We start from the raw sequence: 57,671 nt of genomic DNA, 5'->3' as shown, positions 1-57,671 counted from the left end.
TAATGATGGGGTTTTTCTCATCAGGAAGTGCCAAAATATCATCAGCCGATTTAGGCTTTTGCAATTGTGCCAATGGGTTTTCAGCTCCATTGGAATAAGCTTTAGCAGAAATTTGAGCCAACCACGGGCGGAGTTTTTCTTCAGAATAATTGTATTTTTTCATCCAGCCTTTTGCCAAATCAGCAAACATGCAGGGAGCAGTTACGGATTGGCTTCCTTCATCAGGCCAGAAGGTGGCCAGAGATAAAGCTTTGGTTACGCCTGACATGTCTAAATCCGTCATTTTCTCTATTCCGACCACCAAAACCCGCTTCATCATTCCCGATTTAATAGCCATAATCCCCATGTGAATAGCTGATGAACCAGATGAACAAGCAGTTTCAGTTCTGTACATAGGCTTGTGGCGCAATGCTGGTAAAACATTAACACCATAAGAAGCTATGTTTTCTTGCTGGTTGAAAGCACCACCACTATAATTCCCTACAAAAACTCCGTCAATAGCTTTAGTCTCAATTTGCGCATCTTTGATAGCGCCCTTTGCTGCTTTTTCATACAGAGAATACAAAGTTTCTCCTTCTAACTTGCCAAATGAAGAATGATAAGCACCGGTTATATTTACACCTAAATCCATATATGTATTTTTGTATTCAAGTTAAGAAAACTGATGAGGAGTTACATATTTAGAACTTATATTTCATTGCCACTAAAATTAAGATCCAAAATACAATTTCTAAAATCGAAGATATAGTTTGTGAAAAGTATGTAGTGAAAAATCCTCGCAATTCCTTTTTTGAATTAGTTTTCTTATAACCTATTCCTGTCAATAATATCAATTCCCCACATCTTCCGTTAGGATAAGGTCAGATTACTCACTAAAATTGTATTTTTATATATATATTGAAGAAAACAGGCAAAATCATATTATATATTCTGGGGGGCATTCTATTGCTATTACTGACATTTATACTGTCATTAAGATTGCCGGCAGTACAACAGAAAATCACTAACTACGCTACCAACTATGTGAGCGATAAAACGCAAACCAAGTTTGAAATCAATAAGTTGTACATTACTTTCCTAGGAGCAGCTCAAATTGAAGGCCTTTACGCGGAAGATGAATCTCAAGACACATTAATTTATGCCAAATCCATTTTAGTAGATGTGGCTTGGAAGCCTCTGTTAGATGGAGACGTTGATGTAAAAGAATTAGCACTCAATGGTATCAAAGGTAGGGTTCACAATAATTCAGCTGACAGTAGTTTTAACTATCAGTTTTTGATTGATGCTTTTGCAAATTCAGATTCAACTAGTTCAAGCGAGGAAAATCCTAAAGCCGACACGACTTCCACAACTACTATTAATGTCCGCCATATTCTGTTGGAAAATATTGCGGTGAGCTATCAAGATATTAGCGTGCAAATGAACACCGAATTGACGCTAGATGAACTAGACCTTTCATTCGATGCCTTTGATCTTGATAGTTTGATTTTTAATATTGAAGATTTTCAACTCACCAATGTTCAGGGGGCCTATATGCAGGGAAAAGTTTTCCCACCAACACTAGAAGACTCTTCTGAAAGTACGCTTCCAAAAATTACTATTCAGCAGTTGAATTTGAATGCCGTTGATTTAAAGTATGAAACACTATTTGACAGTCTTCAATTGGAAACTGTTATTGATTTGCTCGATATCAAAAATGCATCGGTAGATTTAGTGAGAAATGAAATAGGAGCAGAAAATTTTCAAAATAAGATCAGCTTACTTCAAATGAGATTACCCATAGCTGCTGATTCCAGTGAGTTAGAAACTGATAGTTCTTCTGCGCCCTTTGAATTCCCTGATTATAATATCGATCTCAAGTCCTTTGATTTCGAATTGAAAGAATTAGATATTAAATCAACAGGGCAAAGCAAAAGAAAGTCTAGTTTTGATCCCTCATACATGCAATTTCAAGACATTAATTTTCACCTGAAAAATGCAAAATATAAAACCCAAGATTTAGGTATCGAAAAGTTCAGCTTTTCGGTTTTGGACCGAAATAATTTCCAATTAAAAGAACTGAGTGGAGGAATCAATCTCAATTCCGAATCGGCAAATCTCAGCAACTTTAGAGTGGAGACTTCCAATTCTGTTCTGAATGCTGATGCTAATATTGAATTTGCCTCAATTGATTCCTTATTTGCAGGAAGCTTTTACAAAACCAATTTTAAGCTGGACGTGAAATTGCCAACCACTTTAGAAGTAAAAGATGCTTTCTATTTCGTTCCAGAATTAAAGCAGGATAGTAGCCTTTTGGCGCTATCAAAATATCCGGCAAAGCTTTACGGAAAAATAACTGGAAGTGATCAGCAAATTGATTTGCAACAATTCCGATTATTATATGGAAATGAAACATCATTGGCACTGAAAGCCAAACTGCAAAACTGGCAAGATACTGAGAAGCTATCTGCTACTGTGGAAAGCGTAGAAATCAAAAGTGAAGTATCAGATTTTCAGTATTTCATGCCAAAGGATTATCCTTCTCATTATCCGCAAAAAATTAATTTGACAGGAAATGGGAGCTATTTAACAGGGAGAATGAAGGCAAATATATTGGCTGAAATTGATGATAGAAGTAAATTGAAAATGAAGGGCCACTTTAATTCTAATCAGACGGAAAGCTATCAGGCAGATATAAAAATATCCGATTTGGAATTGGCGAAGTGGTTGCAAGACAGCTTAAACTTTAATACGGCAGATATTGACATTGCCATTAAAGGAAAAGGCTTAGTGCCAAGTGAAATGGAAACTGAAGCAGAAGTGAGTATTCGAAATTTCAGTTATGTGGCAAACCAATTTGATACGTTAACTATGTCAGCCACATTGGTCAAAAACCAACTTGAATTTAGTAGTAATTATTCTGATTCCATTGCGGATTTTGATTTATCAGCCGATGGAAGAATTGATTCCATTCAGCAAAAAATAAACCTAAAGGCCAATTTTAACAAGCTCGATTTACTTGCGCTCAATATCTCTGATACCGCACTTTGGGCTTCTACCCAAGCCAGTATAAAGGTAGAATTGGATAGTTTACATCAATCGCTAAAAGTCTATTTATCTGAGACCATTTTGACCAGTCCTTTACAAACCATCAGTTTTACACCGTTAGAATTGACAGCTTATAATGCAATAGACAGTGCTGATGTTAAACTTAGATGGGAGAAAATTGCTCTTGATTTAAAAATGAACCATGCTTTTGACCAATTGGCAATTGCTGATTTGGATGCCTCTAAATTTCAAAATGCTCGAATTTTCAAGGTTGATACTACTGAAAGACCGATGCTCATGAGCGTTTCTTTGACAGCGGAAGAAAGCCAAAATCTATTGGATTTCCTTCCTTTAGATATAAGTTTTAATCCTATTACTGCAACTGGAAATTATAATAGCGCAAAGGAAATAGTTGATTTTCAATTAAGAATTCCTCGTTTCCATTATCAGGATATCGATTTGGATAGTCTAAGTATAAGTGTTAATAATTCAGAAAAGGAGTTTCACATCAACACGAACTTTCAGCGGATTACTTCTGGCGATTTAAATATTTACCCTAGTGTTTTGAAGGCAGATATTACTCCCCAAAAAGCTTTATTTAATGTTTATGTTGAAGACGCCGCATCAGACAGTTTGTTCCATGTGGATGCCTTGGCAGAACGTATAGAAGATTCTCTTTTCTGGTCTTTAGAGCCTAAGAACTTAATTCTAAATGCGGAACATTGGAACATGAATCCTGAAAATAGAATTTATTTTGATACGGCTAATTTGCAAATTCAAAATTTAATTTTTGAGCGAAATCAGCAATTATTTCAATTGAAAACTGAGCTAAAAGATGAAATTACGGCACTGCAACTCAATTTTGAAAACTTTAAAATTGAAAACTTTTTTGCTGTCATCAATGCTGAAGAGAGTCCAGTAAAGGCTATTTTGAAAGGAGGGATCGAGTTGGAAAATTTATCTAATCTTATGGCTTTTTCGGCATCTTTGAATTTGGATAGCCTAAGTATTTTTAATGAAGAGGTTGGCAATTTATCCGTGAATGCAAAGCAAGAATCTGAAAACCGTTATCAATTTGATCTGAGTTCCAAAGGAGAAGTTAGTCTTCGAAGCAAAGGCTGGTTTGATAATAATCCTGAAATTCCTGAGTTTAATTTTGAATTGGATATGGATAGTGTTTCCCTTCCTTTCTTAACCAGTTTTTCTGATGGCTTAATTCAGGAAGCAAGTGGAAATATTTTAGGACATTTTGATTTCAGTGGAAATACTGAAGATTTTGAATATGATGGAAACCTCAATTTTCAGGAGGCGTCTTTGTACTTCACTTATTTGAATATGGCATATAAGCTACCAAATGAAAAGATCACTTTAAGGAATGAAAAAATTCAATTGAATAATTTCACCTTATTAGATGAACAGCAAAGTAAAATGCAATTGAATGGACAGGTCAGCACTCAAGATTTACTAAACCCACAATTTAATCTCCAACTATCAGCTGAAAATTTTCAATTGCTAAATACGACCAAAGAGAATAGTGATTTATTCTTTGGAAAGGCTTTTTTTAATGCCGATATAGATTTGATTGGCACATTAAATCAACCTAAAATTCAGGCTAAAGTAGGGCTGAACGATAAGACAGACTTAGTTTATATCATTCCCGAAAGTGAAGTGGATGTAGTCGAACAAGAAGGTATTGTTACTTTCAAAAAGCCATATGAACCTTCTGATACCATTAACGCAGCGGAAGCAGAGCTGCAAAGAAGTGCAGATATTGATGGCGTTGAAATAAATGCTATTATTAACACGGATAAGAATGCCAAATTTAAAGTAATAGTGGATGAGCGAAGAGGCGACTATTTAACTGTTTCAGGAGATACGGATTTAAATTTCATTTTGAGAAAAAATGGCGCTATAAGCTTAAATGGAAATGTGGAAGTAAATAACGGCTATTATCAGTTGAGTCTTTATGACCTTGTAAAACGTAGATTCGATATTGAATCTGGAAGCAGAATCAGCTGGTCAGGCGACCCTTATGAAGCTAGTTTGGATATCACGGCTCTATATAAGACTGAAACTCCTGTAAATACCCTTATGGAGGATCAAATATCTTCTTCTTCAGCTCAAGTGAAAACCCAGTATAGACAAAAACTGCCTTTCTTAGTGCAGCTTTTTGTGGACGGTAATTTAACGCAACCAGAAATTTCATTCGGTTTGGATATGCCAGAAGCAAGTAGAGGAGCGCTAGGTGGAAACATTTATCAGCAAATCCAGGTCATAAATTCCAATGAAACTAGATTGAACAAACAAGTATTTTCTCTTTTGGTCTTAAATCAGTTTTTTCCAAGTGGCAGTAGTAGCGGTGGTCCAAATTCTGAAGCCATTGCAAGAAACAGTGCTAGTCAGATTTTGAGTAATCAATTGAATAAATTGAGTAATCAGTATGTTAAAGGTGTAAACCTGAACCTGGATTTAAATTCGTATGAAGATTACCAAAGCGGAACTGCCCAAGACAGAACGCAATTGGATGTAAGTCTAAGTAAAAACTTATTTAATGACCGATTTAGAGTAGAGGTGGGTAGTCAAGTGGATTTAGAAGGGCAACAAAGGACTCAACAGCAAGCTACCGACATCATCGGGAATATTTTAGTAGAGTATTTACTTACAGAAGATGGACGTTATAAATTAAGAGGCTATAGAAAAAACGAATTTGAAGGTTTAATTGACGGGCAAGTAGTTGTTACAGGAATCTCCATTCAATTCAGTAAAGATTTTCAAGAATTTAATGAACTTTGGAGCGACACAGAAGACAAGGAAGAGTGAGAAAATATTTTCTAAATATCGCAGTATTAGGCTTGGCTTTAGTAGCTTTCTATTCTTGTCAAACCTTCAAGTATCTGCAGGAGGGTGAACGACTATACAGTGGTGGTGAACTAAAAGTAAGAGAGGTAGAAAATGCAAGGTACAAAAAGGAAATACTTAAAGATTTAGAAGAAGTAAACAACCCAAAGCCCAATGAGAAGATAGCTGGAATCCGTTTGGGATTGTGGGCTTATCAAAAAGTTGAAAACAATAAGGCGGGTTTTTATGCTAAATGGGTAAATAAGAAAATAGGAGAGAAGCCTGTTTTATTGGGAAAGGTAAACACCAATAATGTACAAAAGCTGATGAAGAACCGGATGGAAAACCTAGGGTATTTCAACAGCAAAATTGAATATCAAATTAAGGAAAATAAGAACACAGGCTTTATTGCATATGAAATCACCCCAAGAGCCCGAATTCATATTCAGGCCGTAGAGTTTAAAAAAATTGGAGAACATAAAGTTGATAGCCTTATCCAGAATTATTTAGATAGGGAAAACCCTATTGAAAGTGGAACTCCCTTTTCTTTAGAAAAATTAAAAGAAACAAGGATTGAGATTGCAGACTATCTAAAACGCAATGGGTATTACTATTTTACTTCTAATAATCTAATTTTTGAGGCGGATACGCTTAATACGGAAAGCAGTAATGAGGCAATTTTAGAGCTAAGTGTTAAAGACAAGGTTTCAGAATTGGCTCTGGTTCCATTTGAGATAAAAAACATCAAGGTATATCCTAAATATTCTCTAAACACATCTGAAGAAGGAATGGGCTCAGATACGACAGTTATCAATGGAGTGGAATTCATTCAACCGGAAATATTTTTTAGGCCAGATCGACTTTATCCTTATTTGTTTTTCCGGGAAGGTGATTATTACGATCCAGAAAATGAAAAATGGACTAACAAGAGATTGAATTCTCTCAAAACTTATCGATTTATAAATATTCGTTATCAGGAAGATAGTACCATTGAGAATAACACAGGCAAGCTAAATGCCAATATATACTTGTCCCCGTTAAGTAAAAGGTCTTTTCGTTCTGAACTCCAAGCCGTTAGCAAGTCCAATAATTTCGCGGGGCCAAATTTGAATTTTGAGTATTTGAATCGAAACCTTTTTAAAGGAGGAGAGGCCTTGAGAATAACGACAAAGGTGGGTTATGAAGCACAGTTGACAGGAGGGGATGTCAATACCGGTTTAAATAGCTTTGAAACTGGTGTTTTGGGAGAACTCATTGTGCCCAGGATGATTTCTCCATTCCCAATTGCGGGGAAGTTTAGGTATTCCGTTCCTAAAACAAAGTTTAAGCTCTCATACGATCTATTAAATCGTTCCCAATGGTTTAATCTGAATTCGTTCTTAGCAGTTTATGGTTTCGAATGGAATCCCAATATTTTCGTTACTCATAGTTTAAATCCAATATCAATAAATTACATTAATTTAGGGAATGAAAGTGAGGCTTTTGAGGAATTACTTGAGAGTAATCCATTTTTGGCTAGAAGCTTTGAGCAACAATTCATACCGGGCTTGAACTACAGCTTTCAATGGAGCCAATTGGTGAGAAACATTAAGCGCAACCGATTCTATTTTGCATTCAGCGCTGATTTTTCAGGAAATGCATTGGCTTTAGCTCAAAATGTTGGAGGTGTAACAGGAGACAATAAAAAATTCTGGGGTCAAAGCTATGCCCAATTTTCTCGCTTTGATTTTGATATCAGAAACTACCAAAGTATTGGAACAGAAAGTCGTTTTGTAAGTAGAGCTTTTGTGGGGATTGGTTTGCCATACGGCAATTCAGTTAGTTTACCTTACTCAAAGCAATATTTTTCAGGAGGTCCCAATTCTGTCCGTGCTTTTCGAATCAGGAGTTTAGGGCCAGGAGCTTACCAGACCGATGATAGAACTAGTGGCTCTAGCTTTTTTGACCAAGCGGGAGATATTAAAATAGAGGCCAATTTGGAATACCGATTTCCACTAGTATCATATTTAAAGGGAGCTGTTTTTACAGATGCTGGAAATGTATGGCTCAAAAATGAAGATGGGCGAAATGGTCAATTCACTTCCAATTGGATGAATGAAATGGCAATAGGCTCTGGAATTGGTTTAAGATTGGATATTGAATTTTTCGTAATCAGATTGGATGTGGCCACGCCAATTCGAAAACCTGGCCCTGATGGTTTCCAATGGCAAGACCGTTTTGAGTTAGGAAATAAAGCTTGGAGGGAAGAAAATATCAATTGGAATTTCGGGATCGGGTATCCTTTTTAGCCCTCTAACCCCAATGGGGAAATAGTTGGCTAGGGTTTCAATTTGGCAGGTTAAGTTATGAATAGGTCAGTTTTGATTTTTAAACTATAAAGAAGTTGTAAATAATTATATCAGCCAGCTATAGTAATAACCTGCAAAGAAGCTTCGTAGGAGCTAGCATATGGTAACCATGCCTAAACCATTACTCATTAGCTCTGTAGGAGCGACATTAAAGATACAATTCTAAAAATATAAATAGAATGCAAGCCATAATCATAAAAAGTCCAGGAGGCCCAGAAGTACTTCAATTAGAGGAAAGAGATAGCCCAAGGCCTCAGCCCAATGAAGTTTTGATAGAAGTAAAAGCCTCAGGTGTAAACCGACCTGATGTTTTCCAAAGGATGGGTGGATATCCTGCTCCAGAAGATGCTCCCGATGATATTCCCGGATTGGAAGTGGCAGGAATTATAAAGGAAGTTGGAAATGATGTGATGCAATGGAAAGTTGGCGATAAGGTTTGTGCTTTGGTGGCAGGCGGAGGCTATGCATCAGAAGTTATCGCCCCTGCAGTACAGTGTTTACCAATTCCCAAAGGATTGAGTTTTGTAGAAGGAGCATCGCTTCCGGAAACTTTTTTCACGGTTTGGTCAAATGTGTTTGATAGAGGAAATTTTCAAAAAGGAGAAAACTTTTTAGTGCATGGTGGCACATCAGGTATAGGTGTAACCGCTATTCAAATGGTGAAAAGCATGGGCGGAAAGGTTTTCACCACAGCAGGCACAGATGAAAAATGTGATTATGCGGTAAAATTAGGTGCTGATTTGGCTATCAATTACAAAAGGCAAGATTTTGAAGAATATCTAAAAAATAAAAAACAAAGTGTCGATGTGATTTTGGATATGGTGGGAGGAGATTATACTGCCAAAAATATTAACATCTTAAACTCTGAAGGCAGATTGGTGATTATAAATGCTATGAAAAATGCCGAGTCCACTATCAATATGAAAAAAGTGATGGTGAAAAGATTGACCATAACAGGATCGACTTTAAGAGCTCGCTCTCCTGAATTTAAAAGAACCATAGCTCAGAATCTTAAAAAACACATTTGGCCAAAAATAGAATCAGGAGAAATTAAACCTGTTATTTTCAAAACCTTTCCACTGGCAGAAGCTTCCAAGGCCCATGAGTTGATGGAAAGCAGTGAACATACCGGAAAAATAGTTTTGAAAATAAATTAATCAACCACTAATAATTTATGAATCATCCTCCTGTCTTCCTAACCGGGACACCTAAGTTAATGCAAGTAATGAATAAATTAAAAAAACATTAAAAATTCATTGTAAGAGCCTAAAGCAAGGATAAAATATGTCTGAATTAATTTTTAATTTTATTAAGGGCTAACACCCCTACTTTCGCAGAAAGCGAAAAAGCGGGTTGGAGGGTAAAATGGCGGGCAGGCGATGGCCATTGTGGGATGAAGCATCATTTTACCTAGATTTTTTGCATACTTTTTCATCAATGGAAAAAGTATGAAAGAAAAAGGAAGCATTTAGGCTAAGAAATTTACTCTTTTTTGCTAAAATCAGTAAACAGGGACAACCAAAAATACAGAAATACTACTTTCAGAACGTTTAAAGTTACTTTTGAAAATATGCCGAGGAAAACAGGAAATAGAATCAGGAGAAATTAAACCTGTTATTTTCAAAACCTTTCCACTGGCAGAAGCTTCCAAGGCCCATGAGTTGATGGAAAGCAGTGAACATACCGGAAAAATAGTTTTGAAAATAAATTAATCAACCACTAATAATTTATGAATCATCCTCTTGTTATCACCAATAATTTGAAAAAAATAGAGTCCTTCCTTGAGATTACGGATGTCGATTTGCTTATGACCATTTGTTAGTTTTCCCTCTAATTTGATGCTTCCTTTTCCATCCATAATTTGATATTTTGAAGCTGAAAATCCAGGGTTTTCAATTTCAACATTGATATTCCTCTGAGCTGGATTTGGATAAATTCTAAGAGATTGAGCTGGTTTTATTTTCTCCTCATTGGAAGTAACGGTGCTTCCTAGTTGATTATATTGATTCAATACTTGATTTGTTCCTTCCTTTAATCTGAAAAGTCTATATTGATCACTGTCGTGAAATTCTTCCCTTCCATTTTCAGGATTATTTATACCAAATTTGAATTCAATAGCTGAACCAATAGTGATATCTGATAATTTAACAGCATAAATTCCAGATTCGCCAGTTTCGTTTAACTCTATACTTTCAGACCCGAAACCATTTTCACTTGAAATTAAAATAACAGATTCAGTGTTAGGGTCAAATGCTTCTTCAGTAATTAATTGACTCATATCCACCATAAATTCAACATCAGTACTTGAGTTTTCGGAAGTTAAAAATTTATAAATATGGCTAGTTCGAGGAGTCATGCCCTCCAAATTGAAATCAATTCCACCATTTCCGCTGACCGTAACTTCTTTTTGGTTTCCACTAAGCAAATCAGTCAATTGATAATTCCCAGCTAATAAATTAGAACTGTTTAATTGAAGGTTAATATTGTTTGTTTCATTATTAGTCAAATTTGAAACCACCAAAATCTGTTCCTCATCTTTTTGCCTGATAAAGCTGAAAACATCTGAGGAATTGCTTTGGACTGTTCGGTAATTGCCTGCTTGCAACGCAATTTGTGAATTTCGTGTAGCTATTAGCTCTTGATATTTTACCCAAAGTGATTCAGGGTCAATTTGTTGATTTTGAATATTTTTATCTGGATAATCCGATTCAGGTGCTCTCCAAGGGCTTCCTGTTGTGAACCCGGCATTCGGAGCATCGCTCCATTGCATTGGCAATCGGATATCTTCATCTGGTTTTTGACCCAACATCCCGATTTCTTCTCCATAATAGAGATAAGGAATACCAGGCAAAGTCAACAATAATTCAGCTCCCAATTTGGCTTTTGAAACGTCCTGATTGAGAACATTCATCACTCTGTCCATATCATGATTGGTTAAAAATGTTCCGAATTGTAGATAGGGATAACTACCCATAACTTCTTCGGTTTTTGAAATTAAGCCATCTGAATCCCCGTTATTAACAGCATTTAAGATACTCCCAGCTAAGTCAAATTCAAAGACGTAATCGAGACCGTCATTCCCAACATATTCTCTTGCTTTATAGGTAGAACTCCATGCTTCCCCAACTGAGAATGCGTTCGGGTTTATGGACTTATAATGAGTTCTAAAGTCTTTCCAAAACTGAAATGTTTCTTCCACGTCCTCTAAACCTTCTTCAGTTTCATATATATATTTCACGGCATCTAGACGGAAACCATCTACATTCATTTCTTCCAACCAGTAGGTAGAAATGTCAAACATCTCTTCCTTAACGCCCGGGCTATCATAATTTAAATCTGGCATTCCGCCCCAAAAAAGTCCGTAATAATAATCTCCGCTGCTTTGGTGCCAGACATTTTGTCCCCAAGGCCCACTTCCTCCTGGATTGTTTTCTTCCCAGACATACCAATCTCTTTTTTCATTTGAAGGGTTTTTGGAATCTCTAAACCATGGATGCTCGCTTGAGCTGTGGTTCATTACGTAGTCAATAATTACCTTGATACCTCTATCGTGGGCTTCCGCTATAAATTCCTTGAAGTCGGCATTGGTGCCGTAATCGCTTTCAATTTCTCTGTAGTCAGTTACGTCATATCCATGATAACTTGGAGATTGATGAATAGGCATTAGCCATATTCCGTTAATGCCTAAGTCATTGTGCGTAGTCGGATTTCCATCATTTAAATAATCCAGTTTTTGAATTAATCCTTGAAAATCGCCTATTCCGTCTCCATCAGCATCATAAAAACTGCGGACAAAAATTTCATAAAAGACCATCTCATTCCACCAATGGGTATCTGTATTTCCAATGGTGATAAAATTTTCAAATGTCTTTGTTACTGATTCCCCTTCTTCATTTTCAATAGTCAAGCTAACATCATAACTACCTTCACTAGCATAGCTAATAATAGGATTTTGTTCTGAGCTAGAGCTTGGATTCCCTCCAGCAAAACTCCATTCCCATGCCACAGGGCTTCCGTTCGATAAGTCAATAAATTGAATGACCTCTCCAGGAATAGCAAAATTTGAAGAGGCAGAAATATCGACTTGGAGGACATCATTAGGGACTTCATCATTATACCAAAATGCTATCACGGCATTTTCTTCAATTGTGAAAATACGATTAGCTCCGCCTCCAGGGAACTCTTCAGTTCCATCCCAGCTGCCATTGATTCTGGCTTTTAGTTCAATTTGTTGTCCAATACTAAATGTTTCTTCAGCTACATAAATCCCATCAGAATCATCATCACTTAAAACTAATCCTGGATCTCCCCATGAATTAAATGAACCCGCTATATCAACAAAGTCTGCATTAGGATCGAAATTTCCTTGCGTGATTTGCTCATTCATATTCACATGAAATTCCACATTTGTGCTTTGGGCGAGTAGAAATTCAGGTGTTAATAAGCATAGAATTAAAAGAGAGGTTTTCAATATAGTCATAATTCAAATTTAAGGAAATATGATTTATCCGAAGTTGAATAGACTCAAAATAATGGATAAGCACCGCCCCTTCTAAAAGCGGAGGTGTTTAATTCAATCTTTTCTCCACCCTTCATGTACTTTTTCTTCGCCATATTGAATAGCTGTTTAATCATATCGGCTTCAGCACCATTTCCTCTCATTCTTTGACCCCAATTTGAATCGTTGACTCTACCTTGGTGTAAATTTTCTATTTGATGCCAGACTTTTTCAAATCGATCAGGAAAATAGGTTTTTAGCCATTTTTTAAAAATTTCTGCTATTCTGCCGTTTAATCGAACTACGGTATATCCTGCATCAGTAGCGCCATTCTCAGCAGCTTTTTTTATAATTTCTGGAATCTCACTATGGTTTAAACCGGGAATGACTGGGGCGTTCATAATGGAAACGGGAATTCCTTTTTCACTCAAAATTTTAATGGCTTGAAGTTTTTTTATTGAAGAGGCGGTTCTTGGTTCCAAAACAGATCTTAGCTTTTCATCCAAGCTAGTAATGGATAAAATAACCCTAACTAAGTTATCTTTTGCCAAATCTTCCAGCACATCCAAGTCCTCCAAAAAGCCTGTGTTTTTGGTGATGATTCCCACAGGATGCCGATATTTTGCCATTATTTTTAAAAGATTTCTAGTAATCCTGAGCTTTCTTTCCAGTGGTTGATAACAATCTGTATTCCCGGAAAGCACAATAGGTTTAACTTTCCAATTAGGATTTAAAAGCTCTTGTTCAAGTAATTCAGCAGCATTCTTTTTGACTATAATTTTGGATTCAAAATCCAAGCCTGAATCAAAACCCCAGTATTCATGTGAATTGCGGGCGTAGCAATAAACGCAGCCATGTTCGCATCCCTGATAGGGGTTTATAGAGTAATCCATACCAACATCCGGACTGCTCACTTTATTAATGATTTTTTTAGGGTGTTCGTAGAATATTTGAGTGCTTGGCTTATCTAAATGCGTATATTCATCAATCCCCTCGTCCCACTCTGTGCTAAATTCTTGTTTAGAAAATGAGTTGGAAAGTCGTTGTTGTGCGCCTCGGCCTTTTATGTTATGGGGTGAATTCACGATATTAAAAATACTAAAAAAAATAGCGAATTACTAAAAATACAATCATTAAAATTTATAAAAATATTCTAGGAAACAATCTTTCAATTGTAACTTAGCGGCTTAAAATACAGTTCAAGAAAGTCATGAAAAACATTTACTTTTCCATCCTAGCAATATTTTTTGTAACTACCGTTTTTGCTCAAAATGAAATCCCACCGAGACCGAATCCTCCGAAGTTGGTGAATGACTTAACGCAAACATTAAATAGCGGAGAACAACAGCAATTAGAAAGGAAATTAAGGGCTTATAATGACAGCACTTCAACTCAAGTAGTGATCTTGATTGTACCTACCTATGGTCAGTATGATCCTAATCAATTTGGAGTGGAGGTATTTGACAATTGGAAAATTGGGCAGGCCGAAAAAGATAATGGTTTATTGATTACAGTGGCAATAGAAGATAAGCGAATGTTTATTAATACTGGCTATGGTATGGAAGATGTAGTTCCTGATGGTGCGGCAAGTACAATTGTGAACGAATACATGAAACCAGCTTTCCGAAATAGCAATTACTACCAAGGCTTGGACGAGGCTACTTCTGTAATATTTGATTTGGCCTCTGGTAAATATACTGCAGATCAATTGGCTGATAATGATGCAGGTAAAGGAATAGGTCTTGGTGCATTCTTAATTTTCTTTTTTATCATCATCACTATTATTTCACGATTAAGAAGAGTAAGAAATCATCATATGGGAGGTGGTAGTTTAGATATGATTACTCTGATGATGCTTTTAGGCAGCAGTGGCCGAAGTCATGGAGGTACTTTCGGAGACTTCAATTCTGGAGGTGGTGGCTTCGGAGGAGGCGGTGGTTTTGGTGGTTTCGGAGGGGGAATGACAGGTGGTGGTGGAGCAGGTGGAAGTTGGTAAATTCCTTAACTTTTAGCAGCTCGCCTTGTTAATTGGCATCAAGCTTAACCCACATAATATTATGCGCATCCATTTATTGCTGATAGTCGTTTTTTTGTCTAGTTCAATTTCAGTTTCGTCTCAGGATATTCAAAATGACTCTATCCTGGAGGTAGTTACAGTCACCGGCTTTAGCAAAGGAGAAAAAATCAATAGGCAGTCAGCTCCAATCGCCTATTTAAGTCCCAAAGAATTAGACCGTTTTTCTCCTCATGATCCTGTGATGGCTTGGAATACCTTACCAGGTGTTAATTTAGAGCAAAGAGCAGTCTCAAGCTACAGGGTGAGTATAAGAGGTAGTTCCATTCGATCGCCTTTTGGTGTTCGAGATGTGAAAGTGTATTGGAATGGCTTGCCTTTTACTGAAGCGAATGGTTCAACTGCTTTGAATCTATTGGGCAATACCCAGATGCAAGAATTGGAAGTAGTGAAAGGTCCAGCAGGAAGTCTTTTTGGTGCTGGATTGGGAGGGGTAATGCAGATCAGTAATTTCCCATCTGAGCAAGGAAGCCCACTGCAAGTTCAATTATCAGCGGGAAGTTTTGGCCAGCTAAATGCAGGTACAAAAGGGCAAATAGAAAGTGGAAAATGGACTACTTTTTATGCGGTCGATCAACAGCAAAATGAAGGCTATAGAGATCATAATGCTTTGAGTAGACAAAATTACCAGCTTTCTTCTCGCTTCCAAATCAATGAGAACCATCAACTAGATTTCCATGTGTTGTATAATGATTTATTTTATGAAATCCCGGGAGGCTTAACAGCGGAACAATTTGAAGAAGACCCTACTCAAGCTAGAGCCGGAAGTGAACCACAGAATTCCTCTATAGATCAAAAGACTGTTTTTTATGGAGTAGGCTACACCAGTTTTTTTGGAGAAAATTTAAGTCAGACTTCTCATGTTGCTGGCACTTACACCTGGTTTCAAAATCCTTTTATCTTGGATTATAAAGAAGACCATAACAGGGAAGTGGCTTTGCGTCATCAATGGACGTACGATATGAATCTCCAAAATGTGGATTGGCAATGGGATGCCGGCCTGGAATGGCAATATGCTGATAATTCCGCCAATAACTATGGAAATGTAAATGGACAAAAAGATACGATCCGTTTTGCAGATGACTTGAATATTGATCGTAAATTATTTTTTGTGCAAACTCAAATTGGTTATGAAAACTGGCAATTGACTTTAGGCTTGAGTAGTAATTTATTGGAATATAAAGTTAACAGAAAGGTAAATGCTTTTGCCGAACCATTCGAATTCAATAGAAATTTTGATAATGAAGTCATCCCAAGGGTCGCTTTAAAATATCAATGGTCTCCAGCAAACATGACTTTTGCTTCTTTAAGTGAGGGCTTTTCGAGTCCGACTTTGGATGAAATCCGCACCAATGAAGGCAGTATTAACAGAAATCTGCAAGCTGAAAAAGGTAGAACCTACGAATTAGGGCACAAATATTATGGAAGAAGAGTACAATTGGATGCTACTTTTTTCTATTCTGCGCTAAGGGAAACCATCACCACTTATACAAATGAAGATGGAGTGGTATTATTTCAAAATGCAGGAGCTACCAACCAATTTGGAACTGAATGGGGATTGAATGTGAAATGGTACGAAAAGGAGCAAGGGTTCATAGGTCAGATCAATAGCCGCTCTAGCTATAATTTTTATGAATTCACTTTTGACGATTACCAAAAAAGGGAGGAAGATTATTCAGGTAATTTACTGACTGGAGTTCCTCAACACACTTTCAATCAAACCCTCAATTTTGTAATGTCAGAAAGACTGAACTTAAACCTACATTACCGATATGTAAGCGCAACACCCCTTACTGATGATAATGAAATATTGGCTGATCCGTACCACCTTTTAAATGCAAATATTGATTACCAATTGCCGATTAAGCAGAAAATTAATTTTTTTGCTGGAACGGAAAATATTTTTGATACAACCTACAGCTTGGGGAATGATCTCAATGCTTTTGGCGAAAGATTTTATCAGCCGGCCCCTGGAAGGAATTTTTATGTAGGGGTGAAGTGGAAACTGTGAATAACAATTTAATTATTTACTTAAGTCCCAAAGTTTCAAAACCGTTTTCCAATTTCTTGTGGTAGCCTTTACTTTCAGCTTTCTTTCAAATAAGTCATTGGTCAATTTAGATTTGTGGTAACTGGCTTCGCAATAAATAAAAACATTTTTATTAATAATTTTAAATTGGTCTGGCGTACAATCTACAATTTCTATCAATGCTAATTTCCCTTTGTCAGGTTCTTCGCTGAGAAAAGTAAGGTGCAAATTATTAATGTCTGCATCTGGTGTATAAAATGGATTATTGGCTACAGCGCTTTCAATTTCATTTTTTGACAAAACTATGACAGGAACTTCAAAATCAAATTTGTTGAGAATTGCAGTTTCAATTCCTGCTGCTATCTCTTTATTTTGAAGCTTTTCATCTGCCTTGAAAATTATATTACCACTTTGAATGTAAGTTTGAATGTTTTGGTAGCCCAGATTCTGCATTAATATTTTCAAATCTGCCATTAGGATTTTTTTTTTCCCACCAACATTGATACCTCGTAAAATAGCAATTTTTGTTTCCATAGTTGTGAATTTATGGATTCATTTTTAATTAAACTAACCTCTCTAAGCCTACTCTGGCCTATTTGCAGCCACAAAATGAAGCTAGAAAGATTTTTTTATAAAAATTAATGAAAGCAGGGGTAACAAATTAAGATTTGCTTGATCTACTAGTGAATCAAGCAACGAAGCTTGGTTTTTTTCGAACTAAAATTTTTAATACCATGAAAAACTTAACACTTGCAGTTGTTGCATTACTTGCCCTAGGCTTCTTAATTAGTTGCCAAGAAGAGGAGATGAAATTATCGAAAGATGATGTTAAAGACCCCGATGCTGGAAACCAAAAGGCTATGTTTCCTAATTACGGATGGATTGATATAGATATAGATCTTCCGTCCATAAGAGGTTGGGTAAGAATCTACCCGGTGGGTCCATGTGAAGACGAATTTGGAAACCCTATCCCTTGTGATCCTGTGGCAGAAACTATTATTCCGTGTCAATACCCAAATGGATTCTGTTACCAAGAGATTGTCACTGGCACCACACCAGGAGGTGGAAGCGGAGACCCTGTTGAGATTGAGAAAGGCGACATTGGAACCCTGTATATCGCACTAAACGAAAGGGAAATGCCAAACTATGAAGAGGTATTAAGACAGCTAAAAGGAGATGATGAGGTTGAAAAGGAAGATTTGGAAAGCTTGGCGAAAAACATAGTAAATACTTTTAGCTTTGCAGAAGACAGTCCCTTGTCAGAAGAATTAGTAAAGGAATTCCGAGGTAAATCAAAAAACCCTGAAATAGAGAAAATGATGATTTTAGCGGGAGACTATGAAATCGAGTATTCAAGAGAGTATCCGTATGGATTTATTGAAGCTTACGTAAAGGCTTTATGATAGTAAATGTCCTTACAAATTGAATATGACTGAAGTCTTTGGTTGGGTTTTATCCTAGGCCAAAGACTTTTTTGATTTAAGTGCTGTAATGTTTAATGGTCTTTCCGTTAAGATAGTATTACGAAAAGTTATCTTGCTCCTATATTTTCCCTTAAATTTGCTCTTTCAAGTTAATGAGATATTTTTTTACCATAGCATATAAAGGCACAAACTACCATGGTTGGCAAAAACAACCAAACGCAATGGGCGTTCAGCAAAAAATTGAAGAGGTTTTTTCCACAATTTTAAATCAACCCATAGATATCTTGGGAAGCGGACGAACAGATAGCGGAGTTCACGCAACAGCCCAGGTTTTTCATGTCGATTTTCATGTTGCGCTTGAAGCAGAACAACTTTTATTTAAGGCTAACAAAATGTTACCACATGACGTAGCTTTAAAACATGTTAGAAAAGTTCAAGAGGAAGCGCACGCACGCTTTGATGCTGAAAGCAGAGCTTACCAATATCATATAGTGACTTCAAAAAACCCCTTTGCAGTTGATCAAGCTTATATTTTTGCTCGACAGCTTAATGTTGATATGATGAATTTGGCTTCAGAAAAATTACTGAATCATCAGGATTTTGAAAGCTTTAGTAAGGTAAAAACAGATGTATATACATTTAACTGTGATATATTTGAAGCCTATTGGAAACAAGAGAAGGAATCTCTTGTTTTTCATATCAAAGCCAATCGATTTTTGCGGGGGATGGTGAGGGCTCTAGTAGGCACTTTGTTAGATGTTGGACAAAACAAGCTTAGCATTGAAGACTTTGAAAACATTATTGAGGCTAAGGATAGGAAGAAAGCAGGGAGGTCAGTTCCGCCTGAAGGACTTTTTCTAACACAGGTAAACTACCCTGAGGAAATTTATATTTAAAATCAGCAAGTGAAGAAAGACAATATTAAAAGCGGGAATATTATTGATACCAACGTTTTAAGACGTTTGTATAAATTTGTAAAACCTTATCAAGGGCGATTCTATTTCTTGGTTTTTCTCACTGTAGCACTGGCAGTCTTAGCTCCAGCAAGACCATTCGTCATTCAAAAAGCAATTGATAATCCTGTTGCTCAAGGAGATTTTCAAGGTCTTATTAACATGACTCTAATCTTGGTCGCATTGTTGGTAATGCAAGCCATTGTCCAATATGGGCATACGTATTTATCGGGCTGGTTAGGCCAATTTATTATTCGGGATATTCGCTTGAAGCTATACCGACATTTGTTAAGTCTACGCTTAAAGTTTTTTGATAAAACGCCAATTGGTCGTTTAGTAACGAGAAATGTTTCTGATGTAGAAACACTTTCTGATGTATTTAGCCAAGGCTTGGCCGCCATGATAGGCGATATTTTACAAATCCTATTTATACTTGGGATGATGTTTGCTATGAGCTGGAAATTGACTCTCGTCTCTTTGGCTACATTACCTCTGCTTTTCCTTAGTACTTATATTTTCAAAGAAAAAGTTAAAGTTGCCTTCAATGAAGTAAGAAATGCAGTTTCAACCTTAAATTCTTTTGTTCAGGAGCATGTCACAGGAATGTCGATTGTGCAAATATTTACCGCAGAAAAAAGAGAGTATGAAGAATTTAAGAAAATCAACAACGAACATAGAAAATCTAATATTCGCTCAGTACTTTATTATTCAATTTACTTCCCCGTAGCGGAAGTAATTCAGGCGACAGGTATTGGCTTATTGGTTTGGTACGGGGCCAAAGGTGTCATAAATGAAGCAGAATCTGGTATTAGCTTAGGAATGCTAATTGCTTTTATTTTATACATTCAAATGTTTTTCCGCCCTATACGATTGATTGCTGATAGATTCAATACTTTACAAATGGGAATAGTGAGTTCATCAAGAATTCTGAATTTATTGGACAATAAGGAACATATCCCAAACCACGGAAATTACAAACCTGAAACAGTAGAAGGAAACATATCATTTAGAAATGTAGAATTCTCCTATAATCAAGATGAAGTCGTTTTAAAAAACATTTCATTTGAGGTGAAAGAGGGAGAATCAGTGGCATTAGTAGGCGCAACAGGAGCAGGTAAATCTTCAGTCATAAACCTTTTGAGTAGATTTTATGATATCCAAAAAGGAGAAATCATGCTTGATGGAAAAGATTTAAAAGAATATGACTTATCTGCTTTACGGCAAAATATCGGGGTGGTCTTACAGGATGTTTTTCTCTTTTCCGATACTATCCTTTATAATATAACCTTAGGAAACCCTGATATTACTCTGCAACAAGTTAAAGATGCGGCCGAGTTAGTAGGAGCCAGAAAATTCATTGAAAGGCTACCAGGTGGATATGAATACAATGTGATGGAAAGAGGAGCAACTTTATCAGTGGGTCAGCGTCAATTGATATCTTTTGTAAGGGCTATGGTCTATAATCCCAAGATAATTGTGTTGGATGAAGCCACCTCCTCAGTAGATTCTGAAACAGAAGAAATGATTCAAAATGCCATTGAAAAAATGATGAAGGGAAGAACAAGTATTCTTATTGCACATCGCTTATCCACCATTCAAGAGGCAGATAAAATTATTGTGCTTGACAAAGGGGAGATAAAAGAAACAGGTACTCACAAAGAGCTATTGGATCAAGGCGGTTATTATCATCAATTACATAATATGCAGTTTAAGGAAATGGCAACCTAAGCCTCTAAGGCTTTTTGTCTAAGTCCTCGAAATAATCTCTTTCTCTGTATGGGTGCTTGATACCAAAAGCCGTGATCAAAATTGTTTCAAAGGCAGGACCTAACCATATTAATACAATACCAGTTCCGCCCAAGATCAATGATTCGTTGTATAAGGTATCCATGTTCTGAGCCCAGAATAGAGCATGCAAAATACTGGTAATGATTCTTAAAAGGAAAGTCCAGTTCTTCCGCCAAGTTATTATGATTAGGATATTTTGAAGGATGATAAGTAAGGCAAATACCAACACATAATCATTAAAAAACCAATCTAAAAAGAGGCTTTCAAAAACAGTACGCTTTGTATCTTCTGTAAAAAGCGATTCAAATAAAAAGAGCAGTTGATAAACCCCGTAAAACAATAGTATTTGGGCTAAACTAATGGACAGACCTACAAAGATTCTTTTTTTAAGCATTTTGAGATTATATAAATTCTATATTATTTATTCACGGAATCAAATGTATAAATGTCTGAATTATAACTATTTGATTAAAGAGTAACAATTTGATTCATTGAGTTGTACTAAAAATAATCCAAAAGATACGAAAAGGCATGTACAAGACAAAGAAAAATTTAAGAGCTAAACACTGTCTTATAACATTAGGAATAAGTATAACGTTAGACTGCGTATGAGTTCAAATAAGAAACATCTTTCCAAAGAAAATAGAGAAGAAAAATTAAGTACTTCCAGCAAGCAAGTTAGCTCGAAGAAAAAAGGCGATAGCAAAGAGGAGGAAAGAAATGGTATTATTCCTGAAGGCATGGATTTTAAGAAATTCATGGGTTGTGGAGGATGATCGTTCAAAGTAGTTTTTTAATAGCAAGATAGAAACTTCCAAACATGAAGTATTGTGATGAGTTAATACATCATGGAAATTCACGAAAATACAGTTGTTACTTTGTCATATCATGTAAGGAAAAAGGATGAAACAGGAGAGTTGGTAGATTTCTCTGGCCAATCGTATCCTTTACGATTCCTTTTTGGAACGGGAAAAATGCTTCCATATTTTGAAGAGCAATTAAAAGGCAAAACTCATAATGAGCAGTTTGCATTTCGATTACCAGCAGATTTTGCCTATGGCAAGAAAGACGAAAGTCTCATCAAGTCGATTCCAATTGAAGAATTTACAGAAAAAGAGGGCTATACCAAAGAAACCTTGGAAGTAGGCGCTTTCATTCGCTTTGAAAATGCCGATGAATCGCAGAGTGGTAAAATTATAGATAAAAGCAGGAAATTTGTTAAAGTAGATTTCAATCATCCATTGGCCGGTCAAGATCTCTTTTTTAAGGGGAATATAATTTCGGTGAGAAAAGCATCATTTGAAGAGATTGAAAGACAGCATCACATTGAACCTGATGGTATTAGGTTTCAATAGGTAGTATCTTTCATAACTATTGTAGTTCTTAGACGTATTCCTCGGAAGATTTATTATTTTTACATCATGGCAAAAGACGCATTTACCGAAGAAGAAAAGCAGACAATAGTCAAAGCAGTGAAAGCTGCTGAACTTGAAACATCCGGAGAAATTCAAGTGCACTTAGAAAACCACTGTAAGGAAGACGTAATGGATCATGCGGCACATATTTTCAAGACCTTAAAAATGCATAAAACGGAATTACGTAACGGTGTTTTATTTTACATGGCCGTAAAAGATCATAAGTTTGCTATTTTAGGGGATGCTGGCATTAATAATAAAGTGCCTGAAAATTTCTGGGATGATATTAAAGAGCACATGCTAGCTCATTTCAAAAAAGGAAATTTAACTGCAGGATTGAGTGAAGGAATCAAAATGGCGGGTCAACAATTAGCTGAGCATTTTCCATACAAAAAAGATGATCAGAACGAATTACCAGACCAGATTTCATTTGGCAAAAATTGATTATACATCTTGAGGAATAATACTGATTAAAAGTTTTACGAAATCCAAGCTTAGATATTCACTCAGATCCTACTTTTCTATTTTCCAATCTCTCCTAAGTGAGTAAACTTGAAACCTTTCTCATACTTCAATCCATATCCAAATATTCTGTCCATACTGGCATGACCAAATAAAATGATTCCTCCACATATCATAAAGTCATTGCTGAGCCACCATCCTAAAGAATAGATTAAAATAGCGATTCCTTTATGATGAAAAAGGTTATAGGCAAGGGCTCCGGCTTTGTTTCCAAATGCATAACCAATCATACCTATATCAGGTGCTAGAAGTAAAACGAGAAACCACCACCAAGCAAAGGGTAGATTAGCAAAAAGCAATATGGATAAAGCAAACATTGCCAGTTCTTCAAGTCGGATTAGGTTTTTCATGTAATTAAAATAATGATTTTTATCCAATCAATCGCATCAATTCCCTCCTACTTTTATAGTATGCATCTTTAAACCTAGAAATAATGAGTGCATAACTCGCCAATAATATAATAAGTGGAAAAATGATGGTTAGAATGTCATCATTTTGAACAATAGAGATGGTAGAGAACAAAAGCATCAGAAGAATCCAGAAGATCAAGAAATATTTAATACTTGGGAATAGTCCAAATTCTAAATTAACCAAGCTGCCCGAATCTCCACCTTCAATTCGTCCTTTAATAAGTGGAAGGAAGTTATTTGGCCGGCTAACTACTTGAGAAATTGCAAAACCATTCGCACTTACTTTCCCATTAAAAAGAAAAGCATCTTCTTCAGTGCTTTCAAGAGAACGGTTCTGAAAAGATTGAAATTTGACCGGTTTTACGGCCAGCCTCATGCGTCTTATAATTTCTTCTTGCCCATGTGGGCTTAAAAACATTTCCGATTTGGCTGGCCAAAGATGCATTACTTAGTTGCGATACAACTGATTTCCACATTTACATCTTTAGGCAGCCTAGCTACTTCCACTGTTTCCCGTGCAGGTGGGTTTTCCTTAAAGTACATACCATAGGCTTCATTTATGGTGGCAAAATTGCCCATGTCTTTCACGAAAATACTGCATTTTACTACATCCGAAAAGCCCAAACCAGCCTCCGAAAGAATGGCTTCTAAATTTTTCATGACCTGATGGGTTTCCTCTGTTATATTTTCATTGATCAATTCTCCGGATTGCGCGTCCAAGGCTATTTGGCCTGAAACATATAATGTATTGCCTGCTAAAATGGCCTGATTATAAGGCCCAATTGGTGCTGGTGCTGCTTTTGTTTGAATGATTTGTTTACTCATCTCGCTTTTTATAATTAGTTCCTTAACTTTGGTTCAAAACTAACAAATTATGAATATACTTGTTGTCGGAGACCCAAAAAACCAAGAGGAAATCACAGCAAAATTTGGAAAGAAGCACCAAATCATTTCTTTTGATGATCTTACTGAGATCACCAAAGAGGCTTTTTTCGCAGCAGATGTGGTTTTTGATTTTTTTATAGCAGAAGAACCCGAAGCACTTGAATTTTACGAGCAGCGACCAGACCTGACAGTTTTTACGAATATGGCCATGAGTTCATTTGGAAAGCTGAAAATCTATCAGCATAAAACACAGAACACGGTGTTCGGCTTTAATGGCTTGCCCACTTTCATCAATAGAAGTATTTTAGAATGCACGCTTCAGGATGAAAATGAAAAGGAAAAATTAAACCTAATTTGTGGTAAACTAGGGACTGAATTCGAGATTGTAGAAGACAGAGTAGGCATGGTGACTCCAAGAATTATTTGCATGATTATCAATGAGGCCTTCTACACAGTCCAAGAAGGAACAGCTTCGAGTGAAGATATCGATTTAGGTATGAAGTTAGGTACCAATTATCCCTTTGGGCCATTTGAATGGAGTGAAAAAATCGGTCTGGAAAATGTCTATGAACTATTGGAATTCGTTTACGATGATACTAAGGAAGAAAGATATAAAATCTGTCCTAGGTTAAAGAAAGAATATTTAGCTTTAACGTAGATGGAAGAATTAATTAAATTTTCAAAATATAATTGATACATATATGTCACAAAATCAAGAGTATAGCTTGTTCGAGGATGTTTGTAGTTTCGTAGATGATGCAGCTCAGCACATGGAACTTCACCCTGGATTATTAGAACAAATCAAACAGTGTAACAGTATTTATAAATTTCACTTTCCAATCCGGATGGAAGATGGTTCCTACGAAGTAGTGAAAGGCTATAGGGTACAGCATTCACATCATAAGCTCCCGACCAAAGGAGGTATCCGATTTAGTGAGATGGTAAATGAACAAGAGGTGATGGGCTTATCTGCCTTGATGACCTATAAATGTGCGATGGTGAATATACCGTTTGGTGGTGCAAAAGGTGGAGTGAACATAGACCCATTAAAGTATAATGCTCGTCAGTTAGAAAAAGTAACGAGAAGATATACTTCTGAATTAATCAAAAAGAAATTTATTGGCCCTGCAATTGATGTACCTGCTCCTGATTATGGAACAGGAGCTCGAGAAATGGCCTGGATAGTGGATACGTATGAAGCTTTTAATCCGGAGGCCATTAATGCCAAGGCATGTGTAACAGGTAAGCCACTTTCACAGCATGGAATTGAAGGTAGAACTGAAGCTACAGGAATGGGGGTCTATATAGGAATTCGTGAGGCGGTTAGTGTAGAAGATGATATGAAGGAATTGGGCTTAACCACAGGTTTAAAAGGAAAGAAGATCATCATTCAAGGTTTAGGTAATGTTGGTTTTTACTCAGCCAAATATTTGACTGAAGCTGGAGCCAAAGTTATAGGTATTGCCGAATGGAATGGCGGTATTTGGGATGAAGACGGAATAAATATTGAGGAACTAAAAAAGCATCAAGCTGAGCATAAGACTTTGGAAGGCTATGGGAAAGGGGAGTTTATTAAAAACTCAATTGAAATAATGGAATATCCTTGTGATATTTTAGTTCCTGCTGCATTGGAAAACCAAATCACAAGCGAAAATGCGCCAAAAATACAAGCTAAGATAATAGGGGAGGCCGCCAATGGTCCTATCACAAAGGAAGCAGAAAAAATATTATTGGATAGAGGTATAATGGTTATTCCAGATATGTATTTGAATGCTGGTGGTGTGACTGTTTCTTATTTCGAATGGTTAAAAAACTTATCCAGAGTTTCATTCGGAAAATTGGAAAAGCGGTATGACATGGAAAAGTATAAATTTTTGGTTGATAGTATAGAAAATGCAACTGGGGATGCATTCAATCAAGAGCAAAGAGATGCTATTGTAAGAGGGGCAAGCGAGAGAGATTTAGTGATTTCTGGACTGGAAGAAACGATGGTAACTGCTTATCATGATATGAATAAGATGCGTAAGGATAAAAAAATTAAAAGCTTGAGAACTGCCGCTTTCATACTGGCAATTGAAAGGATTGCAGTTAGCTACACTGATATGGGAATTTTCCCTTGATATGAGACAATTTTGAAATCTGTCAGGTTAAGTTTAAGTACTCCTGACAGATTTTCCTTTTTTTGACTTGTAATTTTTGACCTCATGTAGTGTAGGAAATAAGTCGAAAATAGCATTCCAAGCTGTCCTAATTTGAGAAGATTTAAGTACAAACTTATTCCATTCCGGGTTGCTTTATCTCATAGCCACTCTTCTTTTTTTCTTCCTTCACCATCTCTTTTACGTCTTCTAAGAGTTTTTGAGCATCATATATTATTCCGTCTTTGATCGTGTATTTTACCCCTCCAACTCTGACTACTTCATTATCTTCGGTCAATTTAATGGCGCCTGTTCCGTACAAAGCTTTTAAGTTCTCCAGAGGGTTTTCTTCCACTATCACAAAGTCAGCCAGTTTTCCGATTTCTACCGTGCCGATTTTGTCTTCCATACCCAAAGCCTCGGCACCGTTCATGGTAGCAGACATCATAATTTCCAAGGGATGGAAACCAGCCTCTCTGAGTAATTCCATTTCTCGGATGTAGGCAAATCCGTAAAGTTGGAATATAAAACCTGAATCCGATCCGGTAGTAACGCGTCCTCCTCTATTTTTATATTCGTTGACAAAAGTCATCCACAATTGGTAGTTTTTTCTCCAGCTCACCTCTTCCTCTGTTCCCCAATAATGCCAATAGGAACCGTGAGAAATTTTGCTAGGCTGATAGAATTCCCATAAAGAAGGAAAGGTATATTCTTCATGCCATTCGGCTCTTCTGGCTCGCATTAAATCCCTACTGGCTTCGTAAATGTTGAAAGTGGGGTCAAGCGTAAAATCCAGAGCCAATAATTTATTCATTACCTCATTCCATTTATCCGAATAAGGGGGAGCTGCCTGTTCCCACAATTTACCAGCCTCTGAGAAACGGTCTTGCTCATTATTATAATTATAGTCTAGCTTGTAGTGTTGAACTGTTCTATCTGTGAATAATGCTTCTGGTAACCCATACCAATGTTCCATGGTCGTTAAACCTGCCTTAGCTGAATTGACCACATTCCATCTTGCAACATCCATCTGCGCATGATGCATGGCAGACCGTAAGCCTAAACTTTTGTTTTCTTCCAAAGCCGCTTGCATAATTTCAGGTCTTGCGCCAAAAAACTTGATGCCATCCGCACCTTTTTTGGCATTTTCTTGCACCCAATCTCTGGCCATTTCAGGACTGCTGATGGCCTCCTCACTTCCTTGTCCGAAAGCAGTATAAGCCAATATTCTTGGGGCAGTAATTTCATTATTGGTACTTTTCATTTTATGCTTTAATACCCAATCTAACCCATTGCCGGCAGATGGGTCCCGAATAGTCGTGATACCATGCCCCATCCATAATTTAAAGACATACTCGGCAGATACGCCTTGTGCTTCCCCACCTATGTGCCCATGCATATCTACAAAACCTGGCATTAAGTACATGCCTGCGGCATCCAGTTCTTTTCCACCTTCTTTTAATTGTGGCCTTTTTTCTTCTTTAATTTCTACTCCGGGATAGCCAACAGTTTTGATTTCCACAATTTTGTTTTGCTCTACCACTATATCCACTGGGCCAGTCGGTGGCGCTCCATTTCCGTTAATTAGGGTAACACCTCGAATAATCAGTTGAGGCCAAGGTCCTTCTCCTTCTGTTCTTTCGGGGGCATCTTTTATTTGAGCCCAAGTGAGAGAGCAAAAAAGCGTTATTATTACTGTAAGTAAAATCTTTCTCATAATTGTAATTTTTCAAAGAAGTTCAATATAAGAAAGATTGTTTGAAGGGCAGTAAAGAATTTGAAGAGTGGATACCCAAATTGGTTCAAGTGTCTCGCTTGGACCAAACACAAAGTCTTACCGTCTCGCTTAGACTAGAGAAGCATTTGTAAAGCGAAATCTACCTAAACATCAAGGATTGTCAGATTTAGCCTTAGCATTAAATATTTATTTTTCCTTAATAATCTCAATCCCCATTTTCCTCATCAGTGGAACCGCATTAAAGGTGTGGCATGGTCCATCATGCAATTTATAATCAAATAAAATTTCCTCTCCACTGACATCACTATTGAAACTGTTGTTTTGGAAATTCTCTAATTCATCTACCAATTTCGCCAATGATAAATCATGGGTAGAAATTAAGCCCATGCTGTTGGTTTTCATGAGTTGCCTGATTAAGCTTTCGGCTCCAATATTTCTGTCTTCAGAATTAGTGCCTTTCAATATCTCATCTAATAAATAGAATATAGGTCTCTCCTGTGGAACTTTGGTCATGTCTACCAACTGTTTCAATCTTTTTAATTCGGCATAAAAAGAAGAAGTATTTTCTTCAAGGTTATCTTGCGTTCTCATGCTGGTGAACAATTGCAAAGGACTAATTTCTAAACTTTCCACACAGCATACAGCTCCCATTTGTGCCAATATCATATTGACTCCTAATGATCTCTCAAAAGTACTTTTTCCACTCATATTGGCTCCAGTTATTAAGGTAACTGCACCCGGTCCTTTCATTTCAAAATCATTACAAACCCTTTCTTCATGAGGCAATAATGGATGTCCTAAATCTTTGGCTTTGAGTTCACATTTTGCATCGGAGATTTTAGCAGGTTTATAATTCTCATGAGCAAAAGAAAAATCTGCCATACTCATGATGGCTTCCCAATCACCAATGGCATTAAACCAGCCTTCAATATCCTTTCCGTACTGGTTTTTCCATTTCACAACATTGTTTAAGACCCAATAGTCGATCAGTAAAAATGGATTAATGACCCAGTACATCATACCCGCCCGAGAATGCATCCAATTCAAAATTTTTGACAACGAATTGATTTTTTGAGAAGCTTTAGGGTTTTGAAAATGGCTTTGTAAATCCTTTAAAAATGCCGAAGCAACTGGCTTCTCTTCCGCCATCTTAAATAGATTCTTATGTTGTTCCAAGTGGACTGCAATATGCTCTGTTTCTGACTGCAGACGCATAATTATTTTCTGAATAGGGACTAATAGCAATATGTTTATTAAAAAGCCTAATCCGACAAAAGACCAGGGTAGAAAACTTGCTAAGGATAAAACAAAAAATACTACTAACTGAAAAATGGCAATGAAGGGAATGAATTTAAATATCGGCTTAATTTTCTCTTCTTTCGATTTGGAGAAAAAATCAAAAAGACCAGTGAAATCATCGTCTTTTTTTGTGCTTTCTTTTATTCGGCTTTCTGCCCACCATTCTAAACGCCAGTCGAAGTCATGTTTAATTTCTTCCACTGCTTGCTGTCTGTCTGAAATCTCTTCTTTAGTTGCCGGTGACTTAAACCATTTTGCTAAGCTTTCTTGCCCAAAGTTTAATACGCTTCGATTTACCAAGGAAAATACTGAATGTCTGCCAAAAATATCCATATCCGGAGCATATTCATGTAGCCCGTCAATAAACCTATCTCCATTAGGAAGGCAATCTAATTTTAAATTTAAACGCCCAATTTCTTCATCTAAAATTAATATTCTATTTCTGGCCAGGGTTAAAAGTCTCTTTTTTGATTTATGTTTGTTGACTAACCAGCCGAAAATTAATGGAAAGGGTAACAGTACTAGAGTAGTTGCAAAACCATTTCTTTCATTTATGAAATATACTGATGAAATTACGGTCGCTAGGAAATATAAGACCCTTATTGTGCCGAATTGATTGGTAAGCTTTCTATTTTTCTCAACTTCATTTTGAAATTGATTAATCTTTTGACGGTAGTATTCAGATTTTGTGGCAATACTCATTTTTATGGCTTTTACTTAGGGCTGTAAAGGTAAGTGAAGTAGCTTGTTATTAATGAATAATTCCAAAGGTTTCTCAAAGGAGAAAAAAATAAGAAATCAATTAATTACTTCCTTTGCATCTTTTTATACCAATTATCCATCACCACGCTATGGGGAAGCGTTAAAACAGATAAAAAGATAATGGTCAAAAAGAAAGGAGAGATAGAGAATTGAAAATATGAAAATGCAAATAATAAAATTAGGACACCCGCCACACTCATTAAAGTAAAAGGCAATAGCTCTTTGATAAAATGATTGAATTTAAATTTCTTCCTTTTGGTACCTAGGTATTTGTATTCTTCATACAACACCTTCAATGAATGCCAGATCGCAAAATAAAGTGCAAAAGCCAATAATGGTGGCAGAGTGTAGAATGCTAAGTGTAATAGAAGAAAAACACCTATTTCGCTAAAAAACCTATTTTTTGAATTGACTTTAAATAATAGTAAATAAGCCATCAAAATGAATGTAGCAATAGAAGTAATCACAAAAAAGTAAGATAGGCTAGTAGGAGTAATGATGGTTGCCGTTTGATTGAAGTGAGAGGTTTCCAAAAAGAATTCAATTAGCCTATCGTAATGATGATAAAACAAACCACTGATAATGGAACCTCCCCATGACAGGTACAATAATTTTTTACCTTTACTGCTCTCCTCAATTTTTACATCACTAAATTGCGATTGTCCAAAATGGAAAAATGAAATTAAGAAAAATACTACCAAACTAAAGTAGGGGAAAACAATCCAAGTAATTACATAGGCCCCAATTAAACCTAAATAAAAAGCATAAAATTGAATTTGCTGTTTAGTGCTTTGTTTCTTTTTTCTCAATAAAATGTGATCAATCGCTCCATGTGGAATCCCCAAAAGGAAAATTAGAGCGAGTGTGATTTTTAATTGCGTATCAAATGCCAAAGTTTCTAACCACGGATAGATGGAAATAACCAAAATGGTGATGAAAATATGTAAGAAATTGGTTTTAAGCATGATAAAATATAAAACCTGAATTCCCCAGTTTTGTTTAAAGCTCAGGAATGCTGTTCAATTACAATTTCTTTTCCATTGAAAATAATCTTATCTCCTGCTGTTTTACCTATCATAAGCTGAGCCAAAGGCGTAATTGCAGAAATCAAAAAGACATCTTCACCATCTATAGACATTTTCCCATATGAAATAGAAATGAAGTATTTTGCTAATTCAGTTTTGACCAATGACCCAAATCGTATTTCTAAATTTTCCTCAGAGGGGTTGATTTGGTGAAGGGTTCCCAATTGCCTATTGATATTCACCAATTGTGATTGAAGTTTATCCTTTTCTTGATTCATCATTTCCCTTCCAGTTTCATATTTGTCTCCAGCTGAGCTCTTAGTATCTGAACCAATGGATTCTCTAATTGAGGCTATCTCTTTGGATAATTCCAGCTTTTTATCCTCCAGTTCATTTTTACATTTGTCGATAATCTGTCCCTTCATGTTTATTGATTAATCCTGTCAAACATAGCTTCAAGGTGATTCCTGTTTTTTCTTAAACCACCCATTGTGCATTCGTAACTCTTAAGCGAAAAAATGTTTGGAAAGCTAATATGACCCATTGCAATGGAATAGCTGATCGTAATAGGCACATAATTTAATAGCATGATCAACTTTTGAAAGTTTTTTGTCCTAACCTTTTTGAATCCCAATTTCTCTGCGGTATGTGGATTAATGAAATAAGCATTGGCCTCAATTTTAACTTCATTTTGTTCTTTGGGAAAGCTGTCCAGCATATTCAGTAGTCCTTCCATATAGCTGTAAAGAATCGCTTTTTTATTTCTGGATTCGCTTTTATGCATACTGAGCGTATAATAGTAATCGAATAAAGTGCCGCCATGCAACTGAACTTTATTGTTTTTTAATGCAGAAGAAAGCAACAAAGGAGAGTAGTAAATGATTTGACCTTTTTTTCTCCCTGTCGGTACATCTATAAAAGAAGCATAAATGGAAATCACCGGCTGAATTAATATCAGAATTATCCATAGATTAGTACTCCAAGCCATGAAGACAATCACAGCAATTATTATCAATAAATTGAATATGAAAGACCATAGTTTTCTTTTTTGGTCTCTTTTAGGTAGAATATAATAGCGGTGAATAATTTTCATCTGATATTAAAAATAGACTTAGCTTATCGCAAATAAAAAATTTAGAAAGGTAATTTTTTTAGATCAACATTTCCGCCACATAGAATAACCCCAACTTTTTTGCCTTTAAACTGCTCTTTTATTTTGATCATGGAGGCAAATGGAACAGCACCGGAAGGCTCCACCACTAATTTCAGATAATTGAAAATTAAACGCATTGCTTCAATGATTTCTTGATCACTTACTGTAACAATATCTTTTATATATTTTTGAATAATGGGAAAATTCCTTTGACCAACGGAAGTTCTTAAACCATCTGCAATAGTATCCGGATTGTCCATTGGAATTATTTCTCCCGCTTTCCAAGACCTATAAGCGTCATCTGCTCCCTTTGGCTCTGCACCTATCACAGGAATTTTATTTCCAAAATATTGAGATGACAACAAGGTGCCAGCCATTAATCCCCCTCCGCCAATTGGAGCAAAAATTGCTTTTAAATGATCTGTATCTTCTATCATTTCCTTCGCACAGGTGGCTTGACCAGCTATCACATCATAATCATCGTAGGGATGAATAAAGGTTGCTCCTGTTTTCTCTACCACTTCATTAAGCGTTTCTTCTCTGGCTTTTAAGTTTGATTCACAATATATAACTTCAGCACCATATCGTCTAACTGCCTCCACTTTGACTTCGGGTGCATTTTGAGGCATTACAATATAGGCTGGAATTTTTGAAAGTTTTGCAGCAAGTGCTACAGCTTGCGCATGATTTCCAGAGGAATGAGTAGCCACCCCCTTTTTTAATTGTGATTTACTTAAGGAAAGAATTGCATTAGATGCCCCTCTCATTTTAAAAGCACCTACTTTCTGTAAATTCTCACATTTGAAATATACACTAACCCCTAATATTTCATTCAGAGTTGAAGAAGTAAATACTGGCGTACGGTGTACGTAATCGTGAATTCTTTTTTCAGCGCTCAGGATATCTTCTTTTTTGGGGATTTCTTGAAGGTGCATAAGGTTATGTTGGTTTTAATTTAATATATTGCTTAGCAAAAAATTAGCATGATGATCATCATGCTTCAAATACTATCTATTTATGCAATTTAATAAGTTTCTCCGATTATTATTCGTCCTGTTATCAACTGTTTTTATCATTTCGTGTGATAAAAATGAAATTGAAGATGGATTAGAAGATGATTTTGATTTTCAAAATGTTGTTAGTTATGAGTTTCTAGATTCTATATCTGCAGATGAAATAATTTCCCGTTTCGGTGGAAATAATTTAGCGAGTGGATTTATTAACTTCGATATTACTGCACATAAAATTACCTATATGACCGCAAATTATGACGGCACAGAGGTGGAAGCCTCAGGCTTGGTTTTAATTCCGGTTGTTAGTGGGTCATCTAAATTGACTAGCTTCCAACACAGCACATTAGCGAAAGACCCCGATCCTGAAATAGACCAGGAAGCAAGAGCACCTTCATATTTACCAGATAATAATGACGAAATTTTTCTGTCTGCCGCACTTTTCGCTTCAAATGGTTATTTAATTTCCGCTCCCGATTATATTGGTTATGGAAGTACAGGTGACATGTTTCATCCCTATGAACACGCTCAGACAACAGCAACCAGCAGCTACGACATGTTAGTAGCCGCTAGAGAATATGCCGAATTTTTGGAGGTTAAAATGAGAACGGAAGGAGATAGTGAAGTGGAGGAACTGTATTTATTAGGCTACTCTCAAGGAGGGAATTCTACTATGGCCTTGCACAAGTATATTGAAGAGGAACACCCTGGAGAGTTTGAAATTATAAAAAGTGCCATGGGAGCTGGTGCATACCATAAAACTGCAGTTGGTGATTATATTTTTAATAATGAAGGAGATCTTGGATTTTCAATCCGCCTTTACTTATGGGTTTTGGATACATATGATCGGGTATATTTGCAGCGAGGCATGGCATATTATTTAAAGGAGCCTTTTGCAACAGAAGTGATTGACAAGGGTTATTTCGCAATTTCAAGTACTAATCCGCAGGAATTGTTTACCGATGATTTTATCTCTGAAATTAATGATCCCAGTAGTGAGTTTAGTGCTGCATTAGCTGATAATGATATACATAACTGGAAAGCGGAAGCCCCAATTAAGTTATTTCATAGCAGAGATGACGCATTAGTCCCCTACTTCAATTCAGTGGATGCCTTTGAAAGTATGAATGCTATGGGAAGTACCGAAGTCACATTGGAAACTTATGTATTCGGTGGAGATGTAGATCCACAGGATATCCATGGATTAGGGGGAGGAAGGTTTTTTTCTGATGTCATATCTAATTATTTTAGGTTTTAGTATTTTTTAATAAGCAATTGAACCAGACGGAGTCCGAATAATTTATTATGTCAGTACCAAATCAGAATTTTGAAGTATTAATAGTGGATGATGATGAAATGACTGTTTTTTTACATGAGGTACATGTAAAAGATAATGATTTTCACCCCGCCCCAAAAAGTTTTTACAATGGGAAAGATGCGGTGGATTATTTCAATACATATTTCAATGTGGCCAAACATTATTGTATTTTATTGGATATTAATATGCCCATTTTAGATGGTTGGGAGGTGATGGATGAAATCGAAGAAAAAGGTATGGATAAAAACGTCTCCGTAATTATTTTGACCTCTTCAATAAACACAGCCGACAGATTAAAAGCTCGAAAATACAATATGGTTATTGATTATGTAGAAAAGCCACTAAGTACTCAGCATCTTGAAAAGATTAAATTACAAGATAAAATTAAAGATTATTTTTGATTTGATTTTCTGCTCTCTTCATCAAAGAAGAATTTAAGGGTAGCGTTTTGAGGTACAGGTTCTTTTGCATAAATAGTGAAATAGTAGATCCCAGTGTTATCACAATGATATTTGTACAAGCCCTTTTCTCCACTAAAATCAGATAGCATTTGCTGTTCACGATTTGAGTTAGCTACTATAAGATTTAAATTTGTATTTCTTTCCCATAAGAAGTAATAATCAGTATTTCTGGTCAGAACGTAAGAGTATTCTGACATATAAGGGAGATCATCTCTTTTGACTTTTTCGTTGTATTCCTTTAGTAATGCTAGCTCTTTTAAATTAGTGTTTTTGTCTAAACTGGTAGATGGAATATTGATATTCCCGGCTTTATTTCTTTTGAGTAGAGACACGTTCACACAACTACCATCCGGACTTTTTGAGTAAATCACCAGCTTGTAATCACCACTTTGATGTTTTGTTAAAGTGGTCAGAAACTCTCCCGGCCCAATATTAGCTGCCGTTTCAGTTTCGATTTCAATATTATCCCAATCAAAGACTTTGTATCCTAATTTAGCATCTGGATTAGTTTTCTTGAATAGGAAATATTGAGGGTTTTTTGGAGAGGAAGTAAAGCGGATTTCCTTATAATATGGTAAATCTTCGTAGGCTTTAATAAAATGGATAAGATTGACTTCGGCTGTTAAGGAATCAGGATCTAAATTAGCAGTATATTTTATTAATTCTTCTTCACATTTGGATTGTGTATATGCCGAAGCAGTCGCAATAATTGTAAATAGGGCAATGAGTTTAATTGTTTTCATCTTTGTATTGTTATAGGTTCATATAGTTATCAAATATTAACAACGAATTTTGTCGCTTTTCAGAAGAATTAAGTAAAATTGTTTTTCCATCGTTTTTAAACACTACTTTTTCTCCACTCATCATGCTGATTTCTTCTCCCGAAGAGCTGGGGTTTAACCACCTGATTTTTCCTCTGGATACAAGTACTTTTATGTCGTTATTTTTTAAAGTCTGGATTTGAAGGCTGGATTTACCCTCCATTATTAAATATCCACTTTGCAATTCTACTAAAAGGTGAGTCTCTTGTGGAGTTCTGATTTGTGCGGTCCCATTAATTTTAATCCATTTCGTTTTGCTAAAGCTTAAGGAGTCAAATTCAAATTGAGTATTTTTAGCTAAAACGAGCTCACTTCCATCAACCAAGCTTATATCTCGTAGTGCATACTTGGTTGGAACTGATTTAAACAAAATTATGGAGACAGATATGACTACTAGCAAACTAGCGGCTGCCCAATACCATTTTAAATTGGGTTTTTGGGCAGGAGAAAGCTGGTTGAATTGATTAAAATCTTGAACCGTTTGATCAAAAAACACTGTGTTTCTTTCCGATTCAGCTATCCAATCCATCAACTCATCCTCCTCCTTTGTTGATAGTTTACCCTCTAAGTAGTTCCATATTTGTTTATATGTATTATTCATTTTGTTGATTCTTATTACTAGAGTACCTCAAATGGCTTTGCCCCTAATTTTTATCTAAATATTTTCTAATTTTCTTAAACGCTATGGTTACCTGATTTTCCACAGTCTTCTCACTGAGCTGCAAGTATTCTGAAATCTCAGCATGTGTTAATCCGTCATCAAGCTTTAGTCGCATGATTTTTTGGCATTTGGGTGGCAATGAATCAATAGCTTTTGGAATTAATGGAAAAAAGTCTTCTCGTGACTGAAAATGAGGAATATCTTCAGTTTGATTTTTGTAAAAGTGATAATTGACTTCTTGCACATTCTTTTCTTTCGCCATCATCGCATAGGCTTCATGTTTTGCGCATTGAATAAGATAGGAATAAGGATTTTTAATTGCTGTTAGCTTTTCAGAATCCCAAAGTTTGCGAAATACATTATGGACTGCTTCTTCAGCATCCATTTGTGAATGCAATATTGCTTTTGCGAAACTTATTAGTCGCTTGTGATAGTCTTCGTAAAATTGCTGAATTAGGTCTGGGTTCAATTCACTTTTTTCCTTAAGGAGTATTTTTTTCCTATGCCCCCCTAAAATTTTTGGAAGAGTTTTGAGAATATCATTAAAAAAATAGTGGTCTTACAGGACTGGACTGGTGAACAATCTAAAAAGCAACTTAATTCGATCTATATTTACCCCTATAAAGATTGTACAATTTCCTTTTTTAAAAACTTCAGACTCCACATTCCTCTTAAATCTCCCAGCTCGTATCCTGTAGCTTTATCATTAGGATATTCATCCTTTAGAATAGCCTGTACCTCTTCTGAAATCTGATCTTGAGAACCATGGCAGTTTAAACAAAATTCAGAAGGTATTCGAATAGGATTGTTATATAATATTGTGTCTCCTGGTCTAATAAATTGCACGTTTGAGCCTAGTTTATCTCCCTGTTCGATAGAATATTCGTAAGCTTCTAAAATCCCTTTTTCCATTTCTGAAGGAGCATTATTAGGATTTCTATATTTGTTACTAACTCTTTTGAGAAATACTTTATACTCCTTAGCTAAGCTGTCAGTCAAAGGGTAGGCGTTCATGCTACAAAACTTGGCAGCAGCCTTGAAACCGCCATCAGCATATTCTTCAGATATCTTGGCCATAAAAACTCCACCGACTTTTTGGCTAATAGAGTCGCCTAAGTATTTGGTTTTGTTAATGATGTCTGCCTCCGACACTTTTTTTACTGCTCGTTCTTCTTGGCTCTCTTGAATTTCTTGAGGCCTTCTTTTTTCAGTAGAGAAACCGCATGACCACACTAAAATTGCAAAAAAGACATATGAAAATCGGAAAATTAGTTTCATGCTAAATCAATTCATCATTCGAAATTATGGAGCCAATCATTAAATAACTACTTCCACCAGATTCTTGACCGCTTAATGGTCCGCAAGAGAATTGCGAATTAACAATTGATCCATCTTTATGCTTTAATTGAATTATTCCAGACCATGTTTTATTTGCTTCTAAAGCACTTTTCATTGTTTTATAAGCATCTTTAGACTCAATGATTTTGGTGATTTCTGTTCCACTTAAGTCAGAAGAAGAATACCCCAGTTTATCAGAAGTAATATTATTTATGCTGTTTATGTAAAAAGACTTATCCAATTCTACCATCATATTGGTATAATTAATGATCTTCTCTTTATCTTCTCGCTCACGTTGACCTCTCTCCATTTCCTCTTGTGTGGCTTGGAGTTCTTCCATGTTTTGCCGCATTTCCTCCTCTTGGGAGCGCATCTGTTCGGTCATTTCTCTTGATTCTTCAAGTAATTTAGAAGTTCTCTCATTGATTTTTACAGATGAAATAGTTGAGGCAATATTCTCAGCAATTTTTTCAACAAATTCTCTTTCGTGCTCTGCAAACTCGTTGAATGAAGCCAATTCAATAATTCCGTAAATCTCTTCATTTACTTTCAGAGGAACTATTAAGATACTGTTCGGATTCGCTTCCCCTAGACCAGAAGTAATCATTACATAGTCTTGAGGAACTTCCGTCATATAAATGGTCTCAGCCTCTAGCCAAGCTTGACCAGTTAAGCCTTCGCCTTCATAAATTTTTTGTTCTAAATACTTCTTTTTGTCCCAAGCATAACAAGCAGTTAGTTCCAGAAATGGGTCGTCATCATCCTCTCTATTGATAACAAAAATACCACCTTGATTGGATTTAGTATACTTTACCAAGTTCGAAATAATGTCATCGGATAGAAGAGAAATATTGTCATTATTCTTCCTTAGGATATCTCCAAACATGGCTAAACCTTCAGTTGTCCAGTTTCTCTTTTTATCTTCTTCAGCCACTTTTCTGAGGTTGCCTCGCATGTTAATAAGGGCATTTCCTAGGACATCTTCCTCACTCAATGGCTGATAGTCTGAATCGTATTTTCCGTTACCAATATTTTCAGCGAAATATGAGGTTTCTTTAAGGCCATCAACTAATTGACCAACTGCTACGGCCATTTCACCAATTTCATCATTACCAAACTTCCTTTCATTGTCTTCAGGCAGTATTCCTTGGCCTAATTTAACAATAATGTCTTTAATGTAATTAACAGGCCGTGTTATGGATGAAGCCAACCAGAATGCGCCAATTAATCCTAGAATCACGAATACTACTCCCAAAATAATCGAAGTGTTTTTCAGGCTTTGGGAAGAGTCCAAAACTTCTGCTTCGTATTGTTCTGACTCCTTCTGCTTTTCATCTAATATGATATTCAAGTGAGATATAACAGAGTCAGTTTGAGGAATCACTTCCCCGTCTATTGATTCAGAAGCCATGAATTTAACAATCGGGTCTTCATAATCTTCAAAAGTCATTAAACTTTCCATTATTCCTTTTTGAACATCCATTAACTGTTCAAATTCAGTAAAAATAGTATCCATCTCCAGCCTCTGCTCCTCATTATCCCATTTTTCCTTCAAGGCTGTTATTTCTTCTTTCAGAGCCGGATATTGTTCAGAATGAATTGACCGTAAACTATCTTTATTTGTCTCGTTGCCCTGAAGATATACCCAGTTGGTCACAAACATTTTTGATTTTACAATCAGAAGGTTAAAATCCTTAATGCTCGATAGTGAAGGCTTTATAACATTAGAATTGGTTTGGGTTAAATTACTATTCTGAGTAACTGTGAAAATTGTGATTCCGGCATATACTATAAAAATTAATATAAGGGTGATAAACCCACCGAGTATTTTATTACCAATCGTAAATCGAAAGTTTTTCATCTTTTGGCTTTTAAAAAATTATTCTTTTTTAAACTTAATGAAATTAATTGAAATATAAATTTAATCCAATAATTCCGTACGCGCTTATATATGTAATATTTAATTTATTTCTTCCCCAAAACGGGTCAGTTCTTGAGACATTTTTAATCCTGACTTTTCCAATGTCGTGGTATTCACTTCAAATCTCAATTTTCCATCTACATCTTTAAAATTAATCATAGATCCGTTGCGTGCCATCCCTTCTGATTCAGTAACCAACAAACAGGGCTGTCCATTGAGGTTGGTTTTTATACTGGCAAAATTTTGAGCTTTTTCCGATGGCACAAATACGATATGATAAAACTCCCCTTTATTGACTTTATCAAGCTTAACTATCTTTATATTTCTCTCTCCCACTTTCTTGATTTCTGCCATTTCTTCCAATAAGGGGATAATCTCTGAGTCTCCTATTACTGCGATCACAAAATCCCCTTTCTTTTTTTCCTCAGGCCAATCAATATATTTTGTAAAACTGTAGAAAAATACCTTGTGGAACCGATAGTTTTTTTCTTGACCAATGCTATCCTTTGCAACAAAAAGGAAAACGAAAAATATGAAAACGATTTTTAAGTGGTGCATTCGTAAATGAATTTTCTAATAGAGTATTTTATATTTATCTTAATCTTAAGCTACACGTAACCCCAGCTATTTTATTTTAAAGTGAAAAAGTAGTCATTTTTAAGTGAAAAAAGAAGTATTTATCGCTTAACCCCCGGGAAAAATCTTTGAATTAAAGGTCGAGCAATATACAAACATATAATATCAAGTATTTTGTGCTTTAATCTATTGATTAATATTTAGTAGTTTTGTATTAATAAATAGAATAATTGATGTTAGACAGATTAGAAAGAATGAAGGAACGCTTTCAGGAAGTGGGCCAATTAATGGTGCAACCTGATGCTATGGCGGACATGAAAAAGTTTACCGAGCTCAGCAAAGAGTATGCTGATTTGGAAAAAGTAGTGGAGGTGTATGATCAGTATACCAAAGTGCTGGACGACATCAAACAAGCTAAGAACATTTTGGAGACCGAAAAGGAGCCGGAGTTTAGGGAAATGGCCAAAATGGAATTAGAGGAACTAAAACCTGAGAAGGAAAAGCTCGAAGATGAACTGAAAAAAATACTGATTCCTAAAGACCCTAATGATTCAAAAAATGCTGTTTTGGAAATTAGAGCTGGAACTGGAGGGGATGAAGCAGCCATTTTTGCAGGCGATTTATATAAAATGTACCAACGATTTTGCGATAAAAATGGATTGAATTTGACCGTTTTGGATTTGACCTTTGGGACTGCCGGTGGTTATAAGGAAATCATCAGTACGGTTACAGGCAAAAATGCTTATGGAACCTTAAAATATGAGTCAGGTGTGCATCGGGTTCAAAGAGTGCCCCAAACCGAAACTCAAGGTAGAGTTCATACTTCTGCGGCCACCGTAGCAGTATTGCCTGAAATTGATGATGTGGAAGTTGAAATTGACATGAATGATGTAAGAAAAGATACTTATTGTTCTTCCGGACCGGGTGGACAATCTGTAAACACGACTTATTCTGCCGTGCGATTGACACACGAACCGACTGGATTGGTGGTCACATGTCAAGACCAAAAATCTCAAATTAAAAACTTCGAAAAAGCACTAAAAGTATTGCGTTCTCGTTTGTACGAAATTGAGCTTGCAAAGCAAAATGAAGAAGTTGGTGCTCAAAGAAGAAGCATTGTAAGAAGCGGTGACAGATCTGATAAAATCAGAACTTACAACTACCCACAAGGACGGGTGACCGATCATAGAATAAATTATACAGTTCATAATTTACCCAATATCATGAATGGTGAAATCGAAGACCTTGTTGAAAATTTACAGATTGCCGAAAATGCCAGCAAAATGGATGAAACGGCTTAATAAGGCCTTTATATTGATTTTTTTTGGAGTTTTGTTTACTGGATTGGCCTCGTGTTCATATGAACCTGAGCCAACAACAGATCCCGTAGATCTCACATTTTCTACAGACACTTTACAGTTTGACACTTTGTTTGCCGAAAGACTGAGCATTACAAAAAGGCTTAAAATCAAAAACCCCTCTAAAGAGGCGGTCACGATTTCTTACATTGGGCTGAGAAATCAGAACACTGCTTTTCAACTTACCTTGAACGGAAGAACGCAATCTTCATTTTCCGATCAGCTGTTATTGGCGGAAGATAGTCTTCTACTGTTGATTTCCGCCAATATTGATCAAGGAGATGAAAACAACCCCTTTGTGATAAGAGATTATTTAGAAGTAGTTAATCAAGAAAATTCTCAATCTGTAGTTTTTGAAGCCTGGGGTCAGAATGCACATTATTTATCCGACACAATTTTGGATTGTAGTGCTCGATGGAATGCGGAAAAGCCTTATGTATTATCAGGCACCATCCAAGTTGATTCTTCATGTATGTTGAGTATTGAACCGGGAACTAGAATTTATAGTGCTACACAAACCTTTATTGTTGTAAATGGAAGTTTACAAGCCGAGGGAAGTATAGAAGAACCCATTGTATTCACTAACGATAGGTTGGACGAGCCTTTTACCACTGCTGCAGGTCAATGGGGTGGCATTGTGTTTTTGGAGGATAGTAAAGATAATTATTTCAAACACACTACAATTAAAAATGCTCTTTTTGGTGTAAACCTAAACATATTCAATCCGGATAACGAGCCAGATTTAATCATGGAGAATTGCTTTGTAGGTAATATGGCCATATCATCAGTCATTTCCTTAAACAGTGATTTTGAAGCGGTTAATTCTGTTTTTTACAATACTGCTTCAGGAACGGTTTCCCATACTGGCGGTGGGAGTGCCTATTACACTCATTGTACCATTGCTAATTACTTTAATGTAGCCCGCGAAGATCCGGCCGCTTTCTTTTCTGATTTGGCTTTTGATAATGATGATAATGAAATTTTAGCCCCATTGGAAGTTCAATTGTTAAACAACATTATTTACGGCCGAATAACAGACGAAATCCAATTTTTCGAACAGCAAGAAGGGAACTTGAATTTTTCTTTTTCGCATAATTTATTCAGGAGCAGTATATCAGTTTTAAGTGAGAATAATTCAGTTCGTAACCAAGTGCCCGAATTTGTGGAAGTTAATGATACGGATTTCCGTTTGCAAGAGAATTCACCTGCCATTGATGGCGCTTTACCGACTAATATTGCTACCGATATCCAAGGTGAAAGTAGAGGTGCTACTCCAGATATTGGGGCTTATGAGTTTGTTGAAATTGAGGAGTAAACAAGCGCTTTAGGTTAATTAATCCAAAATTAAAGGCTAGTCGAAAAATCCTTGGTTTTCTAAGGATTTAGGATTGAATTTTTTATATTTCCTAATAATATGTATCCGCAACGCTGATAGCCAATTGTTAGCGAATTACAGCAACCAATAGTGAAATTACAGGCCAGATGTGATAATTGTAAAGCGTACCTATTATTTCATGCAAATGTTTCGGACAGATTTGAGCTAGCCAGAAAAAGAAGTGATAATATTGAATTAAAATGTTCAAACTGCGGGACTAACAAAACATATAAGGTAAATGAAATCAGAGCAGTAGAAAACAAAATTTTATCACTTTTGGACGTTCTGATTTTCCTGGCTGGGACAATTGGATTGTTTGCTTATTTGTGGCCTTTCTTTTTCAAAATATTATACATTTATACAATAGCAGGACTTGTGGGAGCATTGACTATTCCTTTTTTAATATATCAAGCAATTAATCATGGAAGAGAGAATAAGGTACAGTATTTCAACTCTAAGAGATACGGCTGAAAACTATATAATCTAGCTATCACAATGTAAAACCATGCGCTTCAGCAGTTTCAAGCAAGTTTAGTACTTAATCTCCGTAATTTTTGGCAATTAGAGCAAATGCTACCTTCAACCTACTTCTGGTTCAAGCAGCAAACCATTGGTAGTAAAATAAAATTTGCTAACTTCATCGCCTTAATTTAAATATGACGCACGGATTTTTACACGGGCACGATTTAAAATGAAAACCAAATCCAAATGAAAAACCAAAGCTACATAGATTTTGCATACTACAACATTTGGGCAAACAATAGATTTATTGAGAGTCTCTCAAAACATGAGGAAGATTTGCTAAGTCAACAAATAGAATCCAGTTTTCCGAGTATTTTGAAAACAATTTCTCATATCTGGATGGCTGAAATGGGTTGGCTTTCTAGGCTAGAAGGATATGGTTGGGAAACATCCAAAATCATAAACTTTTCAGGAAATGCAAATGAAATGTTTAAGGCTTGGCAGTCAACTTCTCTAAGCTTTAAAGAATTCGTAGAAAATACAGATTTAGAACAAAAGCTTGATTTTGAGCATAAAGGAGAATCATTTTCAATTCCATTTCGAGAAATAGCGCAAACTGTTTTTAACCATGGAAGCTACCATAGAGGTCAACTGGTAATGATGATGCGTCAGTTGGGCATTACCGATATTCCTAAAACTGATTATATTGAATGGGTTAGGGAAAAAGCAAGAGCAAATCGGTAAACATATAAACTACTTATAAGTATTGTTTGCTAAGCTGCTACTTTTAAACTTAATTCATTAATTTTGCACCCCAAAATGCATAAAAATACAATCTCATGAGTCAAGCTGTACGCGTACGTTTTGCCCCTAGTCCTACTGGCCCTCTGCATATAGGCGGAGTTAGAACGGCTTTATATAATTACCTATTTGCTAAAAAAATGGGAGGTCAATTCATCCTAAGAATTGAGGATACCGACCAAAACCGATATGTAGATGGAGCTGAAGATTATATTCATCAAACATTGAAATGGTTAGGGATAACCCCTGACGAAAGCCCATGGAATGATGAGGGTGAAGTTGGACCTTACCGACAAAGCGAGCGGAAAGATATTTATGCCCAGTATGCCCAGCAATTATTAGATGAAGATAAGGCTTATTATGCTTTTGATACTTCGGAAGAGTTGGATGAAATGCGTGAGCGATTAAAAGCGGCCCGAGTGGACACTCCTCAATATAATGCCATCACTCGAATGCAAATGAAAAATTCCCTGACTTTATCAAAAGAGGAAGTAGAAGCCAAATTGGGAGCAGGTGAACCTTACGTGATCCGTCTAAAAGTCCCTAGAAAAGAAGAAGTACGTTTAAATGATAAAGTAAGAGGTTGGGTAATGGTTCATTCTACCCAAATAGATGATAAAATCTTAATGAAATCGGACGGGATGCCGACTTACCATCTAGCCAATGTGGTGGATGATCATTTGATGGGCATCACCCATGTCATCCGTGGTGAGGAATGGTTGCCTTCTGCGCCTTTGCATGTTTTGCTATATCAATTTTTAGGTTGGGAAGATACCATGCCTGAATTTGCTCATTTACCTTTATTATTGAAACCTGATGGCAACGGGAAATTAAGTAAGCGTGATGCTGAAAAGCATGGGTTTCCCATTTTTCCAATGGAATGGAAAGATCCTGCATCTGGAGAATTTTTGGCAGGCTTTAAAGAAGAAGGTTATCTTCCCGATGCATTATTAAACTTCTTGGCATTCTTGGGTTGGAACCCAGGTAATGAACAAGAGATTTTTAATTTGAAAGAATTGATTGAAGCATTTACAATCGAAAGAATTGGAAAAGCAGGAGCTAAGTTTGATATCCAAAAAGCTAAATGGTTCAATGAACAATACCTAAAAAACAAGCCCAATTCAGAACTAGCGGAATATCTTAAGAAAGATGCTGAGGCCAATGGGATTATGGTTTCTCAAGAGAAATTAGAGCGAATTGTTCATGCATTGAAAGAAAGGGTGACTTTCCCAACTGAGTTTTGGACACAAGGTCAATATTTCTTCCAAAAGCCGGATAGCTATGATGAAAAAGTGGTCCGTAAAAAGTGGAATGCTGATGTTGATAAAGCTCTAAGTTTATATGCAGATGCGTTGGACAAAGTAAATCATTTAGATGCAGGAAATGCCAAGGCTACTTTTTCTTCTGTTCTAGAGGAAGAAGGAATAGGCATGGGGAAAGTCATGCAATCACTTAGAGTTAGCATTACTGGCGAAGCAGGTGGACCTGATTTAATGGAGATTATTGAGATATTAGGCAAGCAAGAAATAACAGAAAGGATCCGTTTAGCGTTAGATAAGCTAAAGGGCCAAATTTCTGAATAATGTCTAAAAATAAGGAAGCAAATAAGAAGGATAAAAAACCTAGTGTTAACCCGAAACTCGAAGGCTTTGATGTCAAAATAGATTCCTTTGGTGAAATTCAGACTAGCTTTGATATTGACAGAATTAATCAGTTCTTAAATAAAGAAGTTGAAGATAAAAAACTAAAGGATAGAGATGACATTGAGGGTTTGAAAAATCGGGATGAGGAAGAATAATTTTATTAGTATTAAAAAGGAAAGGCAACGGAATTTGCCTTTCCTTTTTAATGGTACTGGTGACTATATTATTTTACTTACTCCTTTATTGTTTTTTCAGGCTCAATAGGGACATATATCTCAACTTGCTGTTTGCCCCAGTTTCTAGCAGCCTGTTCATCTAATCCCATGTAAATATCAATTTTTCGAGTCCAGCGCTTATTCATTTTATCCAAAACTTTAAATGATCCTTCCAAACCTTCAATTTGTATAATGGAATTATGATCCAATAGGCCCTCTTTTAGAAAATCTCTAGAAATAGCAATAGCTTTCATACCAGGTTTCAAAGTATCTCCCCATGCGGCAATCGCAGGATTTCCTTTTTTTGTTTGTGCTTCAACGGAGTTATAAGCCGTGGAAGTAACTTGAATAGTGTCATACTGGATTTCGGTTTTTTCTTCTGTTTCATCCGATTCTCCTGAAGGACCACATGATGTAAGCAATGCCACAACTATTAATGTCAGATATATTTGATTAGTAGAGTTTAGCATAATTTATTGATGTTTTTCGATAGCACCCGATCTTTAATAACGAATGAGTTCAACTTACATTAAGACATCATTAAGGCTATTTTGTTTAAAGTAGCTTGCTAAAAAAGTGCAGGTTTTGAATGGAAAAGTATGTTTTAAGTGTATGTATCTCTTAATTTAAGCAATTTTAGACAGATTGCCTAAAACGTCTTTTTGGGCAATTCGGATTATTTGCAAATTTCTTAGGGAAGTGGTGTATCTTTTTCCTCTTGACTGCATTGTATAGACAAATGAAATAAACCAAGTTGAACGAACTGATAAAATATAGCGAAAAGTTAATGCAAGAAGCCTCTGAAGAAGAGTGGATCGAAAGGGCGAAGGAAAATCCGAGATGGTTTGAGCCTTTATACGACAAGTATTTTGCATTGATTTTTAAGTTCTTATTCAAAAGACATGCTGATAAGGCTGTAAGCGGGGAAATCTGCTCTGAAGTTTTCTTTAAGGCCTTGATGAAGATCAAATCCTACAAAGACCGTGGTCATCCTTTTTCTTCATGGTTGTATAAAATTGCTTTAAATGAATCCAACCAGTTCTTTCGAAAGCAAAACCTTCAAAGAACTATTCCTATAGAATTACTGCAGTCGGAAATTTTCTTCGATGAGTTCCCACTTGAAGATTCAGAACAACATTTAGAACAATTGAAAAGAGCTATCAAAACGCTAAGACCAAAAGAGCTGGAAGTAATCGAATTACGATTTTTTAACGATCTATCCTTTAAAGAGGTAGGATCTGTGCTGAATATTACAGAAAACAATGCAAAGGTTAAATGTTATCGAATTCTGGATAAGCTTAGAATAAAAATGAAAGTAAAATGAGAAATAGATATCAATATACCGAACGCTTATCCAGCCTGTCTGAGGAGGAAGTGGTTCAATACAAAGACTTTAAATCTATTTTGGACAAACGAACTGAACATTTGCACAGAAGACAAGAATTTCGAAAGAAGCTGTTGAAAGCAGGCGTTTCGATCGCAATCCTAGCTGCAATTTCTACGGCACTGATCCTTTGGGAGAAACCCTCATCTAAAATGGATGAAGTAGTCGCCATTGAACTTCAGCATACTGATAAATTGATACTAAAAAATCAATCATTTAAAATCGAAATACCTAAGTCCAAGCAAACTGTAAATCCAATTTTACAGTCAGTACCTCAAATCTCATCTGAAAAGGAGACGCTGAAGGCAAATAGAGAGGATAGAGCATGGGAAGAGGAAAGCAGTGATAATCCGGATTTCCAACTGGGCTATGAAAGAGCAGTCCCAATTGTGGGAATGGATTCACTATCAAAATACTTGAATACCAATCTTCAATATCCCGAAGAAGTGGATAAAACCGAAGGCGTTGAAGGCTCTGTAAATGTAATCTTTAGAATTTCTGAAGCAGGAGAACCGACACATATTGAAATTCAGAATTCCTTAGGAAAGGCTTTCGATGAGGAATGCATCCGCTTGATTTCTAAGATGCCAAAATGGAAGCCAGCTACGAGAAATGGTAAAGCTGTGGACTCAAGAGTAAGCTTACAGCTATCTTTTAAAATTGACACAGAAAATACAGAGAAATGAACAAGCTATCAACCTTAATTTATGCGCTTATTTTTATAAATCCAGTTTGGTTATGTGGACAACAACTAAATAAAATAGATTCTGCACAGATTCCTGCCGAGAAAATTGTAAACTCTAACTGGCTTGATATCAATAACAATTCAATTCATGAGCTGGTCCTACAATCAGAAATAGGAGAAGATAGTACAATTTTGCTATCATTTGATTGGACAATCCAACGAGTAGATACTCTAAATAATCTGGTTCTAAGTTCCAATCCAGTTCAAATTAACGATATGGACAACAATAATCAATTGGATATTCTAGGATATACTCGAGACAGTGTAAATGATCTTAGCCTCACTATTTTGTATCAAGATGCTGGTGGCTTTGAAAGGGTCTTTCAAGAAAAATTTGAGGGTCTCCAAAAATTCTTTATTCAGGATTGGGACAAAGATGGACTGAAGGATTTGCTTCTGCTTCAGGAAAGTAACGATTCATTAGCTTTATCAATTTTGAAGAATAGTCCTGAGGGGATCGATACTGAGCAAGACCTGTTAACAAATTTGGCCCAGAATACTCAGCTCAACTTTTTGGATATAGATCAAAATGGTAGAATGGATATTTTACTTACTTCTAATAATTCCGTTTTGCCGACTATTCCCAAATTAATTTTTAATCATAAGGATTCAATAGAAACCAGAGAGTCAAAACTTCCAAAAGCGTCTTATAGTAGCATAGGTTTAGGAGATTATAATCATGATGGGAAGATGGACTTTTTTGCATCTACGGTTGCAAATGAGAACACTGCTGATCTTGCTGTTTTTATAAATGAAAATGCAGATTTTGAAAACAGCGTCTCTATCGATTTTCAGGATTTTAGTCCAAAGTTTAGCTTTTTGGCTGATTTTAATTCAGATGGCTTAACAGATGTTTTCGTAAGTGATACGCTCAAATCAACAATAATTTATCAAGGTATAGAAAATGAAATAGCATCTGAGATTATTCCAGATTCAGAGAATAGGATTTTCAATTTTTATGATGAGGATTTAGATGGAGACTTGGATATTTCTGCAATTTCGAAAGAAGCTAAGGATAGCTTGGGCGTTTCTATGGATCTAATAGATAATCAAACTCCTCAGGAAAATCTTCCTCCATCAGTTCCAAGCTTTCATACTGCTTTTCAAACCTCAGAGGGAGTAATCATCGTTTGGAATGATGCTCAAGATGACCATACTTCAGCAAAAAACATTTCATACGACCTATTCATCGGGAAAAATTCTTATAACACTGAAGTCCTAGCTCCTAATTTTGACATTAATAGTTCCCAAAGATTACAAACTGCTAGAGGGAACAATTTTTATGGAAATGAATTGAAATTTGATTCGATTTCAGCTGGCCAATATAGCTATGGAATTCAGCCAATCGATAATTCTCTTACCAGTAGAGTAATTGCAGGTTTATGCCCTCCAGGGTCAGGAGATCGATATATGGCTTATGGTGAATTTGAAATTTGTGAATCTATTGGGGAAAGCACGATCAAAACTTGTCTGGACAGTGAAATAGTTTTGGGGGACTCTTCTAAAGCTCGCTATTGGTATTCAGAAGAAGAAGGTTTCTTGGGTATATCAGATTCACTTCTTTTTACTGTAAAATCTGAGGATATCATTTATGCCAGAGATGTTGAATTCACGGATTGCGATAGCTATCATGCTTATACTATCAATATCATTGAAGAAGGTAATTTTGAATCGGAAGATATTGTCCTTTGCGAAGCTGATGAAATTGAATTGAATTTCAGTGGGGATGCCGATAGTATTAAGTGGTACTCACAAACCAAGGGATTTTTATCTGATGATTTTAATACTAGTATTCTCTTTGAAAATGAAGACCAAGTAAGATATGAGGCTTTTTTTAATGGATGCCTGATTGAAGGAGGGTTTTCAGTTCGTTTTGATAACAGCCAGGTGGAGATTACCAACAAAAGTTTCCAAATAAAAAGAGGAGGCAGCGTTCAATTGAACGCAACGGGAGCCATGAATTATGACTGGTTTCCTGCTATTTCCTTGAATCAGGATAATATTTCAAATCCAGTCGCTTCACCCGAAGTCACCACAAAATATATTGTTAGGGGGACATCACAGTTTGGGTGCACTTCTCAAGATACAATTGAAGTCAAAGTACTTCAAGAAGCTTTTATCCCTGAATTGTTTACACCAAACGGTGATTCTAGAAATGATCGGCTAAGGATTTTCGGACTGGCAGATATTGCTGAATTTGAATTTGTAGTGTTTGATCGAGAGGGAAATGTGGTTTTTAAAAGCAATAATGCGAGCAAAATGTCAACCACTGGTTGGGATGGTACAAAGGGAGGGAACAAAGCAGAAGCTGGAGTCTATTTTTGGCAAGTCAGAGGTCAATTTAAAGACGGAGAACCCATAAGGTTGAATGGTCAAGAAAAAGGCAAAGTCTTACTGAGTAAATAATCCAGAATGAAGAAAGTTCTATTCACATTATGTTTGGGTTTTATAGGGGGAGGCTGCTTTGGCCAAAATTTTATGCATGCTTTGTATGATTATACCCCAAACAGGGTAAATCCTGCTCTTGCCTCTTCTGACAATTATCAAAAAGGATTATTTATTTTTCGAAATCAGTATGCATCGAAGGACATAAAATTCATGACTTCTTATGCAGAGGGAAATCACCCTATTTTTAATGAAGAAAGAAGGTGGTCGGGAGTTTCAGTTTCTTTATTGAATGACCGGAACTATGGTGCTCAAATCTATAGCCTAAACCAAATTAGTGCTTCATATGCTATTAACGTTCCACTTCAAAAATACTCGGAATTTTCGATTGGACTGAATTCAAGCTTTCAAAGTAAATCTCTCAATACCCAGGGATTAACTACGGGAAGCCAATACGTAGAATATTTCGGCTTCGATCCTGATCTGCCAAGTGGTGAGGGCCTAGGCACAATTAACAAAAACTATTTTTCTTTCGCCTTTGGATTATCGTGGCAAAAATTAGACCGCTACGGAAAAACACTATTTTCAGCAGGATATGCTTTACATAATCTAAATAGACCGGAAGATTCGTTTTATGAAAGTAATGTGAATAAGCTGCCGTTTGTATCAATTTTAACGGCTTCAGCCACCTTAATGGAAAATTACCAATGGCATATTAAACAAGATGTGTTTTTGAGACATGCCGGCCCCGTAACTGAACTCGTGACGGGTCCATCGTTTCGGTATGTTCTCGGAAATATGGGGACGGAATCAATAAGAAGCATGCTACGGTATTCTTCTTCTAACAACATCATGCTTGGTGCAGTCTATGAATCTCAAAATTTCGCCTTTGGTGGAAGCTTTGATTTTAACGTTCTGAAAAACAATGTCAGTAATAGCGGAACATTTGAAATCATGCTGTCAATCAAGAGACTCAAAAGACCAAAGCGGAAAAGTAATTTGAGATTTAATTCTAGCAATGCTGAAAACGAGGTAGAGCGAGAAATAGAAAAAGAGGATAATTTTTCTACCAGTTCCCCTGTGGAAAATGAAGATAAGCAAAATGAAAAAGAGAAGGAAGAAAAAATAACCGTAAAAACAGAAGCGGGTACAATCACTTATTTGCCACATGAATTAGAAGATCTCAATTACAGTTTTCAATTCGATTTTGATGATTACAATCTTAACCAAAAAGACGAGCAGTATATCAAAGAGATGACGGAAATTATCCGGCAAAATAAAAGAGTCAAAGTGAAATTAGTAGGGCATACTGACAATGTGGGGACAGAAGAATATAATATGGAATTGGCTTTTGAGAGAGCGAAGAAAATTGGAATTATTCTTTTGAAAAATGGAGTGCCAAAGCGAAAGATAAAATTAGTATCAAGAGGAGAAGGTCAACCCATCTCAACAAATAAATCTAGTGAAGGGAGAGCCAAAAACAGAAGGGTTGAGATGCAATTGGTTTATGAATAATTTCTTATTTTAGCCATCAAAAATTTACAAATTATGCATTCACAATCACATGAAGTAGATTATAAGATTTTAGGCGATGGCGTTCAATTGGTTGAAATTGAATTAGACCCACAGGAAACAGTCATTGCTGAAGCAGGCGCGATGGTTTATATGGACGACTCCATTCAATTTGATACTAAAATGGGCGATGGCTCAAATCCCAATGAAGGCTTTTTAGGCAAATTAATGTCGGCCGGAAGTAGGATTTTTACTGGAGAATCTTTGTTTATGACCCACTTCACTCACCGAGGACAAGGTAAAGCGCATGTTGCTTTTGCAGGACCCTATCCTGGAACCGTTATACCTCTCGATTTAAAAAACCATTATAATAATGAGGTTATCGTTCAAAAAGATGGATTCTTATGTGCAGCCATGGGTACCAAGGTTTCCATTACATTAAACAGAAAGATAGGCTCAGGCCTCTTGGGAGGTGAAGGCTTCATCATGCAAAAGCTACAAGGAAATGGAAAAGCATTTGTACATGCCGGTGGAACTGTAATTGAAAAGGAATTAAATAATGAGACTTTAAGAGTAGATACGGGATGCGTGGTCGCCTATGAATCATCCTTAGATTTTGATATCCAAACAAGTGGGGGTATTAAATCGATGCTATTTGGTGGAGAAGGCATATTTTTGGCCACTCTAAAAGGAACTGGTAAAGTATGGTTGCAATCCATGCCGATTAGAAAATTGATTCAAGCTATAGCTCCTTACAGTAAGAATTCCCGAAAGGAAGGGGGCTCTCTATTAGGCGAATTCTTAGAGAGATAAGATTTTAATTGGCAGAGGCAAATCGGACTGCTTCTGCCTTTATTCTGATGAATATTTTTATGAAACTAATTTCAGCATGAACTTGAATAGTTTCTGATGAATAGTAATGACCTATCCTTCTCAATGTCAATTAATTAGTTTTTATCACTATATTAGTAGAAACTAATCCCCTCCAAGATGAAAAATATTGACAGAAGACAATGGCTGAAATCAATTGGTCTCGCGGGCACTATGGTGTTTATCAACCCAGCCAATATGTTGTCAAGTGATAAGCAACATTCCTTTGCTACCTCCAAATCTGGATTAATTAGTCTAACGTCAAACGAAAATCCTTACGGTCCTTCACAAAAGGTTAGAAAAGCGATTACTGCATCCTTTGACAACACTTGTAGGTATCCTTTTGCCTACCTTAAAGCATTAGTGAGGAATATTGCCGAAAAAGAAGGAGTTCCTGAAAACTGTATTGTTGTAACTGGTGGTTCAACAGAGGGACTAAAAGCAAGTGGATTAACCTATGGACTTGGAGGTAGAGAAATAATTGCAGCCGACCCAACTTTTCAGGCCATGCTGAAATATGCAGAGAATTTTGGTGCTTATGTACATCGTGTGCCTGTAAATGATAAAATGGAACATGATTTGGAAGAAATGGCTAGCAGAGTAACAAGCAAAACTGGATTGATTTTTCTTTGTAACCCTAACAACCCAACGGGGACTTTACTGGATAAAGACAAGTTGAAAGACTTCTGTAATTCTCTCGAGAGCAAGGCAGTTATTTTTAGTGATGAAGCATATTACGACTATATAACTGATCCTGATTATCCTTCAATGGTGGAATTGGTAAAAGAAGGAAAAAATGTCATAGTGTCTAAAACTTTTTCCAAAGTTTATGGATTGGCAGGAATTAGAATTGGGTATTTGGTAGCTAGACCAGATATAGCCACGAGATTAAAGAGTAATGTAATGGCTATGACGAATGTCTTAGCAATTGCTGCCGCAAATGAAGCCATAAAAGATGATGAGTTTTATAAATTTAGTATCAGTAAAAATTACGAAGGAAAATCTTTAATTTACAGAACCCTTGACAAGCTCAAACTCTCCTATATCGAATCTCATACGAATTTTGTGTTCTTTCAATCCAATAAACATATCAGAGACTTAAGCACAGAAATGATGAATGCTGGAGTTGCTATTGGACGGCCTTTTCCACCCATGTATGACTGGGCTCGAATAAGTACGGGCACTATAGAAGAAGTAAATGCTTTTTGCCAGGCCTTAGAGAAGGTATACAGTTAGAATAACTAATCTAATTCGAATCTAATAGCATCCGGCTTCTCAGAAAAATTAAGAACAACTGTTACTCCAGTAATATTTTCTAAAAAGGGTTTAAGTACATTTCCACTCATAATTTTAGCATCGGCCAAAATTCCCGATTGCAAAGCGGCTTCTTTTACTTGTGCTTCCGCTTTGGCATACACTTCGTCTACAAATGCTCCTGCTTTTTTATGGTCTGAACTGGTCTTAAGATCATAGAACTTACTGTTTTCCAAATTCACTTTATAATAGCAAATTTCAGGTTGAGGCAAATTTACAATCAAAGTATCTTTTCTTAATTCGATATCTTCTTTTTTAATCTTTTGTAAATCAATACATGCCACGGCCTCACCCTGCGCTATTAAAATTGCCTTTTGATCTTGACCTCCCGGAATATAGAAATAACCTAAATCTAAATATCTCTTGGCCACATTTTCCATCTCCACGACTTCCTTATAATTGTACTTCACCAATTCTAATTTGCCCAGTTTTTCAATTTCCTGGAGCACTAAAGTACTTTCAATTTGAGTTTTTTCAGGCGTTGTGTAATTACCTAAGCGCCTTAGCCACAGAAAAACCAAAAGTACCAGCACAATTATCCACGGAATTAATCGAATGATTGCTTTAAAGTTCATGGGGATTTATTAAGTTCGTTTTTGCATTGAGCATTACAATAAAATATATGCATTTTAAAGATAGCCTTAATCTACTGAAAAAGATAACATTTAAAAAAGCAGTAAACACTTTTTCATTACTGTGGAGCTATCATCAGTCTAAATCTTCAGGCTATTCTAGAATTAAGGGCAAACCTATTTCTATTGCTATTGAACCCACTACCTCTTGTAATTTACGCTGCCCTGAATGTCCTAGTGGTTTACGATCATTTTCCAGACCAGTTGGTATGCTGAAAGCGGAGACCTTCGAAAATATGCTGTTACAGTTGAAAGAGCATTTGATTTACATGCTGTTTTACTTTCAGGGAGAGCCCTATGTCAATAAAAATTTTCTTGATTTAGTGAAAATTGCCTCAAAACATAATATTTATACAGCCACATCAACCAACGCCCATTTTTTAGATGAAGAAACTTCAAAAAAAACAGTGGAGAGCGGATTGGATAGATTAATAATTTCTATTGATGGCGCCAAACAGGAAACATATGAATCTTATAGAATCGGAGGAAAGCTTGAAAAGGTATTAGATGGTACCAGAAACTTGATCAAGTGGAAGAAGAAGTTGAAATCTTCCACTCCTCATGTAATTTTTCAATTTTTGGTGGTCAAGCCAAACGAGCAAGATATCCCGCAAATTTATGAATTAGCAGAAGAGTTAGGTGTAGATGAAGTGAAGCTGAAAACAGCGCAGATTTATGATTATCAAAATGGTTCACCCCTAATACCTAATAATTCTAAGTATAGTCGCTACAAAAAGTTAGAGAATGGTTTATATACTATTAAAAATAAACTATTAAACCAGTGCTGGAAAATGTGGCATAGTTGTGTGGTTACTTGGGATGGTAGAGTGGTACCTTGTTGTTTTGATAAAGACGCGACTCATCAGTTTGGAAATCTAAATCAAGAGAGCTTTGACAACATTTGGCGCGGAAATAATTATAATGAATTTAGGAATAAGCTTTTAATATCAAGGAGGGAAATTGATATTTGCACTAATTGTACGGAAGGTACAAAAGTTTGGGCAGAGGATTAAAGCAATAAAGCAAAATCGGCAGACGTTTTAGTGTAACTGATTTAAAATTATTACATATTGGTCGAATTTGTACTAAAATACTTTAAAATTTCATTTTAATAGTTGAATTTAGTGCTTTGTTAGGTTATATTTACCTAGTTTTTATATATTGCATTGATATATAAGTGATTAAACAGTGTTTATTAAACGAATACAATAACAGGATATGAAAAAGTGTGTGTTTAAAATCCAGTATGCCGTGCTTACAGTAGCAGTAGCTATTTTGTTTGCTTGCGGTGGAGGCAACCCGACAGCCAAAGGGCCGGGAGTGGTAAGTACGACCACAGGTTTAGAATATAATAGCGAAGAAGGCTTTCAGGTGGCTGAATTTCGTGGTCAGCCAGATGGTCCTAACTTAGTTTATATTGAAGGCGGTCGAACTGTATTAGGTTCTTTCGAAGAAGATATCCTTCATACTAGAGACAATATTGAGAGGACTGTAACAGTATCATCGTTTTACATGGATGAAACTGAAGTAGCCAATATCCATTGGTTAGAGTTCTTGCATTACGTAAAACTAGATTCCTCAAGAGATTATTATGAGTCTGTTATGCCTGACACTACCGTTTGGGCAAGGAAATTGGCTTATAATGACCCATATGTTGATCATTATTTAAGATATCCTGGTTTCCGTTATCATCCAGTTGTTGGGGTAACTTGGGAACAAGCTACGGAGTATGCTAAATGGAGATCAGTAATGGTAAATTATAAATTAGCTGAAGAAGCTGGAATTGAAGTTCCTGCTGAATCTGGAGGTCGAATTCCTTTGGAGACAGGAGTTGTTTTGCCAGATTATAGACTACCTACTGAAGCAGAATGGGAATATGCTGCAACTGCGTTAATCGGTACTCAATGGGTTGACGAAGTGCAACTGTACAAAAGAATCTATCCTTGGGACGGTCACTCATTAAGAAATCCTTACGGCAAAGAAATGGGTTACTTCTTAGCGAATTTCAAAAGAGGTAGAGGTGACTATGGTGGTATCGCTGGGAAATTAAATGATGGTGCTTTTGTTACTGATTATATATACAACTTTCCACCAAATGATTACGGGCTTTATAATATGGCAGGAAATGTAAATGAGTGGGTTTGGGATTTGTACCGTCCGCTTTCATTCCAGGATTTTGATGATCTAAATCCAGTTAGAAGAGACGGAACATTGGATCCTCAAAGCAATTACGACAATGGCGCTACAGATCCAAATGCAATCAACTCATTAATTAATGATAATATCCGAGTTTATAAAGGAGGTTCTTGGGCTGATGTAGCTTACTGGCTGTCTCCAGGTACTAGAAGATTTATAGAGCAAGATTCTGCTACAGCAACAATAGGTTTCCGTTGTGCAATGATTAGAGCTGGCGGAAATAAGTAAAAAAAGTATTCGTTTAACACAAGCAAAAAAGGCTTTCTCATCAGTGAGAAAGCCTTTTTTATTGTATTTAAGGGATAATAAAAACTTATGAAACCCAAGCTTAATTAGTCAAAGCTCAC

Annotated in this window: 53 protein-coding genes (2 of these 53 cut by a window edge); 30 read left to right on the top strand and 23 right to left on the bottom strand. The window is 36.2% G+C overall.

Annotation, left to right across the window (positions count from 1 at the left end; translation table 11 throughout):
* A protein-coding gene (locus tag AAC601_RS06745) for a beta-ketoacyl synthase N-terminal-like domain-containing protein (protein WP_303271187.1) crosses the window boundary here: on the bottom strand, positions 1-631 show its 5' portion. The gene continues 554 nt to the left of window position 1, outside the view; the window shows 631 of its 1,185 coding nt (coding positions 1-631); it begins with the start codon at positions 629-631; the stop codon falls past the left edge of the window.
* 347 nt (positions 632-978) lie between these two features.
* Between AAC601_RS06745 and AAC601_RS06740 the strand changes: the two genes are divergently transcribed.
* The 4 genes from AAC601_RS06740 (at position 979) to AAC601_RS06725 (ending at position 9,925) form a co-directional block, all read left to right on the top strand.
* A complete protein-coding gene (locus AAC601_RS06740; RefSeq protein WP_340152847.1) occupies positions 979-5,847 on the top strand; it encodes a translocation/assembly module TamB domain-containing protein in 4,869 nt (1,622 codons plus the stop codon).
* Positions 5,817-8,153: a BamA/TamA family outer membrane protein gene (locus tag AAC601_RS06735; protein WP_340152846.1), complete on the top strand. Its 2,337-nt coding sequence runs from the start codon at positions 5,817-5,819 to the stop codon at positions 8,151-8,153. The genes AAC601_RS06740 and AAC601_RS06735 overlap by 31 nt, the downstream gene beginning before the upstream one ends.
* A 239-nt stretch (positions 8,154-8,392) precedes the next feature.
* Entirely contained in the window at positions 8,393-9,370 is a 978-nt protein-coding gene (locus AAC601_RS06730; RefSeq protein ID WP_303271182.1) for an NAD(P)H-quinone oxidoreductase, read from the top strand.
* A gap of 405 nt (positions 9,371-9,775) precedes the next feature.
* Entirely contained in the window at positions 9,776-9,925 is a 150-nt protein-coding gene (locus AAC601_RS06725) for a zinc-binding dehydrogenase (protein ID WP_340152845.1), read from the top strand.
* On the opposite strand, the gene AAC601_RS06720 is transcribed toward AAC601_RS06725, so the two are convergent.
* Complete coding sequence (locus AAC601_RS06720; RefSeq protein ID WP_340152844.1) at positions 9,922-12,693, bottom strand: alpha-amylase family glycosyl hydrolase; 2,772 nt, start codon at positions 12,691-12,693, stop codon at positions 9,922-9,924. The genes AAC601_RS06725 and AAC601_RS06720 overlap by 4 nt on opposite strands.
* Positions 12,694-12,737: 44 nt before the next feature.
* A complete protein-coding gene (locus AAC601_RS06715; protein WP_303271178.1) occupies positions 12,738-13,796 on the bottom strand; it encodes a PA0069 family radical SAM protein in 1,059 nt (352 codons plus the stop codon).
* Positions 13,797-13,921: 125 nt separating this feature from the next.
* Here AAC601_RS06715 and AAC601_RS06710 point away from each other — a divergent pair, with 125 nt between their 5' ends.
* Positions 13,922-14,707: a TPM domain-containing protein gene (locus AAC601_RS06710; RefSeq protein ID WP_340152843.1), complete on the top strand. Its 786-nt coding sequence runs from the start codon at positions 13,922-13,924 to the stop codon at positions 14,705-14,707.
* A 61-nt stretch (positions 14,708-14,768) separates the two neighbouring features.
* Positions 14,769-16,796: a TonB-dependent receptor gene (locus AAC601_RS06705; RefSeq protein WP_340152842.1), complete on the top strand. Its 2,028-nt coding sequence runs from the start codon at positions 14,769-14,771 to the stop codon at positions 16,794-16,796.
* Positions 16,797-16,808: 12 nt separating this feature from the next.
* Here AAC601_RS06705 and AAC601_RS06700 read toward each other — a convergent pair whose 3' ends face one another.
* Positions 16,809-17,348, bottom strand: coding sequence for a DUF1697 domain-containing protein (locus AAC601_RS06700; RefSeq protein ID WP_340152841.1), 540 nt, complete (start codon positions 17,346-17,348; stop codon positions 16,809-16,811).
* A gap of 200 nt (positions 17,349-17,548) precedes the next feature.
* Here AAC601_RS06700 and AAC601_RS06695 point away from each other — a divergent pair, with 200 nt between their 5' ends.
* The 3 genes from AAC601_RS06695 (at position 17,549) to AAC601_RS06685 (ending at position 20,919) form a co-directional block, all read left to right on the top strand.
* Entirely contained in the window at positions 17,549-18,217 is a 669-nt protein-coding gene (locus tag AAC601_RS06695) for a hypothetical protein (RefSeq protein WP_340152840.1), read from the top strand.
* A 173-nt stretch (positions 18,218-18,390) separates the two neighbouring features.
* Positions 18,391-19,134, top strand: coding sequence for a tRNA pseudouridine(38-40) synthase TruA (truA, locus tag AAC601_RS06690; protein WP_340152839.1), 744 nt, complete (start codon positions 18,391-18,393; stop codon positions 19,132-19,134).
* Between the two features lie 9 nt (positions 19,135-19,143).
* Entirely contained in the window at positions 19,144-20,919 is a 1,776-nt protein-coding gene (locus AAC601_RS06685) for an ABC transporter ATP-binding protein (protein WP_303271166.1), read from the top strand.
* 4 nt (positions 20,920-20,923) lie between these two features.
* Here AAC601_RS06685 and AAC601_RS06680 read toward each other — a convergent pair whose 3' ends face one another.
* Positions 20,924-21,373 (bottom strand): hypothetical protein, encoded by a 450-nt coding sequence (locus tag AAC601_RS06680; protein ID WP_303271165.1) that lies wholly within the window; start codon positions 21,371-21,373, stop codon positions 20,924-20,926.
* A 214-nt stretch (positions 21,374-21,587) separates the two neighbouring features.
* On the opposite strand from AAC601_RS06680, the gene AAC601_RS06675 reads away from it, so the two are divergent.
* From AAC601_RS06675 to AAC601_RS06665, 3 genes are all read left to right on the top strand, one after another.
* The gene (locus tag AAC601_RS06675; RefSeq protein WP_340152838.1) at positions 21,588-21,755 is read left to right on the top strand and encodes a hypothetical protein; all 168 of its coding nucleotides are present in this window, start codon (positions 21,588-21,590) and stop codon (positions 21,753-21,755) included.
* A gap of 72 nt (positions 21,756-21,827) precedes the next feature.
* A complete protein-coding gene (locus tag AAC601_RS06670; protein ID WP_303271162.1) occupies positions 21,828-22,334 on the top strand; it encodes an FKBP-type peptidyl-prolyl cis-trans isomerase in 507 nt (168 codons plus the stop codon).
* Between the two features lie 66 nt (positions 22,335-22,400).
* On the top strand, positions 22,401-22,838 hold the full coding sequence (locus AAC601_RS06665; protein ID WP_303271160.1) for a TPM domain-containing protein: 438 nt from the start codon (positions 22,401-22,403) through the stop codon (positions 22,836-22,838).
* 77 nt (positions 22,839-22,915) lie between these two features.
* On the opposite strand, the gene AAC601_RS06660 is transcribed toward AAC601_RS06665, so the two are convergent.
* Genes AAC601_RS06660 through AAC601_RS06650 form a run of 3 tightly spaced genes read right to left on the bottom strand, consistent with a single transcriptional unit; the run spans position 22,916 to position 24,151 of the window.
* Positions 22,916-23,266 (bottom strand): DUF4260 domain-containing protein, encoded by a 351-nt coding sequence (locus AAC601_RS06660; RefSeq protein WP_340152837.1) that lies wholly within the window; start codon positions 23,264-23,266, stop codon positions 22,916-22,918.
* Positions 23,267-23,285: 19 nt separating this feature from the next.
* Positions 23,286-23,771 carry a hypothetical protein gene (locus tag AAC601_RS06655; RefSeq protein WP_303271157.1) on the bottom strand — a complete coding sequence of 162 codons (486 nt, stop codon included), beginning with the start codon at positions 23,769-23,771 and terminating at the stop codon, positions 23,286-23,288.
* A complete protein-coding gene (locus tag AAC601_RS06650) occupies positions 23,771-24,151 on the bottom strand; it encodes a RidA family protein (protein ID WP_303271156.1) in 381 nt (126 codons plus the stop codon). Before AAC601_RS06650 ends, AAC601_RS06655 begins: the two co-directional genes overlap by 1 nt.
* Positions 24,152-24,200: 49 nt before the next feature.
* On the opposite strand from AAC601_RS06650, the gene AAC601_RS06645 reads away from it, so the two are divergent.
* Both AAC601_RS06645 and AAC601_RS06640 read left to right on the top strand, forming a co-directional pair.
* Complete coding sequence (locus AAC601_RS06645) at positions 24,201-24,869, top strand: 3-hydroxyacyl-CoA dehydrogenase family protein (RefSeq protein ID WP_303271155.1); 669 nt, start codon at positions 24,201-24,203, stop codon at positions 24,867-24,869.
* Between the two features lie 43 nt (positions 24,870-24,912).
* Positions 24,913-26,331 (top strand): Glu/Leu/Phe/Val dehydrogenase, encoded by a 1,419-nt coding sequence (locus AAC601_RS06640; RefSeq protein ID WP_340152836.1) that lies wholly within the window; start codon positions 24,913-24,915, stop codon positions 26,329-26,331.
* Positions 26,332-26,485: 154 nt separating this feature from the next.
* Here AAC601_RS06640 and AAC601_RS06635 read toward each other — a convergent pair whose 3' ends face one another.
* From AAC601_RS06635 to AAC601_RS06610, 6 genes are all read right to left on the bottom strand, one after another.
* Complete coding sequence (locus AAC601_RS06635; RefSeq protein ID WP_340152835.1) at positions 26,486-28,066, bottom strand: amidohydrolase family protein; 1,581 nt, start codon at positions 28,064-28,066, stop codon at positions 26,486-26,488.
* A gap of 207 nt (positions 28,067-28,273) precedes the next feature.
* Positions 28,274-30,088 (bottom strand): hypothetical protein, encoded by a 1,815-nt coding sequence (locus tag AAC601_RS06630; protein ID WP_340152834.1) that lies wholly within the window; start codon positions 30,086-30,088, stop codon positions 28,274-28,276.
* A 104-nt stretch (positions 30,089-30,192) separates the two neighbouring features.
* Positions 30,193-31,113 carry a Brp/Blh family beta-carotene 15,15'-dioxygenase gene (locus tag AAC601_RS06625; RefSeq protein ID WP_340152833.1) on the bottom strand — a complete coding sequence of 307 codons (921 nt, stop codon included), beginning with the start codon at positions 31,111-31,113 and terminating at the stop codon, positions 30,193-30,195.
* 41 nt (positions 31,114-31,154) lie between these two features.
* Positions 31,155-31,598: a hypothetical protein gene (locus AAC601_RS06620; RefSeq protein WP_303271149.1), complete on the bottom strand. Its 444-nt coding sequence runs from the start codon at positions 31,596-31,598 to the stop codon at positions 31,155-31,157.
* 2 nt (positions 31,599-31,600) lie between these two features.
* Positions 31,601-32,266: a hypothetical protein gene (locus AAC601_RS06615; RefSeq protein ID WP_303271148.1), complete on the bottom strand. Its 666-nt coding sequence runs from the start codon at positions 32,264-32,266 to the stop codon at positions 31,601-31,603.
* A gap of 41 nt (positions 32,267-32,307) precedes the next feature.
* Positions 32,308-33,261 (bottom strand): threonine/serine dehydratase, encoded by a 954-nt coding sequence (locus AAC601_RS06610; protein WP_303271146.1) that lies wholly within the window; start codon positions 33,259-33,261, stop codon positions 32,308-32,310.
* A gap of 82 nt (positions 33,262-33,343) precedes the next feature.
* Between AAC601_RS06610 and AAC601_RS06605 the strand changes: the two genes are divergently transcribed.
* Positions 33,344-34,594, top strand: coding sequence for a phospholipase (locus AAC601_RS06605; protein ID WP_340152832.1), 1,251 nt, complete (start codon positions 33,344-33,346; stop codon positions 34,592-34,594).
* A 47-nt stretch (positions 34,595-34,641) separates the two neighbouring features.
* The gene (locus AAC601_RS06600; RefSeq protein ID WP_340152831.1) at positions 34,642-35,055 is read left to right on the top strand and encodes a response regulator; all 414 of its coding nucleotides are present in this window, start codon (positions 34,642-34,644) and stop codon (positions 35,053-35,055) included.
* Here the strand turns inward: AAC601_RS06600 and AAC601_RS06595 are convergent.
* The 6 genes from AAC601_RS06595 to AAC601_RS06570 all read right to left on the bottom strand — a co-directional run bounded on the left by AAC601_RS06595 (position 35,046) and on the right by AAC601_RS06570 (position 40,414).
* Entirely contained in the window at positions 35,046-35,858 is an 813-nt protein-coding gene (locus AAC601_RS06595; RefSeq protein ID WP_340152830.1) for a hypothetical protein, read from the bottom strand. The genes AAC601_RS06600 and AAC601_RS06595 overlap by 10 nt on opposite strands.
* 10 nt (positions 35,859-35,868) lie before the next feature.
* Entirely contained in the window at positions 35,869-36,537 is a 669-nt protein-coding gene (locus AAC601_RS06590) for a hypothetical protein (RefSeq protein ID WP_340152829.1), read from the bottom strand.
* A 43-nt stretch (positions 36,538-36,580) separates the two neighbouring features.
* Complete coding sequence (locus AAC601_RS06585) at positions 36,581-37,066, bottom strand: sigma-70 family RNA polymerase sigma factor (protein WP_303271140.1); 486 nt, start codon at positions 37,064-37,066, stop codon at positions 36,581-36,583.
* A 149-nt stretch (positions 37,067-37,215) separates the two neighbouring features.
* Complete coding sequence (locus tag AAC601_RS06580; protein ID WP_303271139.1) at positions 37,216-37,875, bottom strand: DUF3365 domain-containing protein; 660 nt, start codon at positions 37,873-37,875, stop codon at positions 37,216-37,218.
* Between the two features lies 1 nt (position 37,876).
* Positions 37,877-39,796: a GAF domain-containing protein gene (locus AAC601_RS06575; RefSeq protein ID WP_303271137.1), complete on the bottom strand. Its 1,920-nt coding sequence runs from the start codon at positions 39,794-39,796 to the stop codon at positions 37,877-37,879.
* 99 nt (positions 39,797-39,895) lie between these two features.
* Positions 39,896-40,414 carry a YfiR family protein gene (locus AAC601_RS06570; RefSeq protein WP_303271136.1) on the bottom strand — a complete coding sequence of 173 codons (519 nt, stop codon included), beginning with the start codon at positions 40,412-40,414 and terminating at the stop codon, positions 39,896-39,898.
* A 251-nt stretch (positions 40,415-40,665) separates the two neighbouring features.
* Between AAC601_RS06570 and prfA the strand changes: the two genes are divergently transcribed.
* The 6 genes from prfA to AAC601_RS06540 all read left to right on the top strand — a co-directional run bounded on the left by prfA (position 40,666) and on the right by AAC601_RS06540 (position 46,226).
* Positions 40,666-41,733: a peptide chain release factor 1 gene (prfA, locus tag AAC601_RS06565; RefSeq protein ID WP_303271135.1), complete on the top strand. Its 1,068-nt coding sequence runs from the start codon at positions 40,666-40,668 to the stop codon at positions 41,731-41,733.
* Positions 41,720-43,105 (top strand): choice-of-anchor Q domain-containing protein, encoded by a 1,386-nt coding sequence (locus AAC601_RS06560; protein WP_340152828.1) that lies wholly within the window; start codon positions 41,720-41,722, stop codon positions 43,103-43,105. Before prfA ends, AAC601_RS06560 begins: the two co-directional genes overlap by 14 nt.
* A gap of 150 nt (positions 43,106-43,255) precedes the next feature.
* Positions 43,256-43,636 carry a hypothetical protein gene (locus AAC601_RS06555; protein WP_340152827.1) on the top strand — a complete coding sequence of 127 codons (381 nt, stop codon included), beginning with the start codon at positions 43,256-43,258 and terminating at the stop codon, positions 43,634-43,636.
* Positions 43,637-43,873: 237 nt separating this feature from the next.
* A complete protein-coding gene (locus AAC601_RS06550; RefSeq protein ID WP_340152826.1) occupies positions 43,874-44,371 on the top strand; it encodes a DinB family protein in 498 nt (165 codons plus the stop codon).
* A 95-nt stretch (positions 44,372-44,466) separates the two neighbouring features.
* Positions 44,467-46,011, top strand: coding sequence for a glutamate--tRNA ligase (gltX, locus tag AAC601_RS06545; RefSeq protein ID WP_340152825.1), 1,545 nt, complete (start codon positions 44,467-44,469; stop codon positions 46,009-46,011).
* A complete protein-coding gene (locus AAC601_RS06540) occupies positions 46,011-46,226 on the top strand; it encodes a hypothetical protein (protein WP_303271131.1) in 216 nt (71 codons plus the stop codon). Before gltX ends, AAC601_RS06540 begins: the two co-directional genes overlap by 1 nt.
* 77 nt (positions 46,227-46,303) lie before the next feature.
* Here AAC601_RS06540 and AAC601_RS06535 read toward each other — a convergent pair whose 3' ends face one another.
* Positions 46,304-46,756, bottom strand: a complete 453-nt coding sequence (locus AAC601_RS06535) for a hypothetical protein (protein ID WP_303271130.1) — start codon at positions 46,754-46,756, stop codon at positions 46,304-46,306.
* Positions 46,757-47,040: 284 nt separating this feature from the next.
* Here AAC601_RS06535 and AAC601_RS06530 point away from each other — a divergent pair, with 284 nt between their 5' ends.
* The 6 genes from AAC601_RS06530 to AAC601_RS06505 all read left to right on the top strand — a co-directional run bounded on the left by AAC601_RS06530 (position 47,041) and on the right by AAC601_RS06505 (position 54,418).
* On the top strand, positions 47,041-47,610 hold the full coding sequence (locus AAC601_RS06530) for a sigma-70 family RNA polymerase sigma factor (RefSeq protein WP_303271129.1): 570 nt from the start codon (positions 47,041-47,043) through the stop codon (positions 47,608-47,610).
* Positions 47,607-48,356, top strand: coding sequence for an energy transducer TonB (locus tag AAC601_RS06525; RefSeq protein WP_340152824.1), 750 nt, complete (start codon positions 47,607-47,609; stop codon positions 48,354-48,356). The genes AAC601_RS06530 and AAC601_RS06525 overlap by 4 nt, the downstream gene beginning before the upstream one ends.
* Positions 48,353-50,821: a gliding motility-associated C-terminal domain-containing protein gene (locus AAC601_RS06520; protein ID WP_340152823.1), complete on the top strand. Its 2,469-nt coding sequence runs from the start codon at positions 48,353-48,355 to the stop codon at positions 50,819-50,821. Before AAC601_RS06525 ends, AAC601_RS06520 begins: the two co-directional genes overlap by 4 nt.
* A 6-nt stretch (positions 50,822-50,827) precedes the next feature.
* Entirely contained in the window at positions 50,828-52,315 is a 1,488-nt protein-coding gene (locus tag AAC601_RS06515) for a PorP/SprF family type IX secretion system membrane protein (protein ID WP_340152822.1), read from the top strand.
* Positions 52,316-52,348: 33 nt separating this feature from the next.
* The gene (locus AAC601_RS06510) at positions 52,349-53,125 is read left to right on the top strand and encodes a TIGR00266 family protein (protein ID WP_303271124.1); all 777 of its coding nucleotides are present in this window, start codon (positions 52,349-52,351) and stop codon (positions 53,123-53,125) included.
* 177 nt (positions 53,126-53,302) lie between these two features.
* Positions 53,303-54,418 (top strand): histidinol-phosphate transaminase, encoded by a 1,116-nt coding sequence (locus tag AAC601_RS06505; protein ID WP_340152821.1) that lies wholly within the window; start codon positions 53,303-53,305, stop codon positions 54,416-54,418.
* 5 nt (positions 54,419-54,423) lie between these two features.
* Here the strand turns inward: AAC601_RS06505 and AAC601_RS06500 are convergent, their stop codons facing one another.
* Complete coding sequence (locus tag AAC601_RS06500) at positions 54,424-55,071, bottom strand: DUF4230 domain-containing protein (protein WP_340152820.1); 648 nt, start codon at positions 55,069-55,071, stop codon at positions 54,424-54,426.
* Positions 55,072-55,118: 47 nt separating this feature from the next.
* Here AAC601_RS06500 and AAC601_RS06495 point away from each other — a divergent pair, with 47 nt between their 5' ends.
* Both AAC601_RS06495 and gldJ read left to right on the top strand, forming a co-directional pair.
* Positions 55,119-56,141, top strand: coding sequence for a radical SAM/SPASM domain-containing protein (locus tag AAC601_RS06495; protein ID WP_303271120.1), 1,023 nt, complete (start codon positions 55,119-55,121; stop codon positions 56,139-56,141).
* 205 nt (positions 56,142-56,346) lie between these two features.
* Entirely contained in the window at positions 56,347-57,552 is a 1,206-nt protein-coding gene (gene gldJ, locus AAC601_RS06490; protein WP_303271119.1) for a gliding motility lipoprotein GldJ, read from the top strand.
* A 104-nt stretch (positions 57,553-57,656) separates the two neighbouring features.
* Here gldJ and AAC601_RS06485 read toward each other — a convergent pair whose 3' ends face one another.
* Positions 57,657-57,671, bottom strand: the 3' portion of a protein-coding gene (locus tag AAC601_RS06485) for a LemA family protein (protein ID WP_340152819.1). 582 nt of this gene lie beyond the right edge of the window; the window shows 15 of its 597 coding nt (coding positions 583-597); the start codon falls outside the window, past its right edge; its stop codon occupies positions 57,657-57,659.

The sequence above is a fragment of the uncultured Marivirga sp. genome (assembly GCF_963974845.1).
Classification (GTDB): Bacteria; Bacteroidota; Bacteroidia; order Cytophagales; family Cyclobacteriaceae; genus Marivirga; species Marivirga harenae.
Note: the sequence above shows the minus strand (reverse complement) of the source record. Positions and strands in the feature narration are given on the sequence as shown.

Coding starts and splice junctions, on each gene's coding strand:
- AAC601_RS06620 (WP_303271149.1), bottom strand. CDS start 31,598: ATGAAGGGACAGATTATCGACAAATGTAAAAATGAACTGGAGGATAAA.
- truA (WP_340152839.1), top strand. CDS start 18,391: ATGAGATATTTTTTTACCATAGCATATAAAGGCACAAACTACCATGGT.
- AAC601_RS06590 (WP_340152829.1), bottom strand. CDS start 36,537: ATGAATAATACATATAAACAAATATGGAACTACTTAGAGGGTAAACTA.
- AAC601_RS06635 (WP_340152835.1), bottom strand. CDS start 28,066: ATGAGAAAGATTTTACTTACAGTAATAATAACGCTTTTTTGCTCTCTC.
- AAC601_RS06700 (WP_340152841.1), bottom strand. CDS start 17,348: ATGGAAACAAAAATTGCTATTTTACGAGGTATCAATGTTGGTGGGAAA.
- AAC601_RS06540 (WP_303271131.1), top strand. CDS start 46,011: ATGTCTAAAAATAAGGAAGCAAATAAGAAGGATAAAAAACCTAGTGTT.
- AAC601_RS06625 (WP_340152833.1), bottom strand. CDS start 31,113: ATGCTTAAAACCAATTTCTTACATATTTTCATCACCATTTTGGTTATT.
- AAC601_RS06710 (WP_340152843.1), top strand. CDS start 13,922: ATGAAAAACATTTACTTTTCCATCCTAGCAATATTTTTTGTAACTACC.
- AAC601_RS06560 (WP_340152828.1), top strand. CDS start 41,720: ATGAAACGGCTTAATAAGGCCTTTATATTGATTTTTTTTGGAGTTTTG.
- AAC601_RS06665 (WP_303271160.1), top strand. CDS start 22,401: ATGGCAAAAGACGCATTTACCGAAGAAGAAAAGCAGACAATAGTCAAA.
- AAC601_RS06655 (WP_303271157.1), bottom strand. CDS start 23,771: ATGCATCTTTGGCCAGCCAAATCGGAAATGTTTTTAAGCCCACATGGG.
- AAC601_RS06595 (WP_340152830.1), bottom strand. CDS start 35,858: ATGAAAACAATTAAACTCATTGCCCTATTTACAATTATTGCGACTGCT.
- AAC601_RS06525 (WP_340152824.1), top strand. CDS start 47,607: ATGAGAAATAGATATCAATATACCGAACGCTTATCCAGCCTGTCTGAG.
- AAC601_RS06645 (WP_303271155.1), top strand. CDS start 24,201: ATGAATATACTTGTTGTCGGAGACCCAAAAAACCAAGAGGAAATCACA.
- AAC601_RS06575 (WP_303271137.1), bottom strand. CDS start 39,796: ATGAAAAACTTTCGATTTACGATTGGTAATAAAATACTCGGTGGGTTT.
- AAC601_RS06680 (WP_303271165.1), bottom strand. CDS start 21,373: ATGCTTAAAAAAAGAATCTTTGTAGGTCTGTCCATTAGTTTAGCCCAA.
- AAC601_RS06510 (WP_303271124.1), top strand. CDS start 52,349: ATGCATTCACAATCACATGAAGTAGATTATAAGATTTTAGGCGATGGC.
- AAC601_RS06670 (WP_303271162.1), top strand. CDS start 21,828: ATGGAAATTCACGAAAATACAGTTGTTACTTTGTCATATCATGTAAGG.
- AAC601_RS06695 (WP_340152840.1), top strand. CDS start 17,549: ATGAAAAACTTAACACTTGCAGTTGTTGCATTACTTGCCCTAGGCTTC.
- gldJ (WP_303271119.1), top strand. CDS start 56,347: ATGAAAAAGTGTGTGTTTAAAATCCAGTATGCCGTGCTTACAGTAGCA.
- AAC601_RS06520 (WP_340152823.1), top strand. CDS start 48,353: ATGAACAAGCTATCAACCTTAATTTATGCGCTTATTTTTATAAATCCA.
- AAC601_RS06720 (WP_340152844.1), bottom strand. CDS start 12,693: ATGACTATATTGAAAACCTCTCTTTTAATTCTATGCTTATTAACACCT.
- AAC601_RS06495 (WP_303271120.1), top strand. CDS start 55,119: ATGCATTTTAAAGATAGCCTTAATCTACTGAAAAAGATAACATTTAAA.
- AAC601_RS06515 (WP_340152822.1), top strand. CDS start 50,828: ATGAAGAAAGTTCTATTCACATTATGTTTGGGTTTTATAGGGGGAGGC.
- AAC601_RS06640 (WP_340152836.1), top strand. CDS start 24,913: ATGTCACAAAATCAAGAGTATAGCTTGTTCGAGGATGTTTGTAGTTTC.
- AAC601_RS06675 (WP_340152838.1), top strand. CDS start 21,588: ATGAGTTCAAATAAGAAACATCTTTCCAAAGAAAATAGAGAAGAAAAA.
- gltX (WP_340152825.1), top strand. CDS start 44,467: ATGAGTCAAGCTGTACGCGTACGTTTTGCCCCTAGTCCTACTGGCCCT.
- AAC601_RS06500 (WP_340152820.1), bottom strand. CDS start 55,071: ATGAACTTTAAAGCAATCATTCGATTAATTCCGTGGATAATTGTGCTG.
- AAC601_RS06705 (WP_340152842.1), top strand. CDS start 14,769: ATGCGCATCCATTTATTGCTGATAGTCGTTTTTTTGTCTAGTTCAATT.
- AAC601_RS06605 (WP_340152832.1), top strand. CDS start 33,344: ATGCAATTTAATAAGTTTCTCCGATTATTATTCGTCCTGTTATCAACT.
- AAC601_RS06570 (WP_303271136.1), bottom strand. CDS start 40,414: ATGCACCACTTAAAAATCGTTTTCATATTTTTCGTTTTCCTTTTTGTT.
- AAC601_RS06660 (WP_340152837.1), bottom strand. CDS start 23,266: ATGAAAAACCTAATCCGACTTGAAGAACTGGCAATGTTTGCTTTATCC.
- AAC601_RS06730 (WP_303271182.1), top strand. CDS start 8,393: ATGCAAGCCATAATCATAAAAAGTCCAGGAGGCCCAGAAGTACTTCAA.
- AAC601_RS06535 (WP_303271130.1), bottom strand. CDS start 46,756: ATGCTAAACTCTACTAATCAAATATATCTGACATTAATAGTTGTGGCA.
- AAC601_RS06580 (WP_303271139.1), bottom strand. CDS start 37,875: ATGAAACTAATTTTCCGATTTTCATATGTCTTTTTTGCAATTTTAGTG.
- AAC601_RS06505 (WP_340152821.1), top strand. CDS start 53,303: ATGAAAAATATTGACAGAAGACAATGGCTGAAATCAATTGGTCTCGCG.
- AAC601_RS06600 (WP_340152831.1), top strand. CDS start 34,642: ATGTCAGTACCAAATCAGAATTTTGAAGTATTAATAGTGGATGATGAT.
- AAC601_RS06650 (WP_303271156.1), bottom strand. CDS start 24,151: ATGAGTAAACAAATCATTCAAACAAAAGCAGCACCAGCACCAATTGGG.
- AAC601_RS06630 (WP_340152834.1), bottom strand. CDS start 30,088: ATGAGTATTGCCACAAAATCTGAATACTACCGTCAAAAGATTAATCAA.
- AAC601_RS06610 (WP_303271146.1), bottom strand. CDS start 33,261: ATGCACCTTCAAGAAATCCCCAAAAAAGAAGATATCCTGAGCGCTGAA.
- AAC601_RS06615 (WP_303271148.1), bottom strand. CDS start 32,266: ATGAAAATTATTCACCGCTATTATATTCTACCTAAAAGAGACCAAAAA.
- prfA (WP_303271135.1), top strand. CDS start 40,666: ATGTTAGACAGATTAGAAAGAATGAAGGAACGCTTTCAGGAAGTGGGC.
- AAC601_RS06550 (WP_340152826.1), top strand. CDS start 43,874: ATGAAAAACCAAAGCTACATAGATTTTGCATACTACAACATTTGGGCA.